Consider the following 57,671-nt stretch of genomic DNA (forward strand, 5'->3'; position numbering starts at 1 on the left):
ATTTCAGTAGAAGATTATTCATTAAATTACGATAAATATTTCACTTTAGATGTTAGAACAGAAATGGAATTTAAGACTTTACCTCATTTTGATTGAGCAATAAACGTGCATATTGATGAATTTATAAAAAAATTTGAAACTATTTTAAAAGAAAAGAATCCTGAAAATAAGCCAATTGTGACTGTATGTAATGCAGGAAATAGAAGTGGCGAAGTTGCTAGATTTTTATTAGAAAATGGTTATAATGCAAAAACACTTGATGGTGGGATTTATAAGTATAAAAGAAAAATAAGATAATTAATTTATCTTATTTTTTAATTCCTCTTCTAATTTTTTTAAAAATAACTTAATTGAAAATTCTTTTGAAGTTAAACTTAATGTTTTTCCTTCAAGTTCTGCCTTAATTTTTAGTTTCTTTAGATTATTTGTATTTACTAAGTGCTTTGATAAAATTAAAATCTTATCATTATTAATACTATCAATATTTTGAATAGTGCCTATTTCATTTAAAATTTTTTCATAAATAGTTCAGCCTTTTTCAATTGAGTTTATCCCAAATTTTTCTTTTCTCTTTCTTAACATACTTAATGTTGAAAAATAAAGAAACAAAGAAATGAAACAAATAATAAACAAAATGGCAATAACAATATATAGAATATTATTCATTATTCAATTATCTCCTTATCTTTAATAAAAATATCTCTTAAAATTTGAATTTTACTTGTATTTTTAGAATTACTAATATCAGTTACTACTTTTATATTTATTTTTGAAGGTCTTATTTCAATTTCTAAATCATTAACTGAATATTCAACAGTATCAATTATCATTATCTCATTTGATTTATCTTCAAATTTTAATTTTAAAATATATTGATCATTTAAAATTAGAGGTGCATTTAATGTTCTAAATTTATTAGTACTTACAGGAACTAATTCTTGTAGTTGATACAATTGACTATTTCTTGACAAAATCACCGCTCCACCAGCTGATTTCATATAACCACTACTTCCATTAGAAGTAGAAACAACAATTCCAGTTCCATGAAATTTTTCCAGAAATTCATTATTTATATAAATTTCAACATATAATGGTGTTTTTTCATTAAGAATTTTAACTTCATTTGCAGCAATTAAATTTTGAGATTTTGTTTTAATTTCTAATAATTCAAAATTATTTAAACTAAAATTATTTTTTTCAATTGAATCTATTGTAGCGTCTAAGTTTTCAACTCTATTTTTATTAGTATAGAAACCAATTCCCCCAGACTTAAACGGCACAAATTTAACATCTTTTATTTGTTCTTTATATTTAGAAACAGCCTTTAGAAAAGTACCATCTCCTCCAAATATAAAGATATAATTTGGTAACTTTTCATTATAAACTCATCCTCTTGATTCCAACTTTTCTTTTAAATGAAAAACAACTTCTTCTGTTGATTTATAATCATTTTTTATAATACTAAATGAAAGCATTATTTCACCTCTAAACTATTATTAATTTTACTTATTTTTGGGAGAAAAATATATAAAGATTGTATAATATTAAATGTAAATCAAGGAGCAAAGAATTATGACTAAAAAGAGAATGTTGTCTGGTATAACCACTACAGGAAAAATGACATTAGGAAACTATATTGGAGCTATGAAAAATTTTGTAGCATTACAAGATGAATTTGAAATGTATGTATTTGTAGCTAATCTTCATGGAATAACTACCCCAATTGATAAAGAAACTTTAAGAAAAAATATAAAGGAAATGGTCACTTTATATTTTGCTTGTGGAATGGATCCTAAAAAATCAACAATTTTCTTACAAAGTGATGTTTTAGAACACACTCAACTAGGTTGAATTCTTACATGTAATACAACAATTGGTGAATTACAAAGAATGACTCAATTTAAAGATAAATCAACTAAAGTAAAATCTGAAAATGGAACTGAATTCATTCCTACTGGTTTACTAACATATCCAGCACTAATGGCAGCAGATATTCTACTTTATGATGCTGAATTTGTACCAGTTGGGAAAGATCAAAAACAACATATTGAATTAACAAGAAATATTGCAGAAAGAATGAATAATAAATTTGGAGAAATGTTTACAATTCCGGGAGATTACACTCCAAAAGTTGGATCAAAAATAATGGATCTACAAGATCCTACAAAAAAAATGTCAAAATCTGCTGCTAATCCAAAAAGTTTTATTGCTTTATTAGATGATATTAATGAAGTTAAAAAGAAAATAAAGTCTGCTGTAACTGATTCAGAAAATATTATTAAATATGATATTGAAAAAAAACCAGGTGTAAGTAACTTATTAACAATTTACTCAGCTTTGAAAAATATTTCAATTGAAGAGGCAGAAAAGTTTTTTCATAATAAGGACTATGGAGTATTAAAAGAAGAAGTTTCAAATGTAGTTGTTGATTTATTAGAAAAAATTCAACTAAAATTTAAGGAATTATTTAACTCTGATTTAGTAGATTCTTGATTAGAACAAGGCGCAGAAAAAGCAAGAAAATTAGCAAGTAAAAAATTAACAAAAGTAAAAAATTTAACTGGTTTAAACTATAAGAGAAAATAAAAAAAACTCTTAAGTAGAGTTTCTAATCTAATCAGCAGCACTTCATTGTGTTGCTTTTATTTTTTTAACAATTTTTGTACAATCATCTTTATGTCTAAATTCTCTACACTGTGGATGAATTGCAATTAGATTATCTGATGTTAATTTAAAATTTTTAAGATCAATAAATTCACATACTCATGAGAAATCTCCCTTTTCAAATTTTGATTTATCCATAAAAAATTTACATATAAAACACAATCTAAATTTATCTTCATCTCTATTAATTAATTTGGGAGAATTATTTCAAGCACTAATTATATCCTCTTTTGAAAATTCAATTTTATTATTCTCTAATATTTTTGCCATAAGGTACCTCTTTTAATCATTATAATATTAACACAATTAAAAAAATGAGCTAAAATTGCTCATTTCATTATTTTTTAGCTTCTAAAGCCTTTTTAGATGAAGTTACGATTGATTCAAATTGTTTTGGTTCGTGAATTGCTAATTCAGATAACATTTTTCTGTTAATATCAATTCCTGCTAATTTTAAACCATTCATAAATTTTGAATAACTTAATCCTAATGGTCTAACTGCTGCATTTATACGAATAATTCATAATTTTCTAAAATCACGTTTTTTAAGTTTACGTCCAACAAAAGCATAAGCCATAGAACGTACAACTTGTTCATGAGCCTTTTTATAGTTTGCTTTTTTTGTTCCATAGTAACCTTTTGCTCTTTTAATTCAACGTTTTCTTCTTGCTCTAGTTACTTTACCAAATTTTACTCTTGCCATATTGTTCTACCTCCTAATTTTGTAATAATCCTTTTAGACGTTTCATATCTCCAGCTGAGACGAAAGTTGCTTTTTTCAAATGTCTTTTTCTTTTTGTTGATTTATTTTGTGCTAAATGAGATCTATAAGCTTTACCTCTTTTTAATTTACCTGCACCAGTTTTTTTAACTCTTTTTGCTAAAGAGCTTTTTGTCTTCATTTTTGGCATAAATTCTCTCCTCCTATAATTAACCTTTTTTTGGCACTACATACATATCTAAGAATCTTGTATTTAGTTTAGCTTCTTTTTCAACTTTTGCAATATCTTCAATTTTTGTAAAGAATTTATCTAATGTTTCTTTACCAAATTCTTGAAAAGTAATCTCTCTACCCTTAAATTTTAATGATACTTTAACTCTATCGCCTTGTAATAAAAATTCTCTTGCTTTTCTAGCTTTAGTATCTAGATCATGCTCTCCAATTCCTACAGTTAAACGAATTTCCTTATTTTCAACTTTAACTTGATTTTTCTTATTTTCTTTTTGTTTACGTTTTTGTTCATATTTGAACTTACCATAATCAAGTATTTTAGCAATAGCTGTATTACTATCTTGCATACCAACTTGAAATAGGTCTAAACCTGCTTCTTCTGCTAATTTTAAAGCTTCAAATTTATTTAATGGACCATTTTTAGTCCCATCATCATTAATAATTAAAATTTGTTTTGCTCTAATTTCTCTATTTACAAAATCTGTTATTATTTTTTTATTGTCTGCCATTTGTCCTCCGAAATAAAAAGTGTGCCGTTAAAAGATTAGGAGCACACTTAAAATTTATTTATTTTATATATAGATAATAAATAAGTTTTATACCGTTTCTTTACAAATTACGGTGAGCTGTGCGCTTCTTTCTTTAAACCTTAATTATTATAATATAGTTTTTTGAAATTTCAAATTTTTTTTGAAATTTATATTATTCTAACTGAAACTGCTTATTTTTTAGCAATGACTTCTATTTCAATTAGCCCATTTTTAGGTAGTTTTGAGACCTCAAAGGCACTTCTGGCTGGTTTATGTTCTTCAAAATAATCTGCATAAATATGATTAATTACATCAAAATTTGCAATATTTTCAATTAATACTGTAGTTTTAATTATATTTTTTTTAGTAAAATTAGCTTCTTTTAATATCTCATCAATATTTTGTAAAGCTCTTTTTGTTTGTAACTCAATATTTTCTTCTAAATTCATTGTCTCAGGATTTAATCCTAATTGTCCAGAAATATATAAAAAATTTTCTTCAGTTAATATGGCTTGTGAATATGGGCCTATTGCTTTGGGTGCCTTTAAAGTGTTAATAATTTTCATTTTTTTCTCCTTTTGTAATTAATAATACTAATTTTATTTTCTTAATTACCTCTTTTAAATTTCTTTTATTTATACCTATATTTAATCTAATTCAGATATCTTTACAATCTGCAAAGTCATCTGAATAGCTTAAAATTAAGTTATTTTCTATAAAGTGTTGTTTTAGTTCCTTTAAATCCAAATTTAATTTCAGTTTTATTCAAACTAGATAGGAAGCTTCCATTTCCATAATTTCTAAACTCTTAAAACTAGATAATTCTTGAGTTAAAAAAATATAATTCGAATATATATATCTTTTTAGAGTTTGTAATCAATTATAAGAATAGGAATTTGTATATGCGCTTACCAAGGCTGGTTGAAAAAAGATATTTGAAGAGGTTAAGGAATCAGACTCGTATTGATTTGAGATTTGTTCCAAGATTTTTTTATTAGAACAAATCATATACGACCCCTTTAAACCTCCCAAATTAAAAGTTTTATTTGGCGAATTACATACTATAAAATTATTAAATTGAGACGAATAATTTAATAAAGAATTATGCTTTTGATTTAAAACCAAATCCCCATGAACCTCATCAGAAAATATTAGAACATTATGTCTATTACATATCTCTATAATTTTAAGTATTTCTGTTTGTTCTCAAACCCTTCCTCCAGGATTATGAGGATTACATCATAAAAATAGTTTTATTTTATTTTTAACAATTTGACTTTCAAAATTTTCAAAATCAATATAATAATTATTATTTCTATAAATTAGATTATTATATATTACATTTCTTTTTGTTTTAATAATTGATCTTTCAAATGGTTGATATATTGGTGATTGAATCAAAACTGATTCATTTTTCTTAGTAAAGCACTTTACTACTTCAAACATTGCATTTACTGTTCCATGAACTAACTTTATTAAGTCAATTTCTAAAATTATATTATGCATTTTTTCATATCAAATTTTAATTGCTTCAAGAGACTCTCTTTTTGTGTAAGTATAACTATAAGTTTTTTTCTTAGCTCTAGAAATTATTGATTTGACAATGGGTTTTGGTGTTTGAAAGTCTAAGTCCGCAATTGAAAGATTATAAAATTTTTTTGAAAAATCAATTTTGTAATTTTGTTCTAAGTATTCAATAGATCATTTTCTTTCATTGTTTTTTGATCTATCAATTTTTCTATTAAAGTCTTTATTCATTATTTTCACCTAGTTTCTTATTAATTTTGCAATTTCATTTTTTAGCTTCTCAACTTTTGGGCCAATAATTATTTGAATATTATAATCATCGATATACTTAATTGCTATTGCTCCTAAATCTTTTACTGCTTCTTGGGAAATATTCTTAGGATTATTTAAAGTAATTCGCAACCTTGTATAACAATTATTTAAAGTTTTTATATTTTCTTTTCCCCCTAACAATTCAATATATTTTGCAGCCACCTCATTTGAAGTATCTATTTTTTCATTTTTTTCATTACTTATTAAAGTAATTTTTTCTTCTTCACTTAATGCTTCTCTACCAATAGTTTTTACATCTCTATATTTTATATAAAAATAAAAGGTTGAGAAATAGAGTGCTCCCCAAATTGGACCAACTAGTAGAATATAGTATCATTTAGTTACTAACCCTTGCATTAATCCAAAAACAATAAAATCAATAATATTACCATCTGTATTTCCAATTTTTACTTGTAATAATCCTACAATCATATATGCTAGTCCAATATAAAAACAATGAACCAAATATAACAATGGAGCAACAAATAGAAATAGAAATTCTAAGGGCTCGGTAATTCCCCCTACAACACTTGCAACAATTCCAGGTATTATTACAGACTTTACCATTTTTTTCTGTTCCTTTTCTGCAAGAACATATATGGCAATTGCTGCCATTGGTAAACCAAACATTACCGTAGGCATATATCCTTGAGATAGAAATCTAGTTGCTGATGCAGAAATTGGCAATCCTAATTCTAATTCCTTATAAAAAATATTTAAAGCTCCTGTAATTTTTTCTCCACTTGGAAGAACAATTGTTCCTCCAACAGCTGAAAATCTAACGATTGTATTTATAACGTGATGCATCCCTGTGGGTCTTACTAAACTTTCTGTAAATCTATATAAGAAAGGACCAAATCAGTCTACCTTTTGTACTCCTAAACCAATTCAATATATTAATTGATTAAAACAAGGTCATATAAAAGTTGTAGGAATTGCTATTGCAGAAAATATTAACAATGAGATTATTGGAACAAATCTAGTCCCACCTCAAAATGATATTGAATTTGGCAAACTAATATATTGAAATTTTTCATGTAGCCAATATACTAATAGACCAACAAATATAGCTCCTAATACTCCAATATCCATAGTTTTAATACCCAAAATTGATTGTGTTGATTTACCAATAAATGTCCCTTCTGAGGTCAAATTCTCAGGTAAAACATTTAAAGTAAAATTAATAACAAAAAGCATTGTAACATAACCAATAAAACCACTAAACGCAGCTGATCCTTGATTATCAGAAGCTAAACCTATTGGAATAGCCATAGCAAACATAAATGGCAAAAAAGTAAATCCAATTGCTCCAATTGTTTTTAATAAAACAAAAAAATCATATAGACCTCTAGTTTTTAATCAAGGTATTTGTATAATAGTTGCATTAGAAGTAAGCGAAGCACCAATTCCTAATAAAATTCCACAAAAAGCCAACATTGCAATTGGAAGCATAAATGTTCTTCCTAACTTTTGAAATTTATTTAATAAACCATTTCTTGATTTTTTAGTATTAATTTTTTCCATATTTTTTTGATTTTTAAACCCTAACCTTTTCATACTTATTATTCCTTTCACTTTAATATTACTTAAAGCAAAAAAATAATTAAGAGTTCTAGTTAATGTTGTACCTTAGTTAATCACCTTGTACCTTCTTAAGTAAATGATTTGTTAAATCCATATAAATATAGTCCAAAATTTGGATTAAACATTGACCCCTTATTGAAAATGAGTCTCAAATTTTATCTTCAAGTTGTGGTATTTCAATTACATTATCACAATACTTTTTTATTTCTCCATTATCGCCAAGAATTCCAAAAATATATGTCTTGTCTTTTAACTTTGATGCAAATTCAATTAGATATTTACTATTTCCAGATAAACTCAAAATAAATACAACATCATTTTTATTAATCTGTTGAACGTAGGACTCTATAGAATTTAAATCTCTTTCTTGTATTATAGTTTTATTTAACCATCTAATTCTTTGAACAAAATTCCTTGATATATTATAAGCTAAATTCATTCCAAACATATAAATTGAATTTGCTTTAGATATTTTATCTAAGAGTTCTTTTATTTTATCTTCATTTGAAAGATATCTTTTTAAAACAATATCAGAAGACTTGTTTTTAATTTCTAAATAATTTAGATATTTATCATTATTATCTATTAATTGCTTTTTGAAATTAAACTGATTATTTAGTTTCAAATTATTTTTTACTAAGTTTTTAATTTGAAACTTTAATTCACTATAACCTGATAAACCAGTCTTATTACAAAATCGAATAATGGATGGTTTAGAGGTATTTGTCTCTAAAGCCAATTTTTCAAGACTATAGTCATTAATAATTTTGAGATTGTTTAGTATGAAATTTGCAATATATGAGTTAATATCTTCAATACTTTTATTGGCCATTGATTTTAAGATTGCTAAAAATTTTAATTCTTCCATACTAATATTCCTCTATGTATAAATCTATTTGGGAAATTTTATTTCCTAGTTAATCTTATCTTTAAAAGTAAAGTTTTAAACAATATTTCAAACTTTAAAATTTTTTTAGGAATATAATTTTATTAGGATGTGATTTTATGTTGGATATAATAAAATTTAATTTTAAAAGAATGAAAAGTAAGTGATATTTAATACTTGGGTTTTTATTTATTTTTTATTTTTATTTTTTGATTCTTGATATAGCAACTCTTATTATTTCTGAAATAAGTTTTGAAGAGAAAATGGAATTTATAAATATTAGAGGTCAATTTATAAATATAAGTTTTATTCTATTTTTTATGTTCTTTAATTGATATCTTTATAAAGATTATCAAAGCGGAATCTGAAATCATTTAGTAAGTTCAAAAATTAAATCTAAAAAAATAATTCTCGCTTATATATTAACTGGTTTTATTATTTCAATAACTAACTTAATAATTTATTTTCTCTGATCTATAATTTTTTATAGAAATTATTTAAATGACTATGGAGTTATTAACTTTTTTATAAATAATTTTTTTAAACAATTTTCATTAATTATAACTATTTTTGTTATATTAATATTAATTTTTAAAATCTCTCCTGATAAAAAAGAATTATCATTAATTTTTTTTGCAGTGATACTATTGTATTTCACATGAATAGACTATTTTTTGCCATTACTTAGTTTTAGTGTAAATAATAAAATAATAAAAATAATAGTTAACTTAATTCCACTTATTAACATATCAATGATTAATAGTTTAAATGAATATATTTGATTAGATATATTAGTTAATTATTCATTAATAGTGTCTGGAGCACTAATATTTACTTTTAGAAAATAGGAGGTTTTTATGAAAATCAATATGAATAAAAAAATATCAGACTTTTTTCAAATTAATATTAATGATTTAGAAATAAGTGAAAATGAAATTATTGGAGTTATGGGTGCAAATGGTTCAGGTAAAACTACATTTCTAAGACTATTGTCAAATAATTTTAAAAGTAGTAAAAATGTTAAAGTTGATCAAAATTATAGTTATTGTATATTACAACAAATAAGTGATTTTGGACTTGTTAAATTAGTAGATTTAGTTATTATGTTTAATAACCTAAATAAGAAAAATATTGATATAAATAAATTTTTTGATAATTATGATTTACTACCATTTAAAGAAGCCTATTTTATTAAACTATCTCCAGGACAACAGCAACGTTTTAAATTTATGCTTATTCAGTTATTTAAAACAGATATTTTAATTTTAGATGAAACATTTAATTTTCTTGATAGTGCTTGAAAAAATAAATTATTAAATGATATAAAAGAAATAAAAAATAATTACAAAAATCTCTTTATTATTGATCATGACTTAGAAAAAATAAAACAAATTTGCAATAGAATCATTTGTTTTAAAAATGGTGAAATTGTAATTGATTCAAAAGATGTTAATTCAATTAATCAAATAGATATAGACAATATATTAGTTAAATAAAAAATTCAACTAAATTAGGTTAGTTGAATTTTTTTATCTAAATTTATCTATATCAGCTATATTAGGATTTTCTCTTTCAATATTCCTTATAAGCTTATTCTTTTTACAATAAATTTCAATCTCCTCTGAAGTAACTTCAATTTTATTTTTTAAGACATCAGTTGCTTTTACATTATCATATTCATACTTTAAATTTCTAATCCCATTTTCCAATTTATATAATCCTAAAATTTTATTATGCTTCAGTTTTTGCTCTTCTTTTGTAATATTTTTATCTGGAATTTTTGTTGAACCAGGAAAATAATCAATATCAATATGTTTACAACCTATATGATGATATCCCTTTGAAATTGCTTCACTCATTGTAATATATTTATTATCATATTGTTCTAAAGATAAAATAGTATTTTCAAAAGGAATACATAACTCACAACTATCTTCTTCTGGTTGAACATAAACAATTGTTCTTAATCTCAAAGCTTCCTTTTTACCAAATCAATTATAAATCCCAAGCATTGGTCTATTACTTCTATTCTCTTTTGCTTCTGTTATCTTCTTATCAACTTCAGAATCTATAAACTCTTTTGGATTATTTACTATGTCTTCCTTCTCTTTTACTTTTTTAGTTATTTTGTTTCAAGGAATAATAAAATAAAGTAATATAAGAAATAAAACAATAATCAAAATAGCTCATCAAGGAAATTTATCCATAATTTCTATTAATTATTATGATCATTAAGATGTTCATAATAATCTCTTGCCTCCTTTAAATTTATTCTTTGTTCTTTTTTACAACTCACACAAATTCCATTATAAGAAGACTTTGTTTCAAAATTAATTGGATTTTTAAAAACAAATTTTTTAAAATCTCAACAACTTTTGCAAAAAGTAAATATTCAATCAGTATCTTGTTCAAAATTAAAAGCCATATTTTCCTCCAAAAAAAGAAATGTAACCATTTCTTTTTTTACTATTTTTTAACTTCTTTTGTTTCTTTAATTTCAACTATTTTTTTCAATGCATTTGCTGCATGTTCTACATCTGGACCAATAACAATTTGTAAACTTTCATTTCCCAATCGCTTGATTCCATAAGTTCCTGCAGATTTTATTAAGGCATCATCAATTTTACTATTATCTTTTAAAATTAATCTTAATCTAGTTGCACAATTATCAATACTTACAAAATTATCTTTTCCAATGGCTTCAACAATTTTTGAAGCCATATTTTCATATTTATCTCCCTTTTGTGAAACCTCTTTTGAAGTTGAAGCTTTACTTGAAGTATTTAAATTACCTTTAGCAGATATTGCCTCAACATTTCTACCTGGTGTAGAAAGATTCATTCATTTAATTACAAAGTAGAACACAAAGTAATAAGTAGCTCCAGCTGCTGCTGTAAGAACTAAGATTCATAATGGGTTAGATATTATAGTACCTTGATTATTTGACAATGCTCATGATTGTGGTAATGAAGCTGCATAATCAATAAATCCGGCACTAAATCCAAATCCAATTTGTATTTTCATAGCTGTAGTTATTGCCATAAATATTCCTGTAAGTCCTGCATGAATTCCAAGTAAAACAGGTGCAATAAATACAAATGAGAATTCTAATGGTTCTGTAATTCCTGATAAGAATGAAACCCCAGCAACTCCTCCAAGGAATCCTGCAATTTCTTTTCTATTATTTTTATCAGCTGTCATTATCATTGCAACAGCTGCCATTGGAAGACCACCCATCATTATTGGGAAAAATCCTGCTTGAAATAATCCTGAGTTACTAATACCTTTTGCAAATGCATTAATATCTCCCATTTCAGTTACTCATTCATTTCCAACTGAAGGAATTGAACCAAAACCTGGTTGAACTATATTTCCACTAACTGGCATTTGGAATCAAAAGAATGTATTCATAATTTGATGTAAACCAAATGGTAACAATAGTCTATTTAAAATTGAGTAAGCTGTTGTTCCTGGTATTGCCACAGCTGGGTTTTCTGGATTAGCAACTGCTGTACCAAAACTAATTAAACCTAATTGTATTCAAGGTCAAATAATTGCAAAAGCTAATGCTGTTGGAATTGTAACTACAAGTGCTATCATTGGTACAAATCTACGACCTCCAAAGAATGATAAAGCAGTTGGAAGTTTTATATCTTTAAATCTATTATATAAAAATGCTGATAAACAACCAGATACTATTCCACCAAGCACTCCAGTACTTAAAACATAAACTCCTCCAATTACATCTCCCTCTTTAATTTGCTGTACATAAAGTAATTTTGAAAAACTATCTCCATCTTTAGTAGTAAATGTCATTAATTTTCCATAAAGCATTTCAGGAAGAGTTCCCTCGCCAGTTAATGCTGCAATAGATAAATAAAATATTACGGCTACAAGAGCAACCTCACCCCGATGATCTTTGGCTAATCCAAAAGCACATCCAATAGCAAATAATAATGCAAGATTATCAAATGGAATTGAACCTGGCTTTTGAATAATCAACGAAATTCAATAACCTATTTGATTAGTTATTTCACCATCAACATTAGTACTGTATGTAATACCTAAAGCTCCAAAACGATTTAAAATAGCTGCAAATGGTAAAACTGCAATTGGAAATTGTAGTACTTTTCCCAATTCTTGAAGCATAGTTAAAAATTTACTTCATCCACTACTTGAATTATTTGAATCTTTAACTTTTTTAGTCTTTAACTTTTTTTCATTAGTTAAATGTAAACTTTTATTATTCATTTTTCATTTCCTTTTCTACTTATAAATTCATAGTACAAAAAAAAAAAAAAATGCAACAATTTTCTATAAAAAGTTACATTTTTAGAAAAATTTTTTAAACTAAATTAATTCCCCTAAACAAATAGCTAAGAAAATTAATGCCATCAAATAACCCACTACTGCTAAAGTAAAAATACCATAATATTGTCAGAATCTAAATATTTTAAATTTAGTAGTAATAACTTTAAAAGAATCCTTTTCATCTTTTTTATTACCTTTAAATCTAATAAAAAAGATAGTTGAAAAAATTCCAAGTAACAATCCTAAAATACCAAAACTAAACAATGTTCAAAATGTTCCTGTACTTAATGAACCTAATAGCATTTTTTTAATCCTCTATTCTAAATCTAAAATGGCTTCATGGACCAATAAAGTTAAGTAGTCTATACTCACTTTTTTTTATTGTACCAATTCAATTATACTTTTGATGTTTATCTTCAAATTTATCTTTTAAAATTATATGACACTCTCCCTTATATTTAATGTCATTATTATTTATTATTACTACATCTCCCTTATTATAAATTTTTTTAGTATTTTGTGAAGGAATTGAATCATTTTTAAATTCAACTCTTGAGAAAGTTGATCTTATAAAATATTCTGTAATATCTCCTCTTCTAAAATGATTAAATTCTAATATATTTTGCTCTATTTTACTAATTTTATAAATCGTTTTTAAATTCAAAGTTATTTCATATTTATCAATATTTGCAAGTTCTTCCAACTCAGATTTTGTTGCATATGCATTCCCAATTATAACTGTATCAATTTCGTTTGTATAAAATAAAATTTTTGCTTGTTCAGAAATACTTAGATTTCTTTGTTCTTCTAAAGTAGGTAATTCTTTTCAACCTACAGCAGAGGTCATATTTCCATGATGGCTTCCTACAAAAGCTGCAGTAGATAAATTATATTTTAAATATCTTTTATTTGCTTCACTAAAATAGTCAAAAGGCAAACCAGTATATTCTAAGGGATAAAAATTATGGCATCCACTTAATCTATTTTTTATTGGTTTAAAATCTATTACATTATCAATTAAACTATCATTATTTGACATATTTAACTGTATATCAATTGCTCCCTTGTTATGAGTAATATTTGCAATTTCAAATGGTAAGCTTGGTGAATCTAATCTTAAACAATCAATTCCATATTCTTTACATTTTGATATATCATTAACATTAATTCCAATTAGCTCCATTGATTGATACTCAACATCTAATATAGTATAAAATCCAATTTCCTTTGCATATTTTAAAGATTTTAAAACCATTTCGGCTTTTTTCTTATCATTTTGTGATCCTACAAAATGTAAAATACTTGTAAAGACTACTTCATAGTTTAATTTTTTTGCTAAATCTAAATATTGCTTATCCTTTTCAAAAGTTGATTGCTCTGGATAAATTGATATTCCTAATTTTCTTTTCATAAATTACCTCACTAGTATAATCTTATCAATAAAAAAATCACTTTTTGAAGTGATTTTTATTTACAGTTTTTTAAAGCAAATTTTAAAACTTTTTCTCCATTTGCTTTACCATAATCTTCTTTTTCTATAACAAAAACAGGCATATTAAGATATGATTTCATTTCGTCAAGTTCATAACCAACTTGAGGACCTAATAGAACTATATCTCAGTTTTTTCCATTAAGTTTAGCTTCATTTATCGAAACAGCTTTGATTTCAACATTTATATCTTCTTCAAATGCATAGTTTTGCATATTTTTAACTAAAATTGATGTGCTCATTCCTGCATTACAAGCTAATAGTATTTTTTTATTCATATTTGATTTCCTCCCAAGATAATTTAACTTTATGAATTTAAATTATTTATTCTATTATTATTTTCTAATATATTTAATTCGTCTAATTTTGGTTTTTTTGTAAACTTGCTTAATAGTTCACGTTGTTCTATTTTATTTGCCATTAAAATAAAAGGCGCATAACATCCCATTAATATAACTAGATTTATCCCAGCAACAAAGCCACCCATAATACTTTTTGTTGTTAAGATTCCACCAAGTATTGGTGGTGTTGTTCATGGAACCATAACACTTGAATGTGGCATAATTCCTGCTACTGTTGCAAAATAAGCAAATGATCCTGCTAATAGTGGTCCAACAATAAATGGTACAAATAATATTGGATTTAAGACTAAAGGCAACCCAAATAGCAATGGCTCATTAATACAAAATAAAGCTGGAATTAAAGTTACTTTTGCCATAGATCTATAATCGCCCCGTTTGGAAAACATTAATATGACAAGAATTAAACCAATAGTTCCTCCAGTACCTCCCATAAATATGAAGTTATTCATAAATGGATTTGTAAAAACATATTCTGGATTTAATCCTTCAGCTAACGATTGTTGATTTTGAGTAAGTCCGTCTAGTTGAATTGGTTCTAATATTGGTGAAAGTACTCCACTAGCGTGAATTCCCATAAATCACAATATTTGTCATAAAAGAACTATTGCTATCATTCCACCAAATCCGGAAACTGCATTAACCATAGGTTTTTGAATTGCTACAGTTATTAAACCATTTAAATCAATGAATGTAACTTTTTCAGTTCCAATAGAAATCTCTCCTACGCTTTGACCAATTCAAGTAATTGAAAATGCAATAATTCCAAAAAACACTGCTGAGATTGTATAAGGAATTAAAATATTAAATGATTTAGAAACTCCATCAGGAACTGATTCAGGCATTCTAATTTTAAATTTTTCATTTTGTGAAAGTCTACCAAATAAAACAGTAGAAGTAATACTTATAATCATGGCAGTAAACATTCCTGAAGTTCCAAAAACTCCTATATTTGTTCAAAATGACGGACTCATAATAAGAAATGCTACAAATGCAACAACAGCCGCAGATCATTGATTAACCTTATAATAAGGTGCTAAATGGTATGCAATTGCCCCTGCTAGTAAAAATCCAAAGAATGCATAAGTTCCATTCCAAATATAGGAACCAATTGTTTTAAATTTATCTAAAATAGCTAATTCGTCAGCAGTTAAATAAAAGAAGTTAAAAAATCCACCATTGGCTGCTCCTAAAATTATATTATTAATTAAAATAAAAACAGCACCAACTATTACTAATGGCATTAATGAAAAAAATCCATTTTTTAATGCAACCATAAATTTTCAATTCGAAAGTTTTCCAGAAGCATTAGTTACTTTATCTACAGTTATTTTTATATTTAAAGGATCTGCTTTACCAGCATTGTATCTAATTAAAAGTTTTTGATGTTTTATTCTGAATTTTTCTTCTTTTATTTTATTTTCATAAAAAATTTTATTTTCATTAATTTTTAATGAAAGATCATAAATTGTTTCATCTAATTCATTTTGAAAAGGTTTAATTCTTCTGGCTTTTCTTTGTTTTTTTAAGATATCATCAATATCAGCAAGACTTTGATTATCCTTTTTTCATTTTTCCATTAGATTTTCAGATTCAATTTTATAGTTTTTTCTATAATTCAATATTTTAGTTGTAACATCTAATTTAATTTCTTTGAGTTGTTCCTTTAATTTTAAGTGCTCCTCTTTAATTAAAGTCTTTTTATCATTTCATTCTTTTTTAATTTTTATTTTAAGTTCCTTATTTTTGGAATTCATAGAGGTTTTTTGAGACTTTATAAAAGAAATTTTACTTTTAGTTTGCTCAATATCCAATTTATTTTTTTCAAGCCTATTTATTTTTTTCTCTTCATATTCTGAATCCAAATTTTGAATGTTCTTTTCATAATCTTCATAGAGTTTATTTATATCAGTCTTTTGATATTTTGCAATTGAAAGTGATAAATCAAAACTTGCTTTTAAATCCTTTTGTTTTTCTTTTTTAATTTTATTAAAAGTTGAAGATACCAACTTTAACTTTCTTTTCTTTTGATGAAGTTCATTAGATAATTCAAATAATTCTTTTCTATTATTTTTTAACTTTATTTTGTTTTCTTTAATAATTTTTGTTGCTTCAAAAATTTCAGGATAATTTTCATACTTTTGCATAATTAAAAGTTACCCCCATCATCTGTTTCTTGGAAACCATATTTAAAGAATTTTTGAACTTCTTCACTATTTAAACTTCCTTCTAACCCATTAAAATGAACTCTAGGAACAATTATTATTTTTTCTTCAAGACCAAAATCTTTTTCGACTATTGCATCATTAATTTTTCCATCTTCTTTTTTTATACCCAAAGACATTACTTCAATTAAATTATCATCAATTTCTAATGCCTCTTCATTGTTTAATTGCTCTGGAGGTTTTCCTTTATAATCTTCACATGCTCTTCAACTATTTAAATAAGCAATTTTTTCTTCTTCTTTCATTGCTATATAATTTAATTCACTATTGCTTTTTGAAGTATGTTCGCAACTTCAATTATAAGTTAAGATCCCGCTAGTATCTTTATTTTTTGAATCATATCAATAACCAGTATAATTTTTTAATGAATCTTCTCCTTTTTGACCAACATTAAGATATTCAATAATACTCTTATCAAATTTAAGTTTTGTTAAAGAGTTTCCACTACTAATTACTTTTTCCATTACTATAAACTTTAGCATTGGTACAAAAAAACCATTTTCAACGTATTTATTCATTTCTTGAATACTCTCAATATAAGCCTTATTTTGAGATGTTTGTTGATAATTATTATAAATATCTTTTGTTATTACTTCATAATAGGCTTGTGTAAATTTTAAGTTATTTTTTAGAACTGCAAATCTAGCTGCATTTGATTGAAATTCAGGCTTTATTATCTCATCTCCAAAAAAATCCAAAAAATTCTTTTCTGATTCATAATTCATTATTTTAGAAGAATTACCATAAATTTCCTTATCTTGAAGCACATAGTAATAATAATCATTATTGTTATCACTTTCCTCATCAATTACTACCATTGAATCAAAATAGTTTTTGGCTATTGAAAATAGTTGTAATGACTCATTAGTTATTTCCTTTAACAGAGCATTATTTCTTTTAATTTCACTATTAATATCCAATGAGAATAAGTTTCTACGTACCTTATTTGATAAATCAATTTTACTTGTAATATTGAAATATTTGTTCTCAGCAATTGATTGTGCATCTTTTTTTAGAATTGCTTTAAATTCTAACGCTCAAGTTGCATTACATGAAACAACTTGAGTAGTTAGTAAAATCGAAGAAGTACTTAATCCTAAAGCACCAATTACAGATATTAGTTTTTTCATATAATCAACTCTTTCTATATATATTTTATAATATTTAAGGCATTAAATACAAATAAATAAATTCAAGATTTAGTTTTTATAAATAATAAACCTTTTTCTTATTTTATACTTCTAATAAAAAAATAACTAAAATATAGAATAATTAATAATATAAGTATAAAAAATAAGTACTTTAAATTTAAGTGAATATAATTCTCTAAGTATACATAATGTTAAAAAAAACATAGAATGTATACAAGGAGAATTTTTTATATGTCAAATGTTACAGGTAATAAATCAAATATTTTAAGTATCAAACAAAAGCAAGAGTTAGTAAATAGACACTATAATGAAAATAGAACTTTTAGAGAGCTTTCAATTGAATATGGTGTATCTTATTCAACAGCAAGAAACCTTTGCATAAATTATAAAATATATGGAGCTGAATGTTTAATTTCAAAAACAGGAAAGCACAACAAGCATTCTAGTGTTAGACCAAATTCTTTAGACCCAAAAGATAAGGAACTAGCAATTCTTAAAAAGAAAATTAAATGATTAGAAATGGAAAATGAAGTTATAAAAAAGTTCAATGAAATGATGGAAAATCAAAAGAAAAAATAAATTATATTTATAAAATCATAGAAGAATTTAAATACAAATATCGTATTTCGGATTTATGTAAGCTTTTAAAAATTACTAGATCAAGTTACTATAGGTGAGTTAGCAATGGTAAAAAGGATTATATTATAAAAATAGACATTAATATTGCAAAAGAAATAAAGTTTCACTTTTTTAAATATAAAGGTATTTATGGTAGTCCAAGAATAACAATATGTTTAAAAAATAAGGGAATAAAGATTAGTCAAAATAAAGTAGCAAGAATAATGAGAATATATAAGATGTATTCAGTAATTAGAGTTAAAAAGATGATTAGAAAACCTAAGGAAAAGAAAAGTATTACTCATGGACCCAATATTGTTAATAGAAAATGAGAAATTTATGAGAAGAATGAATGCTGAGTGACTGACATTACTTATTTACCATTAAATAATAAATTTGCTTATCTTAGTATTTTAAAGGATGTTAAGACAGGATTTATAGTTGGTTATAAATTGTCTAAAATAAATGATATAAAAATTTATAGAGATACTCTTATTAATTCAACAAAATATAGAAATGACATAAGTAAATCGCTTATAATTCACTCTGATAATGGTTCTCAATATACATCATTTTTTGCAAAAAACTATTCAAAAAAGAATAATATAATTATTTCTTTATCAAGACCTGGAAATTCAATAGATAATGCAATGTGTGAAACATTTTTTTCTTCATTAAAAGAGGAATGAAAAAAAGAGTTAAAAGTAAACTCTTTTGAAAAATTGGAAAGCTCTATTAGTAAATATATTCACTTCTATAATTATGAAAGAATACGAGTTAAAACTTCTAACCCTCCATCTTATGAATACTTTAATAATTGAAACAAAATAAAAGTAATTGCATTAAATGCAATTACTTTATAAAAAAACATTTTGTATACTTGACAAAGTATATTCACTTTAAATTTAAGCACTTATTTAATTACTTAGTTACAGTTATAAAATAAAAAGACAAAACCTATTAAATAAGTCTTGTCTTTTACTAATAAAATAAATTTATTTTATTGTTATTAAATTATCTATACCATATTTGTAAACTCCTCAAGCTCCAACCATATTTCCTAATTGCGCTGTTCTAATAGTTATTCTTGAGTAAAAATCTGGTAAAACGTATTTTTTTAATTTTTGTTTAATAATTTTAATTAATGGCTCGCCTAAATTGGAAGGACCTCCACCAATAACAATCATTGATAAATCAAAAAAATGAATTAATACTGATATACATTTAGCTAATGGTTCTAAACTATCTTCAAATACCTTTATAACTTCCGGGTCTTTAATTTTAACTAAATCTGCTACATCAATAATATGAATATCTCCATTTAACTGATTAAATATTTTACCTAATGGACCCTTAGATTTTGAACCAACCTGTTTTAATTTTTTTTCAATACCTGTCGCTGAAGATACTGGTTCTATACAACCAATTAAACCACAACTACATTGACACTCTGATTGAAAACCACCACCATGTCCTGGTTCACTTGGCAGTCCAGTGTTATCTCCAAAAACTAACTTTCTATCAAAAATGGCTCCGCCACCAACGCCAGTTCCCAATGTAAACAATGCCATTGAGTCTGGTTTTCCTTTTAAAGAAATTGCTCATTCCCCATAAGCTGCAGATTTTGCGTCATTTAAGACAAATACATTTTTATTATTAAATAACTTTATTAAATTCTTTTTAGCTGGATAGTTTTTTCAGCCTAAATTTGTTGAATAAATCACTGTTCCAGTTTTATTATCAACAATTCCACAAACTGCTATTCCAATGAAATCAAGTTCACTCATATTAATTTCATTTTCTTTTGCTATTTTAAAAGCTTCTTTTGCAATATTTTCAAGTATTTTATCTTTATTTATAGTATTAAAAATAAAAGTATGACTAATTTTCATATTATCAAAAAAAGCACATTTAGCAGTTGTGGCTCCTAAATCTATTGTAAATGCTTTTGGCATATTATGCCCTCCCAAAATTTTATTTATTTATAATTTTATACATTTCAATCATTTCTTTTCCAAGATCAATAATTGCTTGAGTAGTTATCATTTGATCTTCAGCATGAATAAATATTAATTTTAAATCAAGCTTTTCTCCATTTGCTTCTCTTGAGACAATATCAAAATGAAGATTATGAGCTTTTGTCATTTCCAACTCAGCTTCTTGGATTAATTTATTTGCAATATTAAATTCCTTTACCTTTGCTGAACGAATTGCCTTTATTGCATTCGATTTTGAAGTTCCAATACAAGAAATCATTTCCATTGATATATTTTCTCAATTAATTTCACTCATTTTTGCTCTCCTATTTCATAAGACCTAATGTATATAATTTTTTAAAACGACCTTCTTTTTCTTTAAGTTCGTTAAATGTTCCTCTTTGTGAAACACCATTTTTATCAAGAACAATAATTTCATTAACATTTTTTATTGTACTTAATCTATGTGCAATAACAACTGTTGTTCTACCAACCATTAATTTATCTAATTCTAATTGAATTTCTTTTTCTACAACATTATCCAATGCACTAGTTGCTTCATCAAGAATAAGTAATTGAGGGTCCTTTAAAAAGATCCTTGCAATTACTAAACGTTGTTTTTGCCCTCCGCTTAACATAAAACCTCGTTCTCCTAAAATTGTATCATAACCCATTGGGAGTTTTTTTATATAATTATGGATTTTTGCCTTTTTAGCTGCTTCAATTGCTTGTTGATCTGTTTTATCAAAAAAAGGATATTTAAGATTTTCCATAACAGTTCCATAAAGAATTTGTGGTTCTTGTTCTACATAACCCACTTTATTTAAATAATTACTTGGTTCTAATAACTTAATATTCTTACCATTAATTAAGATTTGACCTGTTGTTACATCATAAAATCTCAACAATAATTTAGCAATTGTTGATTTTCCAACTCCAGTTTCTCCTACAAATGCATAGTTTTTATTTTTTTCAAAAGTTAAATTTATTTCAGCTAATATTTTCTTTTTTGGAGATTCAGGATAATTAAATGTAACTTTATCAAAAGTTATTTTTTCAATATCTCCTATTTCCTCAGGTTGATCTGCAAAGTTTAATAACGAATTTGTATCATAAATATAGTTTAATCTCATTATACAATTAGATAATTTTGTAAGTCCTCTCATTCACATTGGTAATGTTAATAATGAATAAAGAATGTTATTTGTAGCTGACGTAAATGCTACAAGTAAGTGTGATAGTTCTGATGGATCCATGGAATTCTTATAAAGACCGATAGCTGAAATAATTGTAATAATCGGTAATGACCATGCAAAAGTATAAGAAAAAAAAGATAATAAAGATTGAAGTCAAATTACTTTACTTAATTTTTTATCATATTTATCATGTAACTTCATATTTCGTTTAGTTTCTCTATCTTCTGCTGCATTTGCTTTTATAGCTCTAATATTAATTAATCGATCTGTAATATCTGCGTCAATTGATTGTTTAACATCAACTGACTCAATAATGGCTCTTCTATAATAAATAAATAAAACTCAAATTATTATTACTAAAACAATAAATATCATTAAAACAATTAAAGCAAGATTAACATCTAAAATAAACATAAATATCATCATTGCTATAAAACTAACAGTTGTGAACAATAAATTTAATAAAAAATCATTAAATGAATCTCCTGCTCCTTGACTGTCATTAATTACTCTCGACATTATTAGTCCTAATTGGTTTTTTGAATAGTAACTAATATCAACCTCAACAAGTTTTTTTAAGGCTTTAACTCGTAAATAAATTTCAACTTTTTTTGAAAAGTAAGCCGAGTAAATATTTGTCAAATAGTCAAAAATTATAATTAGTACTAATAGTGCTAATCCAACATATGCTCAACTAACTCAAGTCATTGAAAATCATAAAAAACTATCAGCTTGTTGTCCCTCATTAATAATATTTTTTGTCATTTCACTAACTACAATAGTCATTGAAGAGTAAAAAATTGCATCAATAATTGTAAAAATAATATAGCCTACAAAAGTAGTAGGATTTTGTTTAATACACTCTCCAATCATTTTAAAAGAGTCTATAAATTTCTTTTTAGAGAATGCTTTATCACTTATAAATTTCTTTTTTTTCATAAATACCTCAAAAATAAAAAACCCTTTCTAGGTTTTTTTGTGGTTCATCTTAAAAAATATGAGAACCTGTATAATTCAGTCCAGTTCCTATTAATAGTAATGCAATATTAATTCCTAATAATGATAAATGGAACTTTCACGTACCTTTCATTATTGTACCATAACTTGTTCTACCAATTTGTGCTGCACCAACAACAATTCCTGATGCTGGGGATACCATATTTGCCATTCCATTTGCAAATGCAAATGCTGTAATACTTCCAGAAACCATTGTTATTGAAGAAGAACCAATAGTAACTGAATTTGCTAGTGGTCCTCACACTGGAAAAATGGCAGTTGAAAATCCTGAAGTTGAAGGTAAAGCAAATGATAATGGAATAAACAATAGGAAAGTAATTATTATAAATGCAAAAGGATTCATTGCATTGCTATTTGACCCATTAATTGAACTTAACATTAAAGACTTAATTCCAGTTTCACTCAATAAATAAGTAATAGCTCCAGCTATTGAAATAATAAATGCTACTCCTATCATATCTTTAGAACCTGTTAATAAGTCCTCTACAAAAGTTTCTTCACCTTCTCAGTTTAAAATAGAAACTATTAATGAACCTATAAGGAAAAAACCAGCTACAACGTACATATCTCCATGTCCAAATCCAGGAACTAATGACGTAAAGAATGGCATATATTCTTGTACTCAAATACCTGCACCCTCAAAAATATTTTTACCAATTAATGTATCTCAAGGAAATAAATAAGCAATCATTAAAAGGAACATAAGCAAGAAGATTATACATACTGTTATTCTTTTCTTTGTCAATGGTACTTCATTAACTTGTTCTTTTAAAAAATATTTTTTATCCTCTTCTAATGTAGAAAAAGTATATGATAAATGTGGATTTTTTTTAACTTTTCTTGCATAAAACATAATATATGCTGATGTAAAACCTGTAACTAAGAACCAAGCAATAATTCTGAATGCTAGTCCATCAGTTGGATTAGAAATTCCTTCTTGACTTGAGTTAGCAGCTGCTGAGGCTGTAAAAATTAAGAAAGGATCAAATGTTGCTAGCATTGGACCAATTCCACCACCAAGAAGCACAGTGATTGTGGCTGTAAAAACATCAAAACCTGCGACAAGCATAAGTGGAATAACTATCATATGAAACCCTAGAGCCTCTTCAGCCATACCATATGCTGACCCACAAAAACTTAAAAATACTACAATAATAGGAATAGCTCATATTGTTTTATCTTTAAATTTTCATGCAATTTTTTGAGTTAAAGCATCTAATGATTTAGACTTCATAACAATATAAATAAAAGCACCAATTGCCATAACAAAAACAATGATTTCAACTTTATCATTAAACCCTTGAAAAATAGAAACAAATAAATCGATGATACCAATAGCTTTAATTTTTTCATCTTCAGCTTTTACACCTGCATAGTGTAAAATTCACGACACTACCATTATGATTACTAATACAAAGAAAAGTATTGTAAAAGAAGTAGGAATTTTAAATTTCCTTTTTTTATTAATTTTTAGCTCATTATTATTCATTTTAAGTTCTCTCATTCTATAGTTAATATAATTTATTGCTATTTATTATGTGCTAGTGGTTATTATTTATTATTTTATTTGTCTATTAAAAAAATTTAAAGATAAGTATTAATTGAAAATTAATTAAAAAACATAGTCTAAAACTACTTGCGTTTGCCCTTGCTGTTTTGTTTAATTATTGTTCTCATAAAATACTCCTGTGCATTTATCTATTAAATTATAATATAAAAAAATGCCATTTCTGACATTTTTAAAATATATTTTTTGATTCTAAAATTATTTATTTAATATCCTTTGAATCATTTTCGGCCTCTTGCTCTTTAATTTTTTTATCAATTCTTTTAATTTGTTTGTCAGCCTTATCTTTAAAACTATTAGTTTTTCCTTCTAAATATTCTAATTTAATTTTTTTGAATAAAATTGAAACATATTCTTTATTAATATAATATAAAATACCTGGTAATAATAAAGCTCCTGATATTCAGTTACCAATTAATGTTGGAATAGTACTTAATGCAATAAATAATAGAACTTGAGAAAATTGAGGTGTTAATCCACTTTCTAAAGTTAATTGTGGATTAAATATTGTTTCAAATAGTAACATTCATAAAAAGAATGAATTTGCTGGTCCATGTTGAAACCCACCTATTGCAAAGAAAGCAATTGGAAATATTAATAATAGTACTATAGTTGCTGAGTTTTTTGTTGAGCTTGTTAATGGTAATGTTGAACATACCATCATATTACATAAAATCCCAGAACAGATTCCAATACCTATTGTTGCAAAGATACTAACTGCTTTAATAGAAGTACCATTTGATAAATCATCTGCAACTAAATATAATTTATGAATAACCATATCAAAAGTTTTAAGTAAAAATGCTTCATTATTCTTAAGTAAGCCCCCTGCACCTGCAAAAAGAGCTACAAATATAAAAGTTCCTAAAAAATTTCCTAAAAGAACACCAAAGATTCCCTTTAAGTAAGACCTTTTACTTGCACATCCTTTAAAAACAGGAATGCTACTAAAAACATGACTTGTAAATAAACCCCCACCAAGAAATGTAATTAAAATTATACATCCTGGGAAAAGAAAACCCAATAAGAGAGTTCCTACTTTTTCAAAACCAGTTCCTTGTAGAGAAACCATTGCGATAACACATGCCACATAACCAAAACCAATAATTACACCACTCATAATTCCTAAAAGAATTTGCTTAACAAAAGTATAATGTAATTTATGAATTGCTGCCTTGAATCCTCCAAGTGTACCATCAATCATAAATGAATGTTGTGCATCTAATATACCATAGTCTTGTTCCTTTAGAAGCTTTATTTCTTCTTCAATATTTCTATTCTTATTCATAAAAGTTTTTCTCCTAATTAATATATTATTCTTTATCTCTAATTTTATTTTCAACCATTTCAATGAATTCTTTTAGTGAAACTGTAGTTTGTTGTTCGCTACCATATCTTCTAAAAGTTACTGTATCATTTTCTGATTCTTTTTCTCCAAGAACTAATTGATATGGAATTTTTCTTACTTGTGAATCACGAATTTTATAACTTAATCTCTCATCTCTTAAATCAATTTTTGATCTAATTAATTTTTCTTTAAATTGATCTCTTACTTTTTCAGCATACTCTTTATTTGCTAAATTAACTGGTATAATTTCAACTTGCAATGGTGAACATCAAAGTGGTAATACACCTTTTGTTTGTTCTAAAAGAACTGAAATAAATCTTTCATAAGTTCCTACAAGTCCTCTATGAATCATAATTGGTTTTTCAAGTTCTCCATCACTGTTGATATAACTTATATCAAATCTCTGTGGTAATAAAAAGTCTAATTGTATTGTTGAGACAGTTATTTCATGACCTAAAGCAGTTTTTGCTTGAATATCCAATTTTGGACCATAAAATGCTGCTTCACCAACCATTTTTTTATAATCAATTTTTAATTCATTTAAAACATTTTCTAATTCGGCTTCAGCATGATTTCACATTTTTTCATCATTAAAGTATTTTTCTTTATCTTTTGGATCTCTTAGAGATAAAGAAAGATAGTCAACTTTAATATCAAAAGTTAATAGTACTTCTGTAATTAAATTAAAACATCTTATAAATTCTTCTTTTACTTGTTCAGGTGTAACAAAGATATGTGAATCAGTTAATTCCATAGCTCTAACTCTTTCAAGTCCTGTTAAACTACCTGATGATTCATATCTATGTTGTAAAGCATGTTCTGCAAATCTTAATGGTAAATCTCTATAACTTCTTTGTTTATATTTATATACTGCAATATGATGCGGGCAACTCATTGGTTTTAAAACCATTTCTTCTTTTGGAAGCATCATCGAAGCAAACATATCATCACGATAATGATCTCAGTGTCCAGAAGTTTTATAAAGATCACTAGTACCAATAACTGGAGTTTCGATTTGAATAAAATCGTATTCAAATTCTTTTTGCATTAAATACTTTTTAATCTCTTGTTTTAAAATGGTTCCATTTGGCAATCAAATTGGTAAACCTTGCCCAATTAAAGGATCTAAATGATAAATTTCTAAAATTTTAGCAATATGTTTATGATCATTTTCCTTAATTTCTTCAATTTTTCTTTGTTTTTCTTCAAAGGCTTTCTCAGTAATTGCAGTTAAACCATGAATTTTATATACAAACTTATCTTCTCTTATTTGAAAAGCAGTAACCTCATTTAATTGAATTTTAAATAAGTCGCTTGTTTTATTAAGAGTTGCAAATCTTGAATAAAATAAAACATCTTTTATAGCAGAAATCGGAAATTTAATATATCTTTTTTTGTTTAAATCAACCATACCCATTGTATATTTTTCTTTTACATTCATTTTATTCATCATATCAATATAATCTTTTTCAGTAAAAGTATTTCCTTTGAACTCAATATCAAGAGCTAATGAAATATATTTATTTGATAATTCTTCAACTTTTTTAACATTTTCTAAAGTTAATTTCTGATCACAATCAAAATAACTAAAAAATTCTAATTTATTATATCCTTCTTCTTCAGGGTAAAGACTACCCTCAGGAAAAACTTCCTTAAGTGCTAATCCAACAATCACCTTAGCAGTATAATTTATAACAGATTCATATAATTCATGTCTTTCTGTTATTAGTTGTAATTTACAATCTCTATCAATAAGCGCTGTATTTGGTACAACCTCTTTATCGTTAATAACTGCACCTACACATTTTTTTCCAAGTGATATTGAAATTTCTTGAGCAACTTCAAGAACAGATTTTGGTTCATCATAATTTATAATATTGCCATCTAGTAGTGTTATTTTCATCTTTTTCCACCTCTGTCTTTATAAAAAATACATAAACTAACATTCTTAATTATACATAATTTTATTAAGCACAAACAACAAAATTGACTTTATATTATATTTTATTGAAACTTTTCAAGAAAAAAACCAAATATTAGAATAAAAAAATATACTCTTATAGAAGAGTATATTTTAAAGAACTATATTTTAAAGGCTTTAAGATTTTTATCAAAATAATTTATAACGTCTATACATTCATCAATATTTTCTAATTTGGCTCCTGATGCACTAATATGACCTCCACCGCCGAATTTAATTGCAATATCTCTGACGTTGCATTTATCTGATCTAAATTCAACTCTAATAAAATCTTTATCTTGTGTAAAAAATACTCAAGCAATTGCTTCTTTAATTTCACCTAGCATATTAACTCAAAGTGATACCTTATTAAAATTATCCATTTTAAAATCTTGCATTATTTCTTTACTTAATATAATAAAAGCTATTTTTTGTTTTGACATTTTATAATTACTTAGAATATAACCTTTTAATTTAAGTTCTTGTTCAGTTAAACCATAAATATTTTTATAAACATTGCTTATATTAAAACCTTTTTTTAAAAGAATACTTGCCATTTCAAATGTTCTAGAAGTTACATTTCTATACATAAATCTATCTGTATCTGTTACAAGACCATGAAATAAATAATAAGCTGTTCGTTCCGAAAAAACTAATTTTGTTTTATTATAAAGTTCTGTTAATAACTCACAAGTTGCTGGATAAGAATCATCAACAATTTCCATTGTTGCATATTGATCAACATTGACATGATGATCAATTTTAAAAATATTTGAAGCGGATTTTAGTCAATTTAAATCCTCAATATCAATTCTCTGTTTTGTTGCAGTGTCTGTAATAATTACTAATGAATCTTGAAAATCTTTTTGCTTTAATACTTCTGTTTTGCCAATACATTTATATTCATTTGGTAAAACCCCACCTAGTTTGATATCCTTATTTTTAAAGTTATCATTAATAAATTGATATAAAGACATTTGTGAACCTATAGCATCAAAATCTGGATAAATATGTCTTAGGAGTATTATTTTTTTATTATCATTTATTAGTTTAATAAGTTTTTTAAACATTTTATTTCCTCTAATATTCTAAACTTTCAATTCTAATTTTTGTTGACTTTTTAATAAAAGATTTTGATTTTTTTATTTCTTTCCTTAATGTTTTATCTTCTAATAAATTTTTAGAATTTAGATCAAGGTCTTTAATTTGTTGAATCTTATTATTTTTTAATTCTTTTATAAAGTCAATTCTCTTTTTATTAAATTTTTCTATTAGTTTTTTATATTCCAAATTATGAGTATTATAAATCTTCTTAGCCTCAACTAAATCTAACTCTAAATTATCACTTAACTTAAAGTTTTTTATGTAACTCAAATATCATGCATGTTTCTTAGAAACTTTTTTTATTTTAGTAATTGTTTTTGCTTCTTGAAGAATTTGCTTATTAATATATGCATAGTAAGCTTCTGATTGAATAAATTCCATTCCATCTTTCGATAATCCTAAAACTTCATTTGCTTTGTATTTTGCAAAATTTTTATGTTTAATTACAAGAATTATTTTTTCAATATATTTAGGATTAATTCCTAAATTAATTTTATTTCTTAAGGTTGTAGAGATATATTCAATTAATAAGGTAAATAGTATAATACCAAAAAGTAAAGCACCAAATTCATTAAATAACTTATCTGCAAAATAACTATTTAATAAATAACCCATATTTCCTGATGCCACAACACCTAAGATTGCTACTTCTTTAAAGTTTATATCAAATCTATAAATTATGTATGAAATAACACTGCTTGTAGTTTGAGGCATTACGCCATATTTAAATCTTTGAAATTTATTTAATCCTGTAGACTCTAATTGATATAGGACTTTTAAATTTATATCATCAAAAACTTCTCTATTATATTTTGTAAGCATACCAACGGTTCCAGCTGCAATTGCTAGTGTTGCTGTAAATGGACCCATACCAACAAGTGCTATAAATAAAATTGCATATATGTAAGTTGGAATTGATCTTATAATAGAAGTTATTAGCACGAAGAATTTTGCAACATAATAATTTACTATATTCTCTGAGCTTAGTATACCAAAAATATATGCTATGATTGCTCCTATAAAAGTACCAACAATAGCAATTGATAACGTTTGAAATAATAAATAAATTACTGATTGAGGTGCATATCCATAAGGAATAAATAATGATAATCAATTTATTTTAAACATCTCTAATATATTATGGTTAGTATCTTTAATAGTTTGTGAACTTTCAATACTAAATTCAATGAAAGTTAATGAATAACAAAAAAGCGCAAAAAGAATAAAGTATAAACATAATCTTTTAATGTATCTTTTTGGATTCTTTTTAATAACTTCATCTATAGTTAAATTTTTTAAATAAATTTCATGTTCTAATATAGCTGAATTATCTAAAGTATTTCTCATTTCTTCTTTTAATTTAAGAACTTCAAAATTAAAATTAGTTAGATAAACCTTATCTCTTCTAACATTTATCGAGTTTTTTTCATCTCAAATAAATCATGATTTGGAGTTTAAATTTTTCTTTTTAAATTCTTCAAATGAAATTATATCTTCTTTTAATTTTGAATGATGTTCATTTAAGAACTCAACTCTTTTATTTTTTAAATCGTGTTTAATTTGCTTAACTAAATCATAATTTTTATTTTGTTTTGCAACTTCTAAACTAGAATATAAATCCTTTTGAATAATATATCTTATATAGAAATTTATATTATTCATCCTTGAGATTTTTTTAATTAAAGTCTTATATTTTTTTTGTTTCTTCTCATCTAAAATATAATCCTTATCCAATAAGATATATTTTTTTAATACATATATTATTATTTCCAATAAAATTACTACAGCAACTATTAAAAATAATAAAAATCCAACTCTAGATCAATCATCGTTATCCCTTGAATTATCAATTAATTTACCAATACCATAATTTGTAACTCCACCAATAACTGAAATATATCTTATATTAGTTTCTAGCGCATAAAAAGTAGCTGAAGTAATATGATTTGATATTTGTGGTACAACAGCAGATCTAAAAGATCTCATTTTATTAGCCCCTGTTGCTTGTTGTGATATAAAAATTTTTGTATTTATATGTTCTATTCTCTCAAACAAAATTTTTGAAGTTATTGAAAATGTAAAAATTGATAAAACAATTGTGACTGTTAAAATTGTTTGTCCAAAATATCCAACAAAAATAAGAGCATAGACAAAAGCAGGAATTGTTCTAAAAATTGCAATAAAGCTTTTAGCAGTATTATTAATAAATTTATTATTTACAATATTTCCTGCAGCTAAAATTGCAACAGGAATTGCTATAAGCACACCAATTATAGTTCCAGCAAAAGCCGTTATCATAGTCATAAAAATAGAGTTTAGAGCAGTATTTAAGAAAACTATTCCTACAGTATCTGGTTTAAGAAAATCTTCTCAATCCCATTTAAATAAATCTCCAATTCTCTCAAAAAATAAACCAAAAGATGAAAAAAATTCAGGTCAATTGGTTTCTAACATATTGAAACCAAATATTATTAATATAAAAACTATAATAGATAGAGTTATAAAAAATGTTTTTTTAGGAGCTTTTGTGTAGCTATTATTTATTGCAAAAACATTTCTAGAAGTAATCGCACTAATTTTTCTATTCATTTTAATAATTTTCTCCATAAACTTCTTTTAATATTTTCTTTGTCAACTGTTCAGGTTTTCCATCAAAAATTATTTTTCCATCTTTTAATCCAATAATTCTTGAAGCATATTTTTGTGCTAATTCAACATGATGTATATTTAAAATTATTGTTATTTTTTCAGTTTTATTAACATTTTGAAAATCTTTAATAACTTGATTAGCAAGTATTGGATCTAATGCAGAGACAGGCTCATCTGCAATAATTAATTGAGGTTCTTGAGATAAAGTTCTTGCTAGTGCAATTCTTTGTTGCTGACCCCCACTTAAATTTTCAGCTCTAATATATGCATAATCTAATAAATTTAGTTTTTCTAAAGACTTTAATGCTATCTCCTTATCTTTTTTTGAAAATATTCCAAAAAGAGATCTTCAAAAATTTACTTTTGAGATTCTTGAGTTTAATACATTTGTTAAGACTGTTTGTTTTTCTAAATTATTATATTCTTGAGACATAAGACCAATCTTACTTCTTAATTCTCTTAATTTTTTATTTTTTATTTTACTTAAATTATATTCTTCAATATCATTTCAACTAATTAATATTTCTCCCGAAGATATTTTATTTATACCATTAATGGTTTTTAAAAGTGTAGTTTTACCAGCCCCTGATAATCCAATTACTGCAACAAACTCGCCATCCTCTATTTTTAAATTAATATTTCTTAAAACATGTTTACCATTAGGTCAAACCTTGTTTACATTTATGAATTTTATCATATTAAAAAAATACAAAAAAGCTTTAAGCTTTTTGTATTATATTATTTTCTATCAGTTTTTCATCTTATCTAATAGAGTTTGTGTTGCGTTTGTTGTTTGAGTAATTGATTTATCTGTTGTTAATTCAAAATCAAAACTATTTTCCTTACTTGCTGGTCCTACATAACCTGTATGATTGTAAATTTCAAATATGCTTGCATTTTCTTTATCTTCAATTAAATTTTTAAATGCAGTTCTTAAATCATCTTTAAAAGTTTCATCTTTTATAGTTTTTTTAGAATAAGCTATTAAATCATTAATAATTGGGTCAGTTGCTCCAATTATTGTTGTGTTTTTAAAGCCATTTTCTACATCATTTGAAGATTTACTTTCCATTCTTATATCACTAAAACCAACTGCATAATTTGAAGTTGCATTTGAAACTTCTTGAGAGGCTTGAGGATAACTACCTTGTTCATGCTTATTTTGTCATAAATCCTTTAAATTATTATCTTCAATTTTTAAAACATCTTGTAATCAAAGCATTGGGTATAAAACTCCTGCACTTGATGTTTTGCTAGCTCCAAAAGTAAATTGAAATTTTTTGTCATTTGTTCCTTTTAAAATTAATTCTTTTAATGCTTCATGATAACTAGCAGAATCTTCAAATGAATCAATGTTAAAATTGTTATCACTTAGAAATTGATTATTAGCATATATATATGATCTATAGTATGATGCTTCATTCTCTTGATCTAATAAAAGTCCCTTTGCTTTTTCTTGAGTTTTTAATTCATTAAGATTATCTTTAACCATTTTATTATAATGTTTAGATAATTCTCACGAAGTTTCTAAAGTAATTTTTTCCATTGCTAATGTCGAACTAAATTTGTCATCTTCACCTTTAAACTTTTCAAAAGTAGTCTCGGGTTTTGCTCCTGCTCTTGAAGCATTTAAAAGAATTCCTTGTTTATCAAATACTCCATCTTTATCTGTTCCTCTATATTTTGTATATGTATTTACAGGTAAGAAAGCTAAATGAGCTTTACCATCTTGTAAAGTTTTTCCAGCAACTTCATAATTTGTTGAAGTTGATATCTTAACTTTCTTTGTAGATGTTCTATTATCTGCCTGAGCTATTTTTGATAACTCATTTGCTAATTTTTCCTCTAATGGTTTTACAGTACTTATGATTTCTGTACTATTTTGAGATGGTACAAATAATATGTTTATTGTATCCTTATTTGGATTACAAGATACTACATATGTACCTGAAGATATAACTATTGATGATGATCCTAAAATTGAAAGTAGTTTTTTCATTTTTTTCTCCTATTAATTATGTTGAAACTATAAAGAAAAAGAAAACATACTAACTATATTTTTATAGATGTATGTTTTCTCCTATTCCTTATTAATTTCAAAAAAATAATAACATTTATTCAATAAAAATTTAAAAAAATACATAGAAAATTTTCTATTTATTATTTTAAGTAATAAAAAAACCTAAACTTTGAGGTTTAGGTTTATGATTATCCTACTGTAATTTCTTTAATATCTTCATTTCTAACAAATAATATTCTTTCACCCTTTTTTGCTCCTCATGATTTTGCAACTTCTGATATTGCTTTATTATCTTTCATAAAGGCATCTAAGTTATCAACTTTATTCATGAAAATTGAGTGCATTGATCCAAAACCAGTTCATAATTTTTCACTGTCACAAACACCTAAGATTGTAACATTTGGTCTAAATTTTGAAATAGTTCTTAATAATTCACCAGTTCTTGAAACCACAATTGCATACTCATAACTTCCACTAATTGTAGTATTAGCTAATTGATTTGCAATTTCTGCTCTTTTACCTGAGCTTGATTTTCTAGCTTTTTCTAATTGCTTTGTATAGTAATTTTTTTCATAAAATTCTACTTCAGCACGCTTATTAATTGTTGACATAGTTTCAACAGTAATAAATGGGAAATCTCCATTTGCTGATTCACCACTTAACATAGTTGCATCAGCTCCTAATTCAGTAGCATAATAAACGTCAGTAACTTCAGCTCTTGTTGGTTGTGGATTATCAGTCATTGATTCTAACATTTGAGTTGCTACAATAACTAATTTTCCTTTATCTCTACATTTTCTAATTATTTGTTTTTCTCAATATGGTACATCATAATATGGGATTTCTAATCCTAAATCTCCACGAGCAACCATAATTCCATCAGAAGCATCAATAATTGAATCAATATTATCACATCCAACTTGTGATTCTATTTTTGAAATAATTTGAATATGTTCAGCATTTTTCTTTTTTAAGATTTCTCTTATTTCATTAACATTATCTGCTGAGTTAACAAATGACGCTGCAATATAATCAATATTATTATCAATACCAAAATTTATATCGTTATAATCTTTTTCTGCTAAAAATGGTAATGTAAATTCAATACCTGGTAAATTAACTCTTTTATTAGTTTTTACTAAGTGATTATTAAATGCTTTACAAATAACTTTAAATTTTTCAACTTTTGTTACATGCATTGTTAATTTTCCATCATCAACTAAAACAGTATCTCCTACTTTAACATCTTGTGACATATCATATGACATTTGCATTTCAGTTGCACTACATTCTCTAGTAGAAAAATCTTTTGGATTTGTGTAAACAATTACTTCTGTTCCAACTTTAACTTCTTGTTTTCCATCTTTCATTTTACCAATTCTAATTTCTGGACCTTTTGTATCCAATAAAATTGAGATTGGTTTATTAATTTCTTTTCTTAAAGTTTTTACTCATTCAAATCTTTCACCATGTTCTTGAAAATCTGCATGTGAGAAATTTAAACGAATTGTTGTCATTCCTTTATCAAACAATTCCTTTATAGCTTCTTTTGAGTGAACACTTGGCCCAATAGTTGTAATAACCTTTGTTCTTTTCATTTTTTCATTTAAATTAAATTTATTCATTTTTTTCTCCTTGTTAATAACAAAAAAATTATATCACTTTATTAGAGTAATTGCTTAAATACACAATTCTATAAAAAAATACCACATTTAAGTGGTATTTTTTTATACTTGATAAACCTTAATATCTTCATTTTTTACAATTAAAATTTCTTCGCCTTTTTTTGCCCCTCAAGATCTTGCGATCTCTATTAGGACATCTTTATTGTTAATAACTTGATCAATGCTCTTTACTTTATTCATAAAGATTGAATGCATTGCTCCAAAACCAGTTCATAATTCCTCTTTATCACAAACCCCTAAAATTGTAACATTTGGTCTAAATTTTGAAATAGTTCTTAATAATTCACCAGTTCTTGAAAGAACAAGAGCAAATTCATATTTACCATTTCTTGTAATATTTGCTAATTCATCAGCAATTTCTGCTCTTTTACCAGTAGTTGATTGACGAGCTACTTCTAAAGCTCTATCATAATAAATTTTTCCATAAAACCCTAATTCTGCTCTTTTATTAATTGTTGCCATAGTTTCTGTAGTAATAAATGGATAAATTCCTGCAGCTGATTCACCACTTAGCATAGTTGCATCAGCTCCTAATTCAGTGGCATAATAAACGTCAGTCACTTCAGCTCTTGTTGGTTGTGGATTATCAGTCATTGATTCCAACATTTGAGTTGCTACTACAACAACTTTTCCAGCTTTTCTACACTTTCTAATCATTTGTTTTTCTCAATATGGTACTTCATAATATGGTATTTCTAACCCTAAATCTCCACGAGCAACCATAATTCCATCTGATGCTTCAATTATTGAATCTATATTAAAAATTCCTATTTTTGATTCTATCTTTGAAATAATTTGAATATATTCTGCCTTTTCTTTTTTTAGTATTTTTCTAATTTCATTAACATTATCTGCAGAGTTAACAAATGACGCTGCAATATAATCAACTTTTACCTTAGCTCCAAATTTAATATCATCAATATCTTTTTGAGCTAAAAATGGTAAAGAGAATTCAACACCAGGCAGATTTACTCTTTTATTTGTTTTAACAATATGACTATTAAAAGCTTTACAATTTACTAATCCCGGTTCTACATTAATAACATTCAATGTTAATTTTCCATCATCTACTAAAACACTATCTCCAGGTTTTAAATCAATACTCATATCATATGAAACTGTCATTTCATTTGATTTGCATTCACGATTTAAATATTCCTCTTGCGTTGTAAAAACTCTAATATCCGTTCCAGCTTTTATTTCTTGAGCACCATCATGAACTTTTCCAATTCTAATTTCAGGTCCTTTTGTATCTAACATTATTGAAATTGGTTTTTCTAACTCATCTCTTAACTCAATAACTGATTTAATTTTTTCTGCTTGTTCTTCTTGTTTTCCATGTGAAAAGTTCAATCGAACAACATTCATACCAGCTTCAAAAAGTTTTCTAATATCATCTTTTGAATGTGTACTTGGTCCAATTGTTGTAACAATTTTAGTTCTTTTTATTTTTTTTGCTATTTTACTTGGTTCATAAAATTCTATTTCTTTATTCATTATATCTCTCCTTGTTAAAACTATACTGCTTTATTAATTTCTCTTAATTTTTTATATTCTTCATTTTTATCTACTTTTGGCATATTTAATGTTGATTCTATATCTCTTGCAACTAAATTATTGTTGCTCATTCCAATATATAAACCACCTTTACCAGCTATTAATTCTTCAACTGCAAAGATACCTGCCTTTACTGCTAAATATCTATCCATAGCAGTTGGTTTACCACCTCTTTGAATATGGCCAAGTATTGTGGCTCTTGTTTCATAACCTGTTTGCTTTTCAATTTTTTTTGCTAATTCATTAACATCATAAATTTTTTCAGCAACAGCAACAATCACACTTCTTTTATTTTTATCATGAAGTACTTTAACTTGTTCAATGATTTCTGCTTCTGATAAGCAATTTTCCTTTGTAGAAAATACTTCAGCTCCACTTCCTGTTGCAGCATATAATGTTAAGTCTCCACAACCATTTCCCATTATTTCTACTATTATACATCTGTTATGAGATTGTATAGTATCTCTCACTTGATCTAAAGCATTAATAACTGTATTTAATGCTGTGTCAAAACCAATTGTATAATCTGAAGAAACAATATCATTATCAATTGTTCCTGGAAGACCAACACAATTAATTCCCATTTTTGTTAATTTTTCAGCTCCTTGATAACTTCCATCTCCACCAATTACAACTAATGCTTCTATTTTTAAAGCTTTTAAATTGGCAACAGCTTTTTGTCTAACTGACTCCTCTTTGAATTCAGGTAATCTAGCTGAACCAATTACTGTTCCACCTTTTGAAATAATATCTGCTGCAAAATTAATATCTACTTTTTCAATTCAATTATTAACAAGACCTTTATAACCATCTCTTATAATATAAGGCTCTATTCCTTTTGAAACTGCAGTTTTAATAACTGATGCAACAGCTGCATTCATTCCAGGAGCATCTCCTCCTGAAGTTAATACTCCTATTTTTTTTATCATAATAACTTCCTCCATATATAGATTATATACTTTTTAAAAATCTAATTAAATAATAGAAAATGCTATTATTTTCATTTTCAATTATTTATTTTTTCAACATCACAAACTGCAATGTAAGGAAGATTTCTCAATCTTTCATCATAATCTAAACCATAACCAATTACAAATTCATTTGCAATTTCAAAACCAACTCAATCTGATTTAATTGGAACAACTCTACCTTCTTTTTTATCTAAAAGAGTCACTATTTTGACTTCCTTAGCACCTTTAAAAGAAATATACTTTTTAATATAATTTAGTGTTATTCCTGAATCAATTATGTCTTCAATTATTAAAACATGCTTATCTTTAATTGATAAATTTAAATCTAAATTAATCTTTGGTTCTCCACTAGTTTTTGTTCCACCCATATATGATGAAACAACCATATACTCTGTTTGACACTCATGATTAAAATGCTTAATAAAATTTGCCATAAAAGGAACACAACCTTTTAATAGTCCTACAATTATAACTGTATTATCCTTTACATTTTGTTTTCTATAATAACTTTCAATTTCTGTTGCCAATTCACTAGTTCTTTTGTCAATCTCTTCTTGATTAAATAAAATCTTTTTGACTAAAGGATGTGTTTTCATTGATACCCCCACTTATTTATATTGTAATTATATACTACTTAATTGAGTTCAAATAGGTTTCTAAAATTAATTTAGCTGCTAATTGGTCTTTATTTTCTTTTTGTTTTTTTCTACTAAAATCAGCTGAGATCATTATTTGTTTTGCCAGTCTTGTAGTTAATCTCTCATCGACTCTTTTAATTTGTTCTTCATTCACAATTTTTTGTTCTAAAAAAATTTCAATAAATTGTTCCACCATTTCAACTCTTTCACCAGAAGAGCCATTCATATTTTTAGGATAACCTATAACTATTTCTTCAAAACCTTCCTTATTTAAAAAAATACTTAATTTAGTAACTGCCTCTAAAAAGTTATACTCTTGAAATCTAATTGTTTCTTTTGGATTTGAGAAATAGCCTTCACTTGTTGCAATACCAATTGTTTTACTCCCAATATCTAATCCGATATATTTAGCCATAATTATTTTTTCCTTTCATAAATTTTTTTTACTATTATTTTTGATAAGAAATAATAAATACTTACCAATAAAATAGAAAATAGAACATCTGTTAAAAAATGCTTTGACATTAATACTCTTGAAATACCTGTAAGTAATATTAAAGAAACTATGGAAATAGTAAAAATTATTTTTGAAACCCTTTTATTATCTAAAAAATAAATTAGACTTAACATTGCTCCTGCTGCTGCTGTATGACCAGAAGGAAAACTACTTCCTCTTACTTTTGAAAAATTTATTTGCAATAGTCATTGAAAATTTTCTTCCTCTATTAATACATCATAAGGTCTATTTCTCCCAAAAAGAATTTTAAAAATTCCTACATTGATAAATAGTAATGATATAAAAAGTGCTGCTGACAAAGCTTGTTGAAAATATATATTAATATAATTATTTTTACCATCAAATAAATCTCTTAAATATATATTTATGAAAATAATAAAAATAACTAGTAAGACTAAAAGAAATATGGAGAAACTAAATTTTGAAATATCAAATGAGTTATTTTTAAAAGAAAATTGTTTTTTAAAGTAAAGAAAAATAGTTAGACTCGCAAAATAAATAAGATTAAATAAAATGACATAAACTATTTTTACATTTCTATTTGTTTTTAAGTAACTTAAAAATTTTAATAAAAATATAAATAGAAATAAATAAATTGGAAAGAATAAACAAACTCTACCATATGTATCAAAAACTGATGTAAATCATGTTTTGTTTAAGCTTTCATTTATTAGTTTAGATATTCTAAGATCAAAAATAGAACTTAAAATAAAAAAAGTTAAAATTACTAGAAATAAAGTTAATATTAAATATTTATTTTTAAGCATAGGTTTTTTACTCATAATTTAATTATAAATAAAAAAACTACAACAAAAAAAGAATCCTTAAGATTCCTTTATAAATTATTTTGTTAAATTATAAAATGATTTTAAACCATCATAAATTGCAGCTTCTCCCAATTCAGCTTCAATTTCAATTAATCTATTATATTTTGCAATTCTATCAGATCTTGACATTGACCCTGTTTTAATTTGACCTGTATTTAAAGCAACAGCTAAATCAGCAATTGTTGAATCTTCTGTTTCCCCTGAACGATGTGAAGTAACAGCTGTTCAACCTGCTTTTTGAGCCATTTCAATTGTTTCAATTGTTTCTGTTAATGTTCCAATTTGGTTTAATTTAATTAATACTGAATTAGCAGCTTTTTTTTCAATTCCTTCAGCAGTAATTTTTGGATTTGTAACAAACAAATCATCTCCAACAATTTGAATTTTGTGACCCATTACTTTTACTTGTTTTTGGAATCCATCTCAATCTGATTCAGCTAAACCATCTTCAATTGAGATAATTGGATATTTATCAACTAATTTATCTAAGAATGAAACCATTTCATCAGTTGTTAATGCTCATTCTTTTCCTGTTAATTTTTCAATTTTCTTAAAGTGATATTTTCCATTAATGTATAATTCTGAGTTAGCACAATCCATTGCGATCATAATACCATCTTTACCTGTTTTATAACCAGCTTTTTTAATTGCTTCAACTAATAAATCTAAAGCAACTTCAACTGGAGTTTTTGCTTTAAATGCTTCAATAGTTTCTTTTGGATATGCTCAAGCAAAGTTTGGTGCAAATCCACCTTCATCACCAACAGCTGTAATATCTTTTTTATCATGTAATAAAGATTTTAAAGCTTGGAAAGTTTCTGAAGCTCATCTTAATGATTCACTAAATGTTGGTGCTCCAACTGGCATAATCATAAACTCTTGGAAATCAATTGCAGAATCTGCATGTTCTCCTCCGTTAATAACATTTAACATTGGTACGGGTAATCTTCTTGCATTTGTTCCACCAATATATCTATATAATGGAATTTCCAATTCACTTGCTGCTGCTTTAGCAACAGCTAAAGAAACACCTAAAATAGCATTTGCTCCTAAATTTTTCTTGAAATCATCACCATCTAATTTACACATTTTTGTATCAATTTTTACTTGCTCTGTTACTTCCATTCCAATTATTTCTTTTGCAATTTTAGTATTTACATTTGCAACAGCCTTTAAAACACCTTTACCATTAAAGCGTTTTTTATCTCCATCTCTTAATTCTAATGCTTCTCTTGAACCAGTTGAAGCTCCTGAAGGAACTTTTGCTGTTCCAAATCCTCCAAATTCAGTTGTAACATCAACTTGAACTGTTGGGAAACCACGTGAGTCTAAAACTTCACGTGCAATAATACTAGTTATTTTTGACATATTAAATTCTCCTTACATTTCTATAATAAACCTATTTTTGTATATTTAAATAATTTTTTCTAATATAATAGTGGAACTTTTTCTAAAAAAAATCCATAATGGAATTTTTAGTGTGGATCATTTCTATGTTGTTTTCTTTCGTTCTCTGTAAGTCATTTTTTTCTTAATCTAATATCTTCTGGTGTCACTTCAACAAGTTCATCTCATTCAATAAATTCTAATGCTTCTTCTAAAGTGAATTTTCTTGCAGGAGTTAATTTAACTGAATCATCACTTCCTGATGCCCTTGTATTTGTTAATTTTTTACCAGTCGTTGGATTAACATTTAAGTCGTTATCTCTTGAATGTAAACCTACAATCATTCCATCATAAACCTCAACTTGAGGTCCAACAAATAATATTCCTCTTTCTTCAAGATTATTTAGTGCATAAGGAAGTGTTATACCATTTGCCATTGAAACAAGAGTACCATTTTGTCTACCTTCAATTTTTCCTTTATATTCTTCATAACCAACACTTGATTTTACCATTACACCTTCACCACGAGTATCATTAGTAAACTCTGATTTAAATCCAATTAAACCTCTTGTTGGTATATGGTAAGTTACTTTATCTCTTAAACCATCTGAATCCATGTCAACCATCATACCTTTTCTTAAGTTTAATTTATTAATAACTGTTCCAGAAAATTCTGTTGGTACGTCAATAATAACTTTTTCCATAGGTTCAAATTTTTGACCTTTTTCATCAATTCTTACAACAACTTCTGGTCTTGATATTCCAAGTTCAAATCCTTCTCTTCTCATTGTTTCAATTAAAACAGACAAGTGAAGTTCTCCTCTACCTAAAACTTTAAACCCATCTGCTGATGAATCAGTTAAAGCCTCAACTTTTAAACCAACGTTTACTTCCAGTTCTTTATCTAATCTCTCTTTGATATTTCTTGTAGTAACATATTTTCCAACTCTTCCAGCAAATGGAGAAGTATTAACTAAAAAATTCATACTCATTGTTGGCTCTTCAATAATAATTGGAGGTAAAGCATCAATTTTATCAATTTCACAAACTGTATCTCCAATTGTTAAATCACCAATACCTGAAATAACAACAATTTCACCAGCTTGTGCTTCTTTAACAGCAACTCTTTTCATTCCTTCATATATAAATAAACCTGATATTTTTCCTTTAGTTACTGAACCATCATTTTTAGAAATTGCAACTTGTTGGCCTTCCTTGATTACACCTTTAAATAATCTTCCAACTCCTAATCTTCCAATAAATGAGTCATAAGCTAAAGATGATATTTGTAATTGAATTGGTTCATTTGCTAATTCTAATGGGTAGTTTCCAACTTGCTTAATAATTGTTTCAAACAAAGGTACTAAATTTTCACTTGTTTCTTCCATTGAATATTGAACAATACCATCACGAGCTGTACCAAATAATGATGGAAATTCAATTTGTTCATCATTTGCATTTAGTTCCATAAATAATTCAAGAACTTCATCAACTACTTCTAATGCTCTTTGATCTTTTTTATCAATTTTATTAATTAATAATATTGGTCTTAACCCCAACTCTAATGCTTTTGATAAAACAAATCTAGTTTGAGGCATTGGACCCTCAGCTGAATCAACTAACAAAATAACTGTATCTACAGTTTTCATAATACGTTCTACTTCACTTGAAAAATCGGCATGTCCAGGAGTATCAACAATATTAATTTTGTAATCATTATATTCAATAGCACAATTTTTTGAATAAATTGTAATACCACGTTCTCTTTCTTGGTCATTGCTGTCCATTACTTGTTCTTTTACTTCTTCATTTGCTCTAAAAACGTTAGATTGATTTAAAAAAGCATCTACTAATGTAGACTTTCCAGCATCAACGTGAGCAATAACTGCTATATTAATAATTTTTTTATTCATGATTCTCTCCTATTTAATAACCTATTGATAATAACAAATATTTAAATATTATACCAACAAAATGGCTTATTTTATTTTATAAAATTTTGTTGATACATATCGCTTTAGTATTTAATTAATATTAATTTTTTAATGTTTTATAAAAAATTTCTTTAGTTTGATCCGATAACATTTTAGTTTCTGCTATTCTTAATTCTTCTTCTTCAATTAAAGGTTTGTTTTCTTCAATAATTGTATTTGTAATTCTTTCCTCTTCAGAGACAATATATTCTCTTAATAATAATGAAAAGTAAATTTTTGTTGAGTGATAAATTGCAAAATTATAAAGTATAACTTCTTCATCTGTACCAAATTGAAGGCTATTATCTTCATCTTCTTCCAGTAAGTCTAATAAATCACTTAATAAGTCATTTATTTTATATGTCTCTTTAATCACTAAATAAAAATCATTTATCTCTTCACATCTATGTATAATTTTCTTAATTTCATTTGTCACTATTATGTATTTGTGTGAGATTTTCATAGTATCAATTTCTTCAACAAAACTTTTGTAATTGAGATCAATAAGCTCTTTAAATGCATAATCATATATTTTTAGATTATTCATAATTTCTTTTTTTGATTCTAAAAATAATATTCTGCTCGAATCATATAGGTATTCATACTCAAAAAAATTATCACAAATTGAAATCATTCTTAATAAACAACTTAGGCTATCTCTATCAACTTGATTTTTTTGTTTTACTTCAATCTCTTCAAATTTTATTTCAATAAAATCTCTAAATTTTTCAATATCTTTTGTCTCAAATCATTCTTGCTGAATTACTTTTAAGAATTTACTTTCTTCACCAAATACTGAATATAAAATAAAAATTTCTTTACTTATTAAATCACTTTGTATAAAATTATATTCTTCATATTCTTTAATAATCATTAAGTATCTCCTACTATTAAATGGAAAAATCCAAGTTAGTTATTTTAAATAAATTAAATATTGATATATTAATAAGTTCTAAAATGAGAACAAATTTTTATTACATTTAAAGAATTATCTATTACTATATTTTGAATAATTTTTGGCTTAATTTCTTTTTTTCAAACTTAAATAATTTCATACTTTTCATAATACTTCTCAACAATTTCTTTAAATAAATTAATTTTTTTCATTTCCATTGCAGAGTTTTGATCTGAATTCAAATCTGGATGAAATTGCTTTGCCATTTTTCTATAAATTTTTTTAAACTCATCAGGCTTCGCCATTTTTGATATACCAAAATAATTAAATGCATCATTTACTTCATCATTAAATACAAGAGTTTTTGTTTTTTCAAAGAAAGTATCAAATTCCTCATCTTCATCTACTGAGAAAAAATTTGCTTGTATAGTTGAATTATTTGTTGACTTTGCTTTACCATATTTACTTTGAAAGATAAATGTTTCAACTGTTAAATCAATAACTTGGTCATACATTCTAGCTCAGTGATAAGTGAAATCATCACCTAAATCAATAATTTCTTCAATTAAAAGATGATGCTTATACGGATCTAATTTTCTTTTATCAATTAATAGAAAAGCCTTCTCAATAATTCCATCCAGTGCTTCTAACGAAGTTCTTTGCATTACTTCAAAAACCCTTATTAGTGGAGTATCATTTATATTTTTATTTGCAAAAGTATAATTAAATAGCTTTCAAAACTTTTTAGTAATGTAAAAACTAAATTTAGAAAGACTATTAACAATTAATGCAGCTTCATAACTACCTAAACGATTAGAAATACTATTATATGTTTCTTTGAAATAACTTGCCATAGGATAAGAATAAAACTTCTCAACTATTGATATTGAACCTAAATTTCAAGAGTACTTATCCAAGTTTTCAGGTGAAATTTGATTTTTTATTATTTCTTGAATTAAGTCATTAAACTTTGAAATATCAATAACTAAATTATCTATATTTCAGTGATTAGCAGGTTTCATTGCTCTATCTCAAATAATCAAACTTGAGATATCTTCAGAGTTATCAAAAAAATTTGATGCTTTTTTAGTCTCTTTTTGCATTTTTTTAAATTCTCGTTTTCATCCCATAAGTTTTCTCCATAAAGTTATTATACTTTATAATACATTCACTTTTAGTATTTCACTTATGTTTTTATAATTTGGCATATATTTTTCAACATATCTTCAAAAGTCCTTTGAATGATTTTTATGAACCAAATGACTTAATTCATGAATAACAACATACTCTAATGCAATAATAGGAAAATGAATCAATCTTGTATTTAAAACTATTTTTGATTTTTCAGGGAAACAGACACCTCATTTACCTTTCATAACTTTTACTGAAAGATTTTTGAAGTCTAAATTCATTATTTGCTTATATTTATTAACAATAGATTCAAAATAGAAAAAATAATTAATTGCTATTTTTTTATACATTCTTTTTAATGTTTCTTCCTTAGTTTCATAAATTTTGAAATCAAGTTTTTCTTTTTTATCAACTTTATCCAAAAATCTTGCAACATATTTTTTATCATTAATCTTGAAAAAGCCATTTTCTGAAATCATATAAAACTGGTTTTTTTCTCTATATTCAATTATTTTTTGAATCTTTTGAATATTTTTATAAATTAATTGTTCAATTTCTCAATCATATGCATGAAATGGTGCAGAAACATTAATACTAGTATCTTCTAACTTTAATCTAATAAATTTTTGGTCTTTTAAAGTTAAACAATAATCTATTTGTTGACCTTTATAGCTTAAAGTCTTATTCAGTTTTACCCTTTTTCTTTCTTTTTGCATTTTTTCTTTCTTTTTTTTCTTTCTTTTTATTTAATATTTCTTCTTCCATTTTCTGAAACTTTTCAAATTTCTCTCTTTTTTCTTCTTCAATTGTTTCTCGTCTTACTCTTTTAATTTCTTTATTAACTTGATCTGGTTCAAATTCTCCAAACTCAATTTTTCCCTCTATAACTTGAGTTACTAAACTTCTAGAGTTCTCATCTCTAATAAAAAAATCACTGTAATCTAATTTCATTTTTCTAATCATATGTGCTTCAAAAATTGAAAATAATCCAAAAATTACTATAACTCCATACATACATTGTAGAGCAATCATTCAACTACTAAATGGAGAAAAACTATCCCTTAATGATTTTCATGCTTGATATATTAAATCATAATTGGGATCTGTTGGATTTGTTTCAATTCCTGCTTCAATTAAAGGAATTATAAAGTATATTCCATAGATAAAGCCCACAAACAATATTGGTCAAAATATTAAACTAAAAGCTAAATAAGCTCTTTGCCTTCATTGTTTTTTATTAAAAAATGGTTTTACATCTGCAAATAGTAAAATTAGCAAGGTCATTAATCATGAAACAGGAGCTATGATATTAATTACAAGTGTAGTATTGGAAGTTAGTCTATCTGGATATATAAATACTCCAATAAATTTTACTAAATTTCTTATTCCATCATCAAAACCTATTGTAAAACCAACAATAATTGGAGCCAATAATCAAAAAATTATCATTAATATTCTAAAAATCAGTAAAATAGTCATAAAAAAAATTGAACCAGTTTTAAAATTTTTAAAATTGATTTTTTTGACTTTATTTTTTTCTTTTTTTAATGCTTTTTCTTTTTTCATAAAATCCCCTAATACTATAATTCTATATAAAAAAAAATTTAAACAAAATAAATGTTTAAATTCTTTTAATGTTTATTTTCATCAGTATTAGTTCTTCTTGACATATATTTAAATTCCCCTGTATCAAAATTAGAAGAATTAATATTATCATAATCTTTATCTTCATTAGAATTCGCAATTGGATCTTCTAAATTTAATGGTAATTCTAATTCATCATCATCTTTAATTGATTCATTTGCTAAATTCTTTTTAATTTCTTCTGGTTTGATTTCCTGTTCAATATCATTTAATATTAGTTGATTTTCCTCAATTGAATATGGAATTATTTTATTATTTTTAGGTTCTTCCTCTGTAATTAAAGAAGACATATCCATTCCGCTTAAAGCTCCAGTTCTTTCAATTTCTTCGATTGCTTCTTCATATGATTTATTTAGACCACTCTTCATATTAAGAATTTTATTTTTTAAATCAGACACATCTTTAAGAGAATCTTGAGATTGATAACTTTGGTCATTTATTTTTTGAGAAACTGAATCTAATTTTTGAGCATTATTTTTAGCTGAGAAATTTTCTGGATTTATTGAAATATTAATAATTGTAATAATTAAATCTACAGTTAAAAGAGAAAGCAATGGCATAAAATAAGTCATTTTAATTTGAATTTCTGCATTTAAATATAAAAAAGTATGAATAGATAAGATAATAATTACTCAAAAACTTATAATAATATCAAATACTCCAAATACTTTTTCTACTTTATTTTTTCCTAAACTTGAGAATAGACTAATTCCAAAGTAAGCTAAGCCACTAAGCAATAATCCAATTCTGTTTATATTAAGATCTTTAAAAGAGAAAATTATTTTATTATTTAAATCAACAGTTATTCAGGGCAGGATTAGAATAAGTGACATAGATATTAATAGCATTATTATAATTTTTCATATTTTAATTTTTTTCATCTAAATACCGCCTATATTTTTAATTATATAATTTTATTAATAATAAATATATAATAATTCCTAAAGAATTATATATTTATTACCATAAAAATTCAATTCATAAAATAATATCTGAATTTATTAATTATCAAATAAAATTAACTATTAAATAGAACGACCTAAAACTTTTTTCATTTTGTAGTGTCATATTTCACCATCTAAAAATTTGTTTGAAATAACTTCAAAACCATTTTTTTTATATAAATTTAAAGCAGATTCTTGAGCATTTAAGAAAATTTCTTGAGCATTTAAATTATTTTTTATAAATTCTTCTAAGAAATTAATAATTTTATTTCCTATACCTTTACCCCTAAATTCTTTTAAAACCGCAATCCTTCCAATATATCATTCGTTTGCTTTCTTTAGAATTCTTGCACAACAAACAACTGTATCATTTTCAAAACCAATAACATGAAAACTTTGTGAATCATACTCATCATACTCATCAGCTTCAGGGTATTTTTGTTCATCACAAAATACCTTTTTTCTAATTTGACATGCTTGATTGAAAATATCATTTTGTGTTGAGTACTCAATTAAAAAATTCATTAATTATCCTCCTAATCATCTAATTTAAGAACAGCTATAAAAGCTTCTTGTGGTACTTCTACAGAACCTATTGCTTTCATTCTTTTTTTACCTTCTTTTTGTTTTTCCAATAATTTTTTCTTACGTGAAATATCTCCACCATAACATTTTGCTAAAACATTTTTTCTCATTGCCTTAATAGTTTCACGAGCTATTATTTTTCCACCAATAGCAGCTTGAATTGGAACTTCAAAATTTTGTCTTGGAATTATTTCTTTTAACTTTTCAGTTAAAATTCTTCCTCTTGTTTGAGCAAAATCCCTATGAACTATTGTTGATAAAGCATCAACAATATCTCCATTTAATAAAATATCCATTTTTACTAATTTTGATTGCTTATAACCTATTAATTCATAATCAAAAGACGCATAACCCTTTGACATTGATTTTAATTTATTGAAAAAATCAAAAACAATTTCGTTTAATGGCATATCATAAACTAAAGTTCTTCTCATATCATCAATATATTCTATATCAATATAATTTCCTCTTCTATCTTGACATAGACTCATTAAATCTCCTAAATATTGATCTGGGGTCATAATTGTCACTTTAACAAAAGGTTCTTCAATAAATTTTATTTTTTGAGGATCTGGTAAAAAAGCCGGATTATCAATTTGAATTGTTTCATCATTTGTTTGAGTAACTTTATAAATAACAGATGGAGCAGTAGCAATTAATATTAAATCATATTCTCTTTCAAGTCTTTCTTGAATAACATCCATATGTAATAAACCTAAAAAACCACATCTAAAGCCAAATCCCAAAGATTGAGAACTTTCAGGTTCATAAACTAAACTTGCATCACTCAATGAAATTTTTTCTAATGCTTCTTTTAGATCTTTATATCTTGCTGTATCAACAGGATATATTCCACAATAAACCATAGGATTTAATTTTTTATATCCATCAAGGGCAACTTTTGCGCTATTTTCTTTTGTTGTTATTGTATCTCCAACTTGCACATCTCTTACTGTTTTAATTGCTGCAGCAATTCACCCAACCTCTCCAGCTTCAAGTTTGTCTTTCTTTACTTCATAAGGTGTTTTAACTCCCAACTCTGTAACTTCATATGTTGCTTTTGATTGCATCATTTTAATTGTTTCGCCAACTTTTATTGTTCCCTCCATAATTCTTACAGAGACCATTACCCCTCTATATTTATCATAATAAGAGTCAAAAATTAATGCTTTTAATGGTTTACTGTCATCAGGGTCTAAAGGTGCAGGAATAAACTTTACAATTGCCTCCAAAACATCTTCAACATTTAAGCCAGTTTTTGCACTTATCATTGGAGCATTTGAACAATCTATTCCAATCACCTTTTCAATTTCTTCTTTTACTCTTTCTGGATCTGCTGCAGGTAAATCCACTTTATTAATTATTGGTACTATTTCTAAATCATTGTCTAATGCCAAATAAACGTTAGCTAATGTTTGTGCTTCAATACCTTGACTGGCATCAACAACTAGTAATGCTCCCTCACAAGCAGCCAAACTTCTAGAAACTTCATACGTAAAATCAACATGACCTGGTGTATCAATTAAATGAAAAATATATTCTTCACCATCTTTAGCTTTATACTTTAATTGAACTGAATTAAGTTTTATTGTAATTCCACGTTCTCTTTCAATATCCATTGAATCTAAAAGTTGTGCTTGCATATCTCTTTTTTGAACAGTTCCAGTTAATTCAAGTAATCTATCTGCTAAAGTTGATTTTCCATGATCAATATGAGCGATTATACTAAAATTTCTAATTTTTGATTTATCCATTTTTAATCGCCTCGTAGTTTTCTTTAAATATTATAACCAATAATCTATTAATAAAAATTAATTTATTGTGAGTCACTAAAAAATAGTTCTTAAAAGGACCTAAAATTATATTCTCGAAATTATAGAAAATAAATTCAAAAAAAACTTTAGTTTTTTACTGTATTATTTTTTAGTTTTTATTTCTAAGTATTTTTTTCAAATTTCATTTACATAATCATGAGTAAAAGGTTTTTGTCTAGTTTTTATCATTTCTTTAATTTCATCAACACTTTTTCATACTTTTTCTATAATATCTCTTGAATAGTTCCAACTAATTCTATTTCTATTAAATTCTTTTAAATCCAATATTTTATAACTATAGTCATTAAAAACTTTAAAATCTAAATCATAATCTATATATTTTACTGTACGTTCTTCAAAAATATAAGGTGATGCTAAATTACAATAGTAATTAATTCCACGTTCCTTAAACATACATATTATGTTATATCATTCCTTCTTAAAAAAGAATCATATAGCTGGTTCATTTGTTTTTCATTTTCTACCATTAATTTCAGTAATTAGTACTTCCTCATTAATTAATATTATATGATTTTCTGTTTCTTCAAAAATACTAACTTTTTCTCATGATCTATATATTTTGCCATTGTGTTTATACGCATGAACAAAAACTAAATCTCCAGTTTTTGATTTCATTCAAAAACCTCCTTTCAGTACCCATTCTATATTATTATTAATATACAAAATAATTATAACTTCAATTCAAGCCTTATTTAAAAAAACAAATACTTTCATATTTGTTTGTTTAAATAATATTATTAATATGCTCTTGCAAAATATACCATTAAATTTGATTCTTTATTACAATTAAAACATTTTGATTTGATTTGATCTACACCATCAGGAATACATCTTGAGTTTGTTGAAGTTTTTTGTTTTACATCATTTTCACATTCAATTTCTCCACAAAAAGGCACTAATACAAATCCTGGTGTTTTTTCAATAATTGATAAATATTGCTTTACACTATCTGCTTTAAAAGTTTTATCAAGTCTATTTTTTAAAGCCTTTTGATAAAGGTTTTTATCGTGCTCTAAAATTTCATTATTTATATAATTTTCAACATCCTCTAATTTTACTTGTACTTTATTTCTTAAGTCTCTTCTAGAGATAGTAACAACTCCATCTTTTAAGTCTCTTGGTCCAACTTCTACTCTAATTGGAACTCCCTTGATTTCAGCTTCAGAGATTTTAAAACCAAAAGACTTATCACTTTTATCTAATTCAACACGATAATTTGAATTTAAATTCTTTTGCAAATTATTTGAAATATCCATTACTTCCTTAGAATCATTAATTGCAATAATTGATATTTGAATTGGTGCCACTTTGCTTGGTAAAACAAGTCCAAAATCATCTGAATGAGTCATAATAATTGCACCGATTAACCTTGTAGATATTCCCCAACTTGATGAATATGCATATTCTTCCTTTTGGTTTTTGTTTTGAAACTTAATATTAAAAGCTTTTGCAAAGTTATCTGCAAAATAGTGACTTGTTCCAGACTGCAATGATTGTCCATCATACATTAATGATTCAATTGTATAAGTTTCTTTAGCTCCAGCAAATTTCTCTTTTTCAGTTTTTCTTCCAGAAATTACAGGTAACAAAAGAATATCATTTGCTAACTTTTTATAAATTTCTAAAATATCCAAAGTCATTTCCTTAGCCTCAACTTTTGATGAATGAAAAGTATGACCCTCTTGTCATAAAAACTCACTACTTCTTAAAAAAGGTCTTGTTGTTTTTTCTCATCTCATAACATTTGCTCATTGATTATATTTAACTGGTAAATCTCTGTATGAATTTATTTCCCTAGATAAAAAATCAGCTACCAGAACTTCGCTTGTTGGTCGAATGAATAAGTTTTCTCCTAAATTTTTATCTCCAACTTTAGTAACAGTTGCAAGTTCTGGAGCAAATCCCTCTACATGTTCTTTTTCAGCAAGAAAAAGTTTCTCTGGTATTAAAAGTGGAAAATAGACATTCTGAATTGCTATTTTTTTAAATTCAATATCTACAATTTTTTGAATTAGTTCTCAAATAGCATAACCATGTGGTTTAAAAATCATTGTTCCTTTTACAGGCCCATATTCCATAAGTCCAGCATTTTTAACAACGTCTGTATATCACTTACTAAAATCTACATCTCTAGAAGTTATTTTTTCCATTTTATTTGCCATTAATTATTTTCTCTCTTTCTTTTTATCAATATTTCCAGTTTCTCCAAAGAAAACATCAATATCAATATCATTTGCTTCTACATATGTTTGAATTCTTTTCAAATTTGCCTTATCTTTAATTAATATAAATTCAATTGCCTCTAAAGGTACTGTTTCATATATATAAACAATATTTTTTGCCTCATCAAATGCTCAATCATTTTTAGTTAATTTAGCTAAATTATGAGGGTTAATTCCAATAACACTAATTTTTTCAATATCTACTTTTGACTCACTTGCTCATTTTCAAAAATGAGCTCTTGTTGATGAATCAAATTCTAATCCAATTGAGTTTTCATTTTCTAGATAAGTTCAGACAATATATTCTTCATTTTTTTTAAGATTTTGATCTTTTAAAAGTCTAATACCGCGCTCTAAAATTAGTAATATATTATTTACATCAGTATAAAAATATAAGTTATTAATATTTTTAGTCTTAATAATATTTAAAACTTTTTTTTGTTGTTCTTTACCTTTAAATAATTTTTTGAAAAAACCCTTTTTAGGTTTATTTTCACTTAATTCCTTATTCTTATCATTTTTTTTCATGTTATAAACCTCTTAACATATTTCATATTACTTATTCTATATCTAATACATTATATATTCAAATAAAAAACCAAGATTTTAAAATCTTGGTTTTATTTTTTAAAAAATGGCGGATTGAGAGAGACTCGAACTCTCGCGCCAGTTACCCGGCCTAACACCTTAGCAGGGTGCCCTCTTCACCAACTTGAGTACCAATCCATTTACATTTTTAATTATAACAAAAATATTGCTTTAACATAAATAGATTTTTTTAAATTATTAAAAACAATTTAGTTTAATAAAATGACAACATTTTTTGAAAAAAAAAAAAAAAATGTAAATGCCTATATAATAAAACACTGGAGAAAAACAAATGATAGAAATTAAAAACTTAACAAGGGTCTTTAAAAACGATACTGGTATAAAAAATGTCAGCTTCAATATTAATGACCAAGATATTATTGCCTTTGTTGGTGATAATGGTGCTGGAAAAACAACAACAATAAAAGCAATTTTTGGTGAACTTCACTTAAAAGAAGGAGAAATTTTAATAAATAATGAAAATTTATTTATTAATAATAACTTACAAAAATTGGCTTTCTTTCCAGATACTAACAATATTCCACTAGACATGAAACTTCACGAATATATATTATTTTTATGTGCTGCTAATGGAATCAACAAAAAACAATTAGAAAATAAAATTAAAAATATCTATGAAATGCTTGATTTAAATAAATTTAAAAATAAAAAGATTAAAGAGTTATCTGCTGGATGAAAGAAAAAGGCAATTATGGCAAGTGTACTTGTTCGTTCTCCAAAATATATTATTTTAGATGAACCAACAGCAAATCTAGATGTTGAATCAAAAATAGAGTTTATTTCAATTCTTAAGGAGTTAAATAAACTAGGTGTTACAATTCTTATCACAAGCCATATCATTGAAGAACTTCAAGAAATAGCAAATCATTTAGTTCTTATCAAAAACGGAGAAATTGTTTATGATAAACAATTTGATAATAAGAAAGAGTTAATAATTAATATTTATAAAAAGTTTATTGATCCAAAAAAAGTAAATATTGAATTAATTTCAAACTTATATAAGGAGGATAAAGAAAATGAAAAATAAAAATGTAAAAAGTTTATTTATAATTTATTTTTTAAACTTAAAATTAGCTTTAAGAAATAAATCTATTATTATCACAGGTTTAATTTTCATTTTTGTTAGTTCCTTATTTATTCTTATGCAATCACTTTCAAGTAGTTATCCTAAAATGCAACTAATGAATTTATCATTATTTAAAACAGTGTCATATATTTGTAGTGGATTTTGCTTTAGTATTTTTCTCACTTTAATTTCATTCTTCTTTTTTAAAAAGCAAAAGGATGATGGAATTCAAAATATAGAGTTAAGAGCAGGAATACCAATTTGACAATCATTTTTGTATAGATATTCACTTGCAATATTAATTTCAATATTATATGTTTTAATAAACTTTATTTTAGGTACTTTATTTACACTAATTTCAAACTATGAGCAAGTTATTGTCAATGATATATTACTAACTCAATTGGCTTTTTATTTCTTTTTACCCATAGTATTAATTCCTTTTATAATAGCTATTTCAATGACTTTTAGTGTAGCAATTGGGATTTTAAACAATTTATTATTAGCATTGTTAATTTTTATATATCCCTTTGGTGCTGCAATAAGTAGTCAATTAAATGGAACTTTCAACAAAATATCAGAAACTAGTTATCTAAATGCCAATATTAATATGTATCTTGGTCACTCATTCTATAATAATTTAAAAAATGTTGAGAACTATAGTGAGATTTTCAAAGAAAGTGAAATTGATTTTAGTTATAAAGATTTTGATAATATTAAAAAAAGAGCTTTTTTAAATGGTCAATCTAATTTACTAAACAGTAAAAATGAAGTTCTAAGTGAAAATGAAGTTCTAAGTGAATATAAAATTTCTAGTCTTATGAGTGAAATTTTTGAAAAAGCACAAGATCTTGAACCTTATAATTCAAATATTGAAAATAAATATTGATTGCTCTCTAAAGAAGGATGATCAGAAAAACAAGTATATATTGAAATTCAACCAACTTTAGAACATTTAAAAAAACAGTTGCCAGAATTATTAAGCTTATTCAATTGAATTGAATATACTTATAATAATTATTTAACAATTATTAAAGACGGTGAACCTGGAGATTCAAACGGATTAGCCTATTCAATTTTTAAAAAAAACTCTTTGGATATTAAATCTACTTTCAAATTTGAAAATGAGGATTTAAATGAAAAAAATGAAAAAATATTTGATATTTATAAAAATCATCCTGAAATTATGATAATTAATTGACTAATTATGTCAGGTTATAGAGCATCAATGTACAATGATTTTAATAACTCAGACAATGATATTTTAAGTATTAAAAATAATGGTATTAACTATGATTCTGAATTTAAATCAAATAATAGTTCTGCTAATGGTAATTTTTTAAACAACTGATGATATATTTATAGAGGTAATAATACAAAGCCTTTTGTAAATGATTATGTTTCTTCAATTTCAGCTATGATGCAACCCACTAAGCCTTTAAAGTATTATTCAAAAAATGATATTGAAGAGATTATTAAAAGAACAAAACCAAAAGAAGAAAAATTAAACGATGAAGATTTATCTCTTTATAAAGATTTAGATATGAAATTAATTGGTGGATTTAATATGACATTATGCATAATATGCTGAATAGCTTTTTCTGCAATATTGACATATTTAAATTTATTAATTTATAAGAAAAAATCAAAAATATAAATATTTATATATTTTCTAATTTTAAATCCAACATTTATCTATGTTGGATTTTTTTTCATTTAACTAATAAAAATATAATTTAGAATTATTAAAGGTCTTTTTTAAAAATGAAATGCTTCATTTCTTTTTCATTATAAATTTTTTTAAACTCTCCTATTTTAATAAAATCATTTTTTAAAACAACTTTTTGAGAGATTAAATTATCATATTTTATTAAAGAATAAACTTGCTTTAATCCATATTTATTTTTTGCAATATTTAATAAATCTAAGACTGCTTTTGTAGCATATCCCTTTTTTCAAAATTCATATTTAATAATATATCCAATTTCATATACAGTATTTCCATTTACTTCTTGTAGTGTTATTCCTGCTTGACCAACTACTAAATTATTTTTTGAGTCAGTAATAAGTTTATAACCTAATTCATTTTCTAAATATCTTTTTTGTTGTTTTTTTATTCAGTCATGTACATCTTTTTCATTGAAGTCATGTTCTCAAGCTTTCATAACTTTTTTATTTAAAAGCATATCAGCAATATCTTGATAATCTTCAATACTCATTTTTTTATAAGATAATTTCATATTATAAGCTCTTTCCATTTTATTTAATTATAAAGTATAAAAAACCTTATTAGTATGCTCTTGTAAGACATACTTAATAAGGTTTTATCCTTTAATTTAAAATATTTTTATTTACTAAGCCTCATTGTTTTTTTTGGCTTTTCGTTGTTCACCTAAAATTTTTATCATACGTGGTTTAATGGCTTCTTGTTCTCCACCATAAACAATCTGAACATTTGTTCCTCTAATAAGAGCTCCATTGGCTCCTCCTAAAGATATGATACCTTCTTTATCAACAACACTTCCGTCTTTTACAGTTACACGTAAACGACTTGCACAAGCATCAACATCGACAATATTGTTTTCTCCACCTAAAAACTCAATTATCTTTGTAGCTTTTTGAACTCTTGCATTTTCAGAAGAGCTCTTATTATTTTCAATTTTTATATCATCAACATTCTGACCTTTTGCTTCTTTGTAATCAGCTTTTGTTGCTAATTTAACATCACTACTTCCATCTCTTCCTGGAACCATTACATTTCCATATTTTACTGCAAAGTAGAATGAGAAGAAGTAAGCTGGTGCCATAATACCTGCAACCCCTAGAATTGCAAATACTGATGTTGCACTCATAGCTTTACTTCCAAAGAATGGAATTATTCCAAATACTATATAATCAATAAATCCTCCTGAAACTGTCATTGAAACGTGAGTTCTAAATAGTCCAGATAATAAGAATGAAATTGATGCTAATGGCATATGTACACCATAGAATAATCAAGGTGCTAAGAATAAGAATGTGTATTCTATTGGTTCTGTAATTCCTGTTAGGAAACAAGTAAAGGCAGCTGAGAAATAAATTCCCATTACTGATTTTCGATTTTCCTTAGGAACATTTAATCACATTGCTAATCCCGCCATTGGTAATCCTAACAACATAAATCCAAACTTACCAGATTGGAATCTTCCAATATTTAATCCTAAAATATCTAAATCTTTAAAATTTAAAACTTCAGAATTAGCAATAACTTTATAAGCCATTGTCTGATCTCCCATTGATTTTCATAAATCAGTATAATTAGTACTTATTAAATTTCTAATTTGTTCAAATGATGGTGTTGCTGTTCCTAATAATTTAACTGCATCATGATTTTTAGCTCATAGATCTGCAAATTGTTGTTGAACAATTGGATCAATTGTTTTTTCAAAAGCTTCAGCAATTGAACCTCCGGCGTTTGTTCATCACAACGGTGCATAGAACACATGGTGTAATCCAAATGGAACTAATGAACGTTCTGCAACTTCATAAATTAATGAATCCACACCATAAGGAAGTTTTCCTGATACTTGTCCAAATGCTGCTAATCCCATACCTAGATATGGTCATAAAAACATAAATATAAATGACAATGGAATAACTGCAACAAATGTTACAATTGGAACTAATTTTGTTCCACTAAAGAAACTTATTGCAGAAGGTAATTGAGTATCATGAAACTTATTGTAGCATTTTGCTGCAATT

General features: G+C 25.5%; 56 protein-coding genes and 1 tRNA gene (2 of these 57 cut by a window edge). 8 read left to right on the plus strand and 49 right to left on the minus strand.

The genetic code is table 4. The features are described from left to right. Nucleotides 1-297, plus strand: partial view of a rhodanese-like domain-containing protein gene (locus tag AACL04_RS03465; RefSeq protein WP_339029588.1) — the 3' portion only. Its footprint begins 6 nt before the window's first position; only the last 297 of its 303 coding nucleotides appear in the window; its start codon lies off the left edge, out of view; its stop codon occupies nucleotides 295-297. Here the strand turns inward: AACL04_RS03465 and AACL04_RS03470 are convergent, their stop codons facing one another. After that, complete coding sequence (locus AACL04_RS03470) at nucleotides 298-666, minus strand: hypothetical protein (RefSeq protein ID WP_339029590.1); 369 nt, start codon at nucleotides 664-666, stop codon at nucleotides 298-300. Then, nucleotides 666-1,475, minus strand: a complete 810-nt coding sequence (locus AACL04_RS03475) for a hypothetical protein (RefSeq protein WP_339029592.1) — start codon at nucleotides 1,473-1,475, stop codon at nucleotides 666-668. The genes AACL04_RS03470 and AACL04_RS03475 overlap by 1 nt, the downstream gene beginning before the upstream one ends. A 97-nt stretch (nucleotides 1,476-1,572) precedes the next feature. On the opposite strand from AACL04_RS03475, the gene trpS reads away from it, so the two are divergent. Continuing rightward, a complete protein-coding gene (trpS, locus tag AACL04_RS03480; RefSeq protein ID WP_339029593.1) occupies nucleotides 1,573-2,586 on the plus strand; it encodes a tryptophan--tRNA ligase in 1,014 nt (337 codons plus the stop codon). A 27-nt stretch (nucleotides 2,587-2,613) separates the two neighbouring features. On the opposite strand, the gene AACL04_RS03485 is transcribed toward trpS, so the two are convergent. The 8 genes from AACL04_RS03485 to AACL04_RS03520 all read right to left on the minus strand — a co-directional run bounded on the left by AACL04_RS03485 (nucleotide 2,614) and on the right by AACL04_RS03520 (nucleotide 8,437). Next, the gene (locus AACL04_RS03485) at nucleotides 2,614-2,934 is read right to left on the minus strand and encodes a hypothetical protein (protein ID WP_339029594.1); all 321 of its coding nucleotides are present in this window, start codon (nucleotides 2,932-2,934) and stop codon (nucleotides 2,614-2,616) included. A 67-nt stretch (nucleotides 2,935-3,001) separates the two neighbouring features. After that, entirely contained in the window at nucleotides 3,002-3,367 is a 366-nt protein-coding gene (gene rplT / locus AACL04_RS03490) for a 50S ribosomal protein L20 (RefSeq protein ID WP_339029596.1), read from the minus strand. A gap of 13 nt (nucleotides 3,368-3,380) precedes the next feature. Then, complete coding sequence (gene rpmI, locus AACL04_RS03495) at nucleotides 3,381-3,575, minus strand: 50S ribosomal protein L35 (protein WP_339029598.1); 195 nt, start codon at nucleotides 3,573-3,575, stop codon at nucleotides 3,381-3,383. A 19-nt stretch (nucleotides 3,576-3,594) separates the two neighbouring features. Next, nucleotides 3,595-4,125, minus strand: a complete 531-nt coding sequence (gene infC / locus AACL04_RS03500) for a translation initiation factor IF-3 (RefSeq protein WP_339029600.1) — start codon at nucleotides 4,123-4,125, stop codon at nucleotides 3,595-3,597. 212 nt (nucleotides 4,126-4,337) lie between these two features. Beyond that, nucleotides 4,338-4,712, minus strand: coding sequence for a Rid family detoxifying hydrolase (locus AACL04_RS03505; RefSeq protein WP_339029601.1), 375 nt, complete (start codon nucleotides 4,710-4,712; stop codon nucleotides 4,338-4,340). Then, nucleotides 4,699-5,904: a MalY/PatB family protein gene (locus AACL04_RS03510; RefSeq protein ID WP_339029603.1), complete on the minus strand. Its 1,206-nt coding sequence runs from the start codon at nucleotides 5,902-5,904 to the stop codon at nucleotides 4,699-4,701. Before AACL04_RS03510 ends, AACL04_RS03505 begins: the two co-directional genes overlap by 14 nt. A gap of 9 nt (nucleotides 5,905-5,913) precedes the next feature. Beyond that, the gene (locus AACL04_RS03515; protein ID WP_339029605.1) at nucleotides 5,914-7,542 is read right to left on the minus strand and encodes a PTS transporter subunit EIIC; all 1,629 of its coding nucleotides are present in this window, start codon (nucleotides 7,540-7,542) and stop codon (nucleotides 5,914-5,916) included. 76 nt (nucleotides 7,543-7,618) lie between these two features. Continuing rightward, nucleotides 7,619-8,437, minus strand: coding sequence for a MurR/RpiR family transcriptional regulator (locus tag AACL04_RS03520; protein WP_339029607.1), 819 nt, complete (start codon nucleotides 8,435-8,437; stop codon nucleotides 7,619-7,621). 137 nt (nucleotides 8,438-8,574) lie between these two features. Here AACL04_RS03520 and AACL04_RS03525 point away from each other — a divergent pair, with 137 nt between their 5' ends. Further along, nucleotides 8,575-9,303, plus strand: coding sequence for a hypothetical protein (locus tag AACL04_RS03525; RefSeq protein ID WP_339029609.1), 729 nt, complete (start codon nucleotides 8,575-8,577; stop codon nucleotides 9,301-9,303). A 9-nt stretch (nucleotides 9,304-9,312) separates the two neighbouring features. Next, entirely contained in the window at nucleotides 9,313-9,951 is a 639-nt protein-coding gene (locus tag AACL04_RS03530) for an ATP-binding cassette domain-containing protein (protein WP_339029611.1), read from the plus strand. Between the two features lie 33 nt (nucleotides 9,952-9,984). Here the strand turns inward: AACL04_RS03530 and AACL04_RS03535 are convergent, their stop codons facing one another. The 8 genes from AACL04_RS03535 to AACL04_RS03570 all read right to left on the minus strand — a co-directional run bounded on the left by AACL04_RS03535 (nucleotide 9,985) and on the right by AACL04_RS03570 (nucleotide 17,969). Next, nucleotides 9,985-10,662: a hypothetical protein gene (locus AACL04_RS03535; protein ID WP_339029613.1), complete on the minus strand. Its 678-nt coding sequence runs from the start codon at nucleotides 10,660-10,662 to the stop codon at nucleotides 9,985-9,987. Nucleotides 10,663-10,670: 8 nt separating this feature from the next. Then, entirely contained in the window at nucleotides 10,671-10,880 is a 210-nt protein-coding gene (locus AACL04_RS03540) for a hypothetical protein (RefSeq protein WP_339029615.1), read from the minus strand. A gap of 41 nt (nucleotides 10,881-10,921) precedes the next feature. After that, on the minus strand, nucleotides 10,922-12,706 hold the full coding sequence (locus AACL04_RS03545) for a PTS transporter subunit EIIC (protein ID WP_339029616.1): 1,785 nt from the start codon (nucleotides 12,704-12,706) through the stop codon (nucleotides 10,922-10,924). 99 nt (nucleotides 12,707-12,805) lie between these two features. Beyond that, nucleotides 12,806-13,069, minus strand: coding sequence for a hypothetical protein (locus tag AACL04_RS03550; RefSeq protein WP_339029617.1), 264 nt, complete (start codon nucleotides 13,067-13,069; stop codon nucleotides 12,806-12,808). Between the two features lie 4 nt (nucleotides 13,070-13,073). Further along, nucleotides 13,074-14,177 carry a MupG family TIM beta-alpha barrel fold protein gene (locus AACL04_RS03555; protein ID WP_339029619.1) on the minus strand — a complete coding sequence of 368 codons (1,104 nt, stop codon included), beginning with the start codon at nucleotides 14,175-14,177 and terminating at the stop codon, nucleotides 13,074-13,076. Between the two features lie 56 nt (nucleotides 14,178-14,233). Beyond that, nucleotides 14,234-14,533, minus strand: coding sequence for a PTS sugar transporter subunit IIB (locus AACL04_RS03560; protein WP_339029621.1), 300 nt, complete (start codon nucleotides 14,531-14,533; stop codon nucleotides 14,234-14,236). Between the two features lie 29 nt (nucleotides 14,534-14,562). Then, the gene (locus tag AACL04_RS03565) at nucleotides 14,563-16,761 is read right to left on the minus strand and encodes a PTS transporter subunit EIIC (protein WP_339029623.1); all 2,199 of its coding nucleotides are present in this window, start codon (nucleotides 16,759-16,761) and stop codon (nucleotides 14,563-14,565) included. 2 nt (nucleotides 16,762-16,763) lie between these two features. Next, complete coding sequence (locus AACL04_RS03570; protein WP_339029625.1) at nucleotides 16,764-17,969, minus strand: hypothetical protein; 1,206 nt, start codon at nucleotides 17,967-17,969, stop codon at nucleotides 16,764-16,766. Between the two features lie 252 nt (nucleotides 17,970-18,221). On the opposite strand from AACL04_RS03570, the gene AACL04_RS03575 reads away from it, so the two are divergent. Then, on the plus strand, nucleotides 18,222-18,569 hold the full coding sequence (locus tag AACL04_RS03575; RefSeq protein WP_339029627.1) for a hypothetical protein: 348 nt from the start codon (nucleotides 18,222-18,224) through the stop codon (nucleotides 18,567-18,569). Next, nucleotides 18,500-19,471 carry an IS3 family transposase gene (locus tag AACL04_RS03580; RefSeq protein WP_339029629.1) on the plus strand — a complete coding sequence of 324 codons (972 nt, stop codon included), beginning with the start codon at nucleotides 18,500-18,502 and terminating at the stop codon, nucleotides 19,469-19,471. The genes AACL04_RS03575 and AACL04_RS03580 overlap by 70 nt, the downstream gene beginning before the upstream one ends. A gap of 132 nt (nucleotides 19,472-19,603) precedes the next feature. On the opposite strand, the gene AACL04_RS03585 is transcribed toward AACL04_RS03580, so the two are convergent. From AACL04_RS03585 to AACL04_RS03725, 29 genes are all read right to left on the minus strand, one after another. Beyond that, the gene (locus tag AACL04_RS03585; RefSeq protein WP_339029630.1) at nucleotides 19,604-20,563 is read right to left on the minus strand and encodes an ROK family protein; all 960 of its coding nucleotides are present in this window, start codon (nucleotides 20,561-20,563) and stop codon (nucleotides 19,604-19,606) included. Between the two features lie 19 nt (nucleotides 20,564-20,582). Next, nucleotides 20,583-20,900, minus strand: coding sequence for a PTS lactose/cellobiose transporter subunit IIA (locus AACL04_RS03590; protein WP_339029631.1), 318 nt, complete (start codon nucleotides 20,898-20,900; stop codon nucleotides 20,583-20,585). 10 nt (nucleotides 20,901-20,910) lie between these two features. Continuing rightward, the gene (locus tag AACL04_RS03595) at nucleotides 20,911-22,719 is read right to left on the minus strand and encodes an ABC transporter ATP-binding protein (RefSeq protein ID WP_339029632.1); all 1,809 of its coding nucleotides are present in this window, start codon (nucleotides 22,717-22,719) and stop codon (nucleotides 20,911-20,913) included. Between the two features lie 49 nt (nucleotides 22,720-22,768). Further along, a complete protein-coding gene (locus AACL04_RS03600) occupies nucleotides 22,769-24,286 on the minus strand; it encodes a hypothetical protein (protein ID WP_339029634.1) in 1,518 nt (505 codons plus the stop codon). Nucleotides 24,287-24,566: 280 nt separating this feature from the next. Then, a complete protein-coding gene (locus AACL04_RS03605) occupies nucleotides 24,567-25,652 on the minus strand; it encodes a formate/nitrite transporter family protein (RefSeq protein ID WP_339029636.1) in 1,086 nt (361 codons plus the stop codon). A 25-nt stretch (nucleotides 25,653-25,677) separates the two neighbouring features. Continuing rightward, a complete protein-coding gene (gene thrS, locus AACL04_RS03610; protein WP_339029638.1) occupies nucleotides 25,678-27,615 on the minus strand; it encodes a threonine--tRNA ligase in 1,938 nt (645 codons plus the stop codon). A 179-nt stretch (nucleotides 27,616-27,794) separates the two neighbouring features. Further along, on the minus strand, nucleotides 27,795-28,742 hold the full coding sequence (locus tag AACL04_RS03615) for a bifunctional oligoribonuclease/PAP phosphatase NrnA (RefSeq protein ID WP_339029640.1): 948 nt from the start codon (nucleotides 28,740-28,742) through the stop codon (nucleotides 27,795-27,797). A 10-nt stretch (nucleotides 28,743-28,752) separates the two neighbouring features. After that, complete coding sequence (locus tag AACL04_RS03620) at nucleotides 28,753-31,365, minus strand: PhnE/PtxC family ABC transporter permease (RefSeq protein WP_339029642.1); 2,613 nt, start codon at nucleotides 31,363-31,365, stop codon at nucleotides 28,753-28,755. A gap of 1 nt (nucleotide 31,366) precedes the next feature. Beyond that, entirely contained in the window at nucleotides 31,367-32,122 is a 756-nt protein-coding gene (gene phnC, locus AACL04_RS03625; protein WP_339029644.1) for a phosphonate ABC transporter ATP-binding protein, read from the minus strand. A gap of 48 nt (nucleotides 32,123-32,170) precedes the next feature. Next, entirely contained in the window at nucleotides 32,171-33,424 is a 1,254-nt protein-coding gene (locus AACL04_RS03630; protein WP_339029645.1) for a PhnD/SsuA/transferrin family substrate-binding protein, read from the minus strand. Between the two features lie 209 nt (nucleotides 33,425-33,633). After that, a complete protein-coding gene (gene pyk / locus AACL04_RS03635) occupies nucleotides 33,634-35,070 on the minus strand; it encodes a pyruvate kinase (RefSeq protein ID WP_339029647.1) in 1,437 nt (478 codons plus the stop codon). Between the two features lie 102 nt (nucleotides 35,071-35,172). Continuing rightward, nucleotides 35,173-36,627, minus strand: coding sequence for a pyruvate kinase (pyk, locus tag AACL04_RS03640; RefSeq protein WP_339029649.1), 1,455 nt, complete (start codon nucleotides 36,625-36,627; stop codon nucleotides 35,173-35,175). Between the two features lie 20 nt (nucleotides 36,628-36,647). Next, entirely contained in the window at nucleotides 36,648-37,616 is a 969-nt protein-coding gene (gene pfkA / locus AACL04_RS03645; protein ID WP_339029650.1) for a 6-phosphofructokinase, read from the minus strand. A 65-nt stretch (nucleotides 37,617-37,681) separates the two neighbouring features. Continuing rightward, on the minus strand, nucleotides 37,682-38,254 hold the full coding sequence (gene hpt, locus AACL04_RS03650) for a hypoxanthine phosphoribosyltransferase (protein WP_339029652.1): 573 nt from the start codon (nucleotides 38,252-38,254) through the stop codon (nucleotides 37,682-37,684). Nucleotides 38,255-38,288: 34 nt separating this feature from the next. Continuing rightward, entirely contained in the window at nucleotides 38,289-38,711 is a 423-nt protein-coding gene (ruvX, locus tag AACL04_RS03655) for a Holliday junction resolvase RuvX (RefSeq protein ID WP_339029654.1), read from the minus strand. Between the two features lie 2 nt (nucleotides 38,712-38,713). Beyond that, a complete protein-coding gene (locus AACL04_RS03660; protein WP_339029656.1) occupies nucleotides 38,714-39,580 on the minus strand; it encodes a phosphatase PAP2 family protein in 867 nt (288 codons plus the stop codon). 75 nt (nucleotides 39,581-39,655) lie between these two features. Continuing rightward, nucleotides 39,656-41,008 carry a phosphopyruvate hydratase gene (eno, locus tag AACL04_RS03665; protein WP_339029658.1) on the minus strand — a complete coding sequence of 451 codons (1,353 nt, stop codon included), beginning with the start codon at nucleotides 41,006-41,008 and terminating at the stop codon, nucleotides 39,656-39,658. Nucleotides 41,009-41,115: 107 nt separating this feature from the next. After that, the gene (gene typA, locus AACL04_RS03670) at nucleotides 41,116-42,942 is read right to left on the minus strand and encodes a translational GTPase TypA (RefSeq protein ID WP_422397911.1); all 1,827 of its coding nucleotides are present in this window, start codon (nucleotides 42,940-42,942) and stop codon (nucleotides 41,116-41,118) included. Between the two features lie 118 nt (nucleotides 42,943-43,060). Then, nucleotides 43,061-43,873, minus strand: a complete 813-nt coding sequence (locus AACL04_RS03675) for a hypothetical protein (protein ID WP_339029662.1) — start codon at nucleotides 43,871-43,873, stop codon at nucleotides 43,061-43,063. Between the two features lie 167 nt (nucleotides 43,874-44,040). Then, nucleotides 44,041-45,024 (minus strand): DnaJ domain-containing protein, encoded by a 984-nt coding sequence (locus tag AACL04_RS03680; protein WP_339029663.1) that lies wholly within the window; start codon nucleotides 45,022-45,024, stop codon nucleotides 44,041-44,043. A gap of 27 nt (nucleotides 45,025-45,051) precedes the next feature. Then, a complete protein-coding gene (locus tag AACL04_RS03685; RefSeq protein ID WP_339029665.1) occupies nucleotides 45,052-45,741 on the minus strand; it encodes a SprT family zinc-dependent metalloprotease in 690 nt (229 codons plus the stop codon). Continuing rightward, the gene (locus AACL04_RS03690) at nucleotides 45,707-46,591 is read right to left on the minus strand and encodes a hypothetical protein (protein ID WP_339029667.1); all 885 of its coding nucleotides are present in this window, start codon (nucleotides 46,589-46,591) and stop codon (nucleotides 45,707-45,709) included. The genes AACL04_RS03685 and AACL04_RS03690 overlap by 35 nt, the downstream gene beginning before the upstream one ends. 65 nt (nucleotides 46,592-46,656) lie before the next feature. After that, entirely contained in the window at nucleotides 46,657-47,550 is an 894-nt protein-coding gene (locus tag AACL04_RS03695) for a hypothetical protein (RefSeq protein ID WP_339029668.1), read from the minus strand. A 144-nt stretch (nucleotides 47,551-47,694) separates the two neighbouring features. Continuing rightward, a complete protein-coding gene (locus AACL04_RS03700; protein ID WP_339029669.1) occupies nucleotides 47,695-48,138 on the minus strand; it encodes a GNAT family N-acetyltransferase in 444 nt (147 codons plus the stop codon). 11 nt (nucleotides 48,139-48,149) lie between these two features. Then, nucleotides 48,150-49,952 (minus strand): translation elongation factor 4, encoded by a 1,803-nt coding sequence (gene lepA, locus AACL04_RS03705; RefSeq protein ID WP_339029671.1) that lies wholly within the window; start codon nucleotides 49,950-49,952, stop codon nucleotides 48,150-48,152. Nucleotides 49,953-50,114: 162 nt separating this feature from the next. Then, nucleotides 50,115-50,648, minus strand: coding sequence for a DUF402 domain-containing protein (locus tag AACL04_RS03710; RefSeq protein WP_339029673.1), 534 nt, complete (start codon nucleotides 50,646-50,648; stop codon nucleotides 50,115-50,117). Nucleotides 50,649-50,770: 122 nt separating this feature from the next. After that, nucleotides 50,771-52,195, minus strand: a complete 1,425-nt coding sequence (gene proS, locus AACL04_RS03715; protein ID WP_339029675.1) for a proline--tRNA ligase — start codon at nucleotides 52,193-52,195, stop codon at nucleotides 50,771-50,773. A gap of 3 nt (nucleotides 52,196-52,198) precedes the next feature. Further along, nucleotides 52,199-52,783 carry an acetyltransferase gene (locus AACL04_RS03720; RefSeq protein ID WP_339029676.1) on the minus strand — a complete coding sequence of 195 codons (585 nt, stop codon included), beginning with the start codon at nucleotides 52,781-52,783 and terminating at the stop codon, nucleotides 52,199-52,201. 107 nt (nucleotides 52,784-52,890) lie between these two features. Then, a tRNA-Ser gene (locus AACL04_RS03725) sits at nucleotides 52,891-52,981 on the minus strand. Between the two features lie 154 nt (nucleotides 52,982-53,135). Here AACL04_RS03725 and AACL04_RS03730 point away from each other — a divergent pair. Next, the gene (locus tag AACL04_RS03730; protein ID WP_339029678.1) at nucleotides 53,136-53,891 is read left to right on the plus strand and encodes an ABC transporter ATP-binding protein; all 756 of its coding nucleotides are present in this window, start codon (nucleotides 53,136-53,138) and stop codon (nucleotides 53,889-53,891) included. Continuing rightward, nucleotides 53,881-55,587, plus strand: coding sequence for a hypothetical protein (locus AACL04_RS03735; RefSeq protein ID WP_339029680.1), 1,707 nt, complete (start codon nucleotides 53,881-53,883; stop codon nucleotides 55,585-55,587). The genes AACL04_RS03730 and AACL04_RS03735 overlap by 11 nt, the downstream gene beginning before the upstream one ends. 88 nt (nucleotides 55,588-55,675) lie before the next feature. Here the strand turns inward: AACL04_RS03735 and AACL04_RS03740 are convergent, their stop codons facing one another. Together AACL04_RS03740 and AACL04_RS03745 are read right to left on the minus strand one after the other, a co-directional pair. Beyond that, a complete protein-coding gene (locus AACL04_RS03740; protein WP_339029681.1) occupies nucleotides 55,676-56,170 on the minus strand; it encodes a GNAT family N-acetyltransferase in 495 nt (164 codons plus the stop codon). Between the two features lie 114 nt (nucleotides 56,171-56,284). Continuing rightward, nucleotides 56,285-57,671, minus strand: partial view of a PTS transporter subunit EIIC gene (locus AACL04_RS03745; protein ID WP_422397912.1) — the 3' portion only. Its footprint extends 656 nt past the window's final position; 1,387 of the gene's 2,043 nt are visible here — the last part of the coding sequence; its start codon lies beyond the right edge, outside the window; the stop codon is at nucleotides 56,285-56,287.

The organism is Spiroplasma endosymbiont of Cantharis nigra, assembly GCF_964019925.1.
Lineage (GTDB): Bacteria > Bacillota_I > Bacilli_A > Mycoplasmatales > Mycoplasmataceae > Spiroplasma_A.